Source organism: Glutamicibacter sp. NPDC087344 (assembly GCF_044744225.1).
Taxonomy (GTDB): domain Bacteria; phylum Actinomycetota; class Actinomycetes; order Actinomycetales; family Micrococcaceae; genus Glutamicibacter.
Genome location: NZ_JBIUXY010000019.1, coordinates 1 through 42,042, shown reverse-complemented (window position 1 = coordinate 42,042; position 42,042 = coordinate 1). Strand labels below are relative to the sequence as shown.

Here is a 42,042-nt window from a genome sequence, read left to right as displayed (position 1 = left end):
GGGCGTTGATGAGGTGTGAGCGGGCGCCGTTGGGGGAGCGTTTGCGGGCGAGGGCGACGGTGCTGGCGGCTCCGTGGGTGGGGTCGTCGAGGTAGAGGCCGTTGTTTTCGTTGGTGCGGAAGACTTCTTTTTCGAGTTGGTGGGCGAGCATGGTTTTGAGGTAGTCGTAGCTTGAGGTGAGGGCTTCGAGTTCTTCGATGGCGGTGGCGCAGTCGCTGGCGCTGCCGCAGTCCAGGATGTGGGTGAGTTTGGCGGACAGTGCGGTGAGCAGTTCTGCGCAGTCGGTGTGGATTGGTGGTATGGGTGGGCGGTGGCGTTGTTCCATTGCTTCGTACATGTGTTAATTGTACGGTGTTTGTTCGAATAAAGATTCGAATGTGGTGTTAGGATTCGCTCAAGAAAAACTAAAGATTGCCGAGTGCGGCAGATACGCTACGGGCCCGCCACCGAAAAGTGACGGGCCCGTGAGGCTAACGCTGAAGGTAGGAGGAGCACACCGGATCTACCGGGATATCGCGGTGCAGGACAAGGATTCCCTGGTCTTCGGGAGCGACCTGTTCGTAGCCCAAGGCGAGCGCTCGTTCCATTGCCTGATCCGGGGTGAGTGGATCCCAGCCGCCGAGCTCCTCGACGTTGAAGTCGATGATCATCCAGCTTGCGAGGTCATCGCCGATGTCGCCGTGCAATCCCACATAGGTGCGTGTTGTGAGGTGCGGGACCAGGCTGTCGGCTGCTTCGACGCAGACGTTGTCCGGGATCAGCGCGGCGGCCCGTTGTTTCGCGGCAATCAATTCCGCGGGCGGCCAACCCTGGCCGGTGATGGTTTTGTGCAGCGGGAACACAGCTGGGAAAAACAGGGTGGCGATCACCGAGATGGACAGCAACCAGATGGGAGCGATGAGCCGAACCCGGCGCCAGTTGAAGCGGAGGGCGAGTTTGCCCAGCACGTGGACCGCGGACATGATCAGGATCGGCGCCATGATGGCGTCGTACTGATACACCGGGGCCCAGGTGTTCAGCCGGTCGTTGAACAGGCGCGAGAGGAATAGCGGAGCGCCGAGGATCACATAGGGCGAGGCGAAGGGGAGCAGCAGCAGCGGCGCGAAAGACAGCAGCCACAGGGCCCACTTGAGCTGGTGGTCGAAGAGGATGGCGATCGACTGCAGCGGGTGGGTGAGCAGGAAAATCACGGCGGCGCTGGCACTGGCGCCCAGGGCGGTGTACTGCCAGTAGGAGAACTCGCCCTCGGGGGAGAACAGCGGGATGAAATACCCGGTGACCGCCAAGTAGCCCAAGAGCCCGAGTACGGCGGTCAGCGCCGCCTTGACCCACTGGCGGTGGAACAGCAGCACGATGCCGACGGCGACCATGGTGATTCCCATGTCTTCGCGAACCAGCAGCAGGCTGCTGGAAAGCCCTACCACCAGCCAGTAGCGGCCCTTGTCGAATGCCCAGATGATCCAGGCCATCAGCGGCACCCCGAAGGCGACCTCGTGGAAGTCCCAGTTGACGATGGCTTGGAAGGGCCACCACAACAGCAATGCCGCGCTGGTGAGCAGCGCGCCCAGGTGGCCGAAGCGGGCGCGGGTGAACAGGTACACCGGGATTGCGGTGGAAATCAGCAGCAGCGCCAGCACGATCCCGAGCATCCGCGGGTCGTTGAAGATCCAGTAAAACGGTGCGAGCACCGCGAGGATCGGGTGGAAATGATCACCCAGCAGGTTGAAGTCGACACCCTTGACCGGCACGATCGGCGCCTTGAACATGGCGTACTGGCGCACGGCCTGATCGAAGATTCCAAGGTCGTACCCGCGCGACTCGAATCGGGCAAAACGCAGGAACGAGTGGATGACGTACAGGATTCCTGCCGCACCCATGACCAGGCCGAGGTGCAGCTTTTGGGCACCGGTCATGGGTGCAGGAGTCGGGGTAGGCATGCGTTAAAGCTTATCGACTCGGCGCACCAATGCGTGAATCAGCCCTGCCCGCGCGTGTGGGCGCAAAAATTCTGCGAACTCCTAGTGAGCTGCCAGCTGCTCGCGGAGGAACACGGCGAGGATCGGCCCGGCAGGTGCGCTTAGATGGAAGATATGAACAGCATGATTTGGCCCGGGGCGATCGCCGTACTCGGCAGCCTGCTCTTTTTGGGCGCTGCCGGGGTATTTCTGCTCGCCGTGCAGTATCGCCGCCACGGACGCCTGTCCTGGCGGCGCACCATCACCACCGCGGCGGCCTCGCTGTACGGGTTCGCGCTGTTCAGCTACACCATGCTCCCGCTGCCCGCCACCCGGGATGCCTACTGCCGGCCTTCGGTGGCGGTGCCGCAGCTTCAGGCGGGACACTTCATCCAGGACTTCGCCGCCGCCTCCCAATTGGGCTTGCGCAGCTTCTCCACCAGCTTCACCCTGTGGCAGGTGCTGTTTAATATCATTTTGTTTATGCCCTTGGGCATCCTGGCGGTTCGCTGGCTGCGCGGCAATGTGCTGACCGCAGTGGTGCTGGGTCTGGTGGCGAGCCTGGCGATCGAGCTGACGCAGTACACCGGGATCTGGGGTTTGTATACGTGCGCCTACCGCGTGGCGGATGTGGACGACCTGATCATGAACACCTTCGGTGCCCTGCTGGGTGGGGCGGTTGCCTACCTGCCGGTTTTCGCCTTCCTCGCGCCTCCGCGCGAGCCCCGGGCCGCGAAAGCCCCGCCGCGCCCGGTGACCCGGCCACGCCGGGCGTTGGCGAATGTGTTCGACGCGGCATTCGCCACGGCCGGGGTACTGCTGTGCAGCGCGGGTGCGAACCTGGCGCAAAGGCTCGGCGGCCCGTCCGTGGACACGAAGCTGGTGGATTTGTGGGTGCCGACGGTGGTGGCGGCGCTGGTGTTCGCGCTGCCCGTCCTGGCACCGGGACGCGCCACGCTGGGCCAGCGCTGCGCCTGGATCAGGATCAGCGGCGCGCGCGGGCGCCCGGCGCCGGCGTGGCAGGCCGTGCTGCGCACCCTCCTTGGATTCGGCGGGATCACCTGGTGGGTCCACGTGTCTACCGGTATCGGGGAGAACCCGCAGGTGCCGGGGCTGAACACCGCGGTCTTGGTGTACGCCGCGATCAGTGCGGTGTGTTTTGTGCTGGTTCCCGGCACGCGGGCGCTGGCCGGGGTGCTCACCGGCACGGGATTTGCCGATCGGCGCGCCGCCGAGGCGGAAACTGTGTGAACGAACACGCCGCACGCGCCGAGGTTAAACGCTAAAATGGATCTGGTGCCCGGTGTGCGAAAAATCCAGGCCCGCCCGACTCGCGTCAGCTGAACGTCCCCAATGATCCGAAAGCATAGGTTCCAAGCGAAGCATGGAAGACATCAAACCAGAAGTTCCGAACGAACCGCATAAGGCCGTACTCGGAACCGCAGTCGGCGCCACGGTCCTGATCGCCATTGGCGCATTCGTCCTGTCATTCGCAGCCCTGACCGATCTGGCCGAACGCTCCGGCATCCAGTCGAACCTCGCCTGGATCTGGCCGATCATCATCGACGGCATGATCGTCGCGGCCACCGTGGCCATCGTGGCGCTGAACGGCTTCAACCGTCGCGCCATGATCTACCCGTGGTCGCTGCTGTTTTTCGGCGCGATCGTCTCGACCGCCGCGAACTCGACCCACGCCATCCTGACGGTTGACTCGATCGTCAACGGCGTCCCGCCGCTGGTCTCCGCGCTGGTCGCGGCGATGCCGCCGATCGTGCTGCTGGCGATTACCCACCTGACCGTTCACATGTACCAGAAGAAGTCGGAAGCCGCGAAGATCCGCGCGGAAATCGAATTCGATGAGGAACGAGAAAACGCCGAGAAGTACGGCGTGGCCTACGACGACGGCTACAACGCGGCCCTCAGTGACGCCAAGGGTGCCGAAGACGAGCGCTTCGCCCAGCTTGCGCAGGAGCACCAGGACGATCTGGCCCGCGTCCGCGCGGAAGCCATCGCCGCGGCCCGCAACGATGCCAAGGTGACCCCGATCAAGCCGGCCGCCGGCGCCAAGGAAACCGCCGCCAGCGCACCGGGGGAGGAAGACGCCAAGGCCCCGCTGTACGAGGATATGGCCAAGCGCCTGACCCGCCCGTAATCCGCAGCATCCCAAATTTCCCCAAGAATTCTCAATTTTTTCCCCGAGGGGCGTAACCTGCGGGTTGCGCCCCTTGATTTTCCCCGCTTCTCACGCGGCACCAGGTGTTTTAGGAGGCATCAGTGATGGATCCACAATCGCAGGCGAACAACGACGAATTCTCCGCACAGATCGCCGCCGCCGTCGAACAGTACGGCACGGTCTCCGGTGAGCTGAAAACCGTGCTTAACGCCATGAAAGCCAAGATCCGGCGGCTCTTCGCAGACAGCGAGGTGCAGCCGCTATTCATCACCGGACGGGTGAAGTCCGCAGATTCCTTCCAGGCCAAGGCCTCGCGCCGGTTGCAGGAAAACCCTGACAGCGACCCGGTGCTTGAATTCCCGCACCCGTTGCGCGAGGTGCACGACATGGTGGGGATTCGTATCATCGTGATGCTGCCCCATGAGATCCAGCAGGTCGCCAGCCTGATCAAGTCGCACCGCGAAGCCTTCGACTGCCGCAGCGACCGCGAAAAGGACATCGGTTCGGTGGAATCCGGGACCTACGGCTACTCCTCTCGCCACCTGCTGCTCAAGACCCGCAACGAGCCGACGGTGCGCCGTTTCCAGGAAGCGCTGGGCAAAGGCGTGGTGCCCAGCGGCAACTTCGTTTTCGAGGTGCAGATCCGCACCATCTTGCAGCATGCCTGGAGCGAGATGGAACACGACATTCGCTTCAAACATCCCGGTGAGGCCGCCTGGAACCCGCAGATCGACCGCCATTTCACCGCCACCGCCGCGATGCTGGAAACCGTTGAAAACTACTTCACCGACATCGACGAGCTCTACCACAGGCTCAACGGCTACCACGACAAGAACGGGCTCGGCGCGGGGAAACTGACCGGGGAGAAGATCGGCGAAATCTGGCAGACGCTGTTGCCCCACGTGGATCGCAAACGGGATGACGACTGGTCCTGGGCCGCTGAACTGCTCGGCGCGCACGGGATCGACCAGACCTGGCAACTGGTTGGCCTGCTGGATGCCGAGGTGGTGCGCGAGGTGCGCGCGGCCCTGGACCACCGCTACTCGCCGGGTCCGGACCGGCTGCTGGACGACGTGCTGCTCTGGCGTTTCGGCAAGGAGCACATCAAAAAAACCAGCGGCTCGGACCTGCGTCGCGAGGCTTCGCTCAGCCGCCGGCTGATCCAGATGAACGACTACCGCACCTCGCTGAAGGGCTGAGGCTGTCGAGTCAAACACATCAGGTCGCACCCGGCTCGTTGCACGGCTAAACTAGTTAAGTTGCCCTTGTGACGGGGCGCTAAATTTTGCCGGACCCGCTGAAAGGCCCACCCTATGATTTCCGTAGCCAACCTCGAGCTACGCGTTGGCGCCCGCCTCCTGATGGATGAAGTGAACTTCCGTATCGACAAGGGCGACAAGATCGGGCTGGTGGGCCGCAACGGCGCCGGAAAAACCACCATGACCAAGGTGCTGGCCGGGGAAACCCAGCCAACGCAGGGCGAGGTGACCCACAAGGGGTCCATCGGCTACCTGCCGCAGGATCCCAAAACCCCTGACATGGAGCAGCTGGCCCGCGACCGCATCCTCGGTGCCCGCGGTCTTGACGTGGTGCTCAACAAGCTGGCCCAGGCCCGCGAGGACATGGCCAGCGATGACGCCGCGGTCTCCGCGAAGGCGATGCGCCGCTACGACCGGCTGGAAGCCGAATTCATCGCCGCCGGCGGGTACGCCGCGGAATCCGAGGCCGCCGCGATCTGCGCCAACCTGGATCTGCCCGAACGCATCCTGAACCAGCCGCTGCGCACCCTCTCCGGCGGCCAGCGCCGCCGTGTGGAGCTGGCGCGGATCCTGTACTCGGATGCCGAAACGCTGCTGCTCGACGAGCCGACCAACCACCTGGACGTGGACTCCATCGTGTGGCTGCGCGACTTCATCAAGAACTACCCGGGCGGTGTGCTGATGATCAGCCACGACACCGGCTTGCTGGATGAAACCGTGAACAAGGTGCTCTACCTGGATGCCAACCGCGCCACGGTGGATGTGTACAACATGAACTGGAAGCGCTACCAGGTGCAGCGCGAAACCGATGAGCGCGCCCGCAAGCGCGAGCGCGGAAACATCGAGAAGAAGGCCTCGGTGCTGTTGGCCCAGGCCAACAAGATGAAGGCCCGCGCATCCGGTGCCTCCGCGGCGCAGTCGATGCTCAAGCGTGTGGACCGCATGCTGGCCGGGTTGGAAGATGTGCGCGCCCATGACAAGGTCGCGGCGCTGCGTTTCCCGGATCCGGCTCCCTGCGGCAAGACCCCGCTCATGGCCGAGGGCCTGTCCAAGGCCTACGGCTCGTTGGAGATCTTCACCGATGTGTCGCTGGCGATCGACCGCGGCTCCAAGGTGGTCATCCTGGGGCTGAACGGCGCCGGCAAGACCACCCTGCTGCGTATGCTCGCCGGGGTCTCCGAGCCTGACTCCGGGAGCATCGTTCCGGGGCACGGGCTGAAGATCGGCTACTTCGCGCAGGAACACGACACCCTGGATTCCGAGGCGACGGTGCTGGAAAACATGCGCCGCAACGCCCCGGAACACCTGGGGGACGCCGACGTGCGCTCGATCCTGGGTTCATTCATGTTTGTGGGAGACGATGTCTCCAAACCGGCCGGGGTGCTCTCCGGCGGCGAGAAAACCCGCCTGGCGCTGGCCACCATCGTGGCCTCCAGCGCCAACGTGCTGCTGCTGGATGAGCCGACCAACAACCTGGACCCGGCCTCCCGCGCCGAGGTGCTCGGCGCGCTGTCCACCTTCCCGGGCGCCGTGGTGATGGTTTCCCACGATGAGGGAGCGGTCATGGCGCTCAAACCCGAACGCGTGGTGATCCTGCCGGACGGCGACGAGGACCTGTTCAGCGAGGACTACTTGGAATTGGTCACCCTGACCTAGTAGCATGGCCGCATGTCGGCCCCTCGTTCTGCAGCTGGTGCCGCCGGGATTTTCCTGGCGGCACTGCTGTGTGCCGGCTGCGCGGCCCCGCAGCAGCCTCGGATACCGAATGCCAACTGGTCGCTGCTTGGCGCCGACCCGTCCCCGCAAGACACCGCCCTGCAGGTGGGTGTGGTGCGCGCGGACTGCGCCGGCGGGAAGACCGGGCAGGTCACCGGCGCCGATGTCCAGTTGGGTGCCCAGCAGGTGGTCGTGGGCGTCTTCGTGGAAGAACTCGCCGAGGGCGCCTACTCTTGCCCGAGCAACGACACCGTGCCCTACACCCTTGAATTGGGTGAGGCTTTGGGGGAGCGCGAGCTGGTGGACGGGGCCTGCCTCGAGGCGCAGTACGAATCCAGCCCCGCATGCGGCAACGGCGGCCTGCGCTACCAGCCCCCGGTCAACTAGCGGGCGTCGCTCGGTGTTTCCTGCCCGTCCAGCAACGCGTCCTCGATGGCCTCATCGGTCAGCGAGCCATCGCGGCGGTGCTGCTTGGGTCCCTTGATGCGCACCTTGCGCACGGTATGCACCGGTTCCTCGTAGCCCAGCGCGCGGGCCTCTTCCAGCTCGGCGGCTTCCTCGGCGTTGATTTTCTTCTGCGCGCGCGCCGCGTACCAGAAGCCGACAAATGCCAGCACCCCGAAGATGTACCACTGGATCTCGTAGGACAGGTGCGGTCCTTCATCCATGTCCGGCGCGTCCAACGGCTGCGGAGCCAGCTCGGGGGCCGGGGTTTCCTCGTACATGATGCCGTAGGAGCCCTGCGCGATCGGGTAGCCGAGCGCATTCTGGTAGTCCTCAAGCTGAATGGTGGCCAGCTGGCCTTCCGGAGCGCCGCGGTCAAGCCGGATCTCTCCGGGCTTCAGCCTGGCCTTGAGGGTGACTTCACCGGTTGGCGGGGCGGGAATGCTGTCCGGGTGGCCGCTTTCCTGGTTGCCGATGGGAAGGAACCCGCGGTCGATCACCACCACCTGCCCGTCGGTGGTCTTGAACGGCACCAGCACCTCGTACCCCGGGGAGCCGGCCTTGATGCGGTTGCGCACAATCCTTGAATCGTCGTTCAGGTAGCTGCCGGTCAGCTCGACGGTGCTCCAGATTTTGTCTTCGGGCAGCGCCTGGAAGTAGTCCAGGGCCGCCTGCCCGGTGAGCGGGGCGGCGAAGTAGTTTTTGTTCACCCGCTCGATGCCGGTCAGCACCTGCTGGCGCCGATCGGCCTGCCAATTGCCCAGCGAGACACAGGCCGCGGCGAAGACGGCGACCAGCAACAGCCAGCCGATCCAGCGCGAGCTGGCCAGAAAACGATACATCTAGTGTTGTGCTCCTTGGGCATCGTGCAATGGGAGGGTTTGTTTGTAGAGCAGCCGATCCTTGAGATAGGACTCAAGCCACTGCACATGCTCCTCGCAGGCAAGCCAGGTTTTGCGGCGTTCGGGGGTGTGGATCTTCGGGTTGTTCCACAGCAAGCGGTACTGCGCGTCGTGGCGGCAGCCCTTGCGCGAACACTGGACCGGGGCTGCGGCCCCTGGTCCTGACAATGATCCAAGCAGGTCCATCAGTTCTCCTTGCCCGGCGGCGTCTGCGAATCGGTGTCCTCGCTCAGGGTGCCGTCGATCACCTCGGCGCCGTCCGGCGCTGGGGCGATATCCGGGCCGCCGGCCTCAAGCGCCGCCGGTTCGCTGGGCTTGAAAAATTCGGCCGGGGGTTCACGGCGGGTCAGGTCCGCCCCGCCGTTGGCGATCACCACCGCAATGTAGGGCAGGAAGATCGCACCGATCAAAAAGAACCAGCGCAGCCAGTCGGTGGTGAAAAATGCAAGCACAAAACACACCACACGAACCGTCATGGTGATTGCGTACTTGCGCACACGAGAATCCTGCTCGACGCTGTGGGACTCGCGAGCTTCGGTTATTCGGTGCACCTGGGGCTCGTTTGAGTTGTGGTGCGCGTGCTGGTGCGACATTGAGTGGAACTTCACTTGATCGAGGTTTGGTGCTTTTATTGTCTCACTCACGGCCCCGAGAATCGAATTTCTACCGAACGTCGAAGCGGTAAAACCCGGTGGTAACAAATAGGATTGACTACAGAAGCAGCCACTGACCTAGGCGCAGCGCACCCCAACAGGTTATTTTGCCGCGCCCGAACGGAGATTTAGATTGACTAGCGAAGCAACAACCGGCCGCAGCGTCCTGGTGACCGGCGGCAACCGTGGAATCGGTTTGGCCATCGCCCGGGCCTTTGAAGCCAACGGCGATCAAGTTGCCATCACCTACCGCAGCGGCGAGGTTCCTGCCGGGTTGCTGGGGGTCAAGGCCGACGTGACCGACGCCGAATCGATCGACGCGGCCTTCAAGGAAGTCGAGGCGGCCCACGGTCCGGTGGAGGTCCTGGTGGCGAACGCCGGAATGACCAAGGACACTTTGTTGCTGCGGATGAGCGAAGACGACTTCACCTCGGTGATCGACACCAACCTCACCGGTGCCTTCCGGGTGGTGAAGCGCGCGGCCAAGGGAATGATCCGGCTGCGTCGCGGGCGTGTGGTATTGATCTCCTCCGTGGTGGGCCTGTACGGCTCGCCGGGCCAGATCAACTACGCGGCCTCCAAATCCGGTCTGGTGGGCATCGCCCGCTCGCTGACCCGTGAACTCGGCTCACGCGGAATCACCGCGAATGTGGTGGCCCCCGGGTTCATTAACACCGAGATGACCGCGGTGCTGCCCGAAGAAACCCAGAAGGGTTACCTGGCGAGCATCCCGGCCAACCGCTTCGCACAGCCCGAGGAGGTCGCCAACGTGGTCCGCTGGATCGCCAGCGACGAGGCCGGGTACATTTCCGGTGCGGTGATCCCGGTCGACGGCGGACTGGGTATGGGCCACTAGCCCCTCTGCCCACCAAAGTTTTTCCCATTTTAGACAAGGAGTATGTGAAGTTGAGCGATTTTAAAGGTGCAGTAGTCACCGGTTCTTCCCGCGGTATCGGTGCGGTGACCGCGCAGTTGCTGGCCGAGCAGGGCATCGGCGTGGTGGTGAACTACCGCGCCAAGGCTCCGCGCGCCAACAAGATTGTCGCCGCGATTCAGGACAAGGGCGGCCAGGCGGTTGCTGTCGGCGCCGATTTGACCACCGTCGAGGGCCCGCAGGCGCTGGTTGACGCCGCCATTGAGAACTTCGGCTCGCTGGATGTGGTGGTGCTCAACGCCTCCGGCGGCATGGAAACCTCGATGGGGGAGAACTACGCGCTGCGCCTGAACCGCGACGCCCAGGTTGCCATGTTGCAGGCCGCGCTGCCGAAGATGAGTGCCGGCGGCCGCGTGGTGTTTGTGACCAGCCACCAGGCCCACTTCATCAACGATGTTTCCACCATGGACGCCTATGACGCGGTAGCCAAGTCCAAGCGCGCCGGTGAAGACGCGCTGCGCGAACTGATCCCGCAGCTGACCGAGAAAAACATCAGTTTTGTGGTGGTTTCCGGCGACATGATCGAGGGCACCATCACCGCGACCCTGCTGAACCGCATGGAGCCAGGCGCCATCGAGGCCCGTCGCGAGCAGGCCGGCAAGCTGTACTCGGTTGAAGAATTCGGTGCCGAGGTCGCCAAGATGGTGTTCGCCGAGGTTGAAACCGGGCACACCGAGCTGGTGGGCGGCGCCGAGGATTTCCTGAAGAACGCGGGCAAGTAGAACTCAAAAGGGGGCTGCGCCTCCCACCGGATGGGTGGAAGGCGCAGCCCCCTTTTTCAGGTTAAGCCGTTAGTCGCAGACGATCTTGTTCCATGGGCTGTAGGTCCAGGATTTGGTCTCTGCCGGAAGCTTCTTGGAACCGTCGATGGTTTCCCGGTAGCGGGTGATATCGATGGAGAATCCCTTTTTGCCCCCGGATTCGGGGATGCACTGATCGGCGCTGTTATGCACCGTGGTCGGGTCGGTCTGGTTGTACTTCCCCGAGCTGTCCTGGCTGACTTTCCAGTACTTGGTCGACCACAGCCGGGTGTGCACCTCGTTGTCCGATACCCACGCCTGGATCATCACGCCGTACGGGGTGTTGTTCTCCCACACCATGTCGACCTGGCCCTCCCATAGGGTGGCTTCGCGGCCCGCCGGGTAACGGTCGAACCACCGCGAATGAGGTTTGTGGGTGATGTCGTCGTAGCCGGCCAGGAAACCCACGTTGTACATCTGGGTGGAGATCTGCGACAGCCCGCCGCCGACCGCCTCGGCGCTGAAGCCGTTTTCCACCACACCGGAGCTGAAGTAGCCGTTCGCGGTGGTGATGGGGCCCAAGGCATCGAGCAGCGAGAACCGTTCACCTGGCTTGATCACGATGCCGGTGACCCGGGCCGAGCCGGCCTTCAGGTTCTTGGTGCGCACGGTGTCATAGGTGGGGTAGGGGGTGGAGAACTCGACGATCTCCTCCTTGATTCCCAGTTTCTGTGCATCCTCGGTGGTGAACTCGGCGTCGGTTTCCGTCATGGCGACCTCGGCCTGGCGGTTTTCGCTCTGGCTGGCTGCAAGCACCTTGGTGCCCAGGTCCTTGGTTTCCAGCGAGATGCCCTTGACCGATTTCTGAATGGAGGGTTTGCCGTCCTTCAGGACGATCTTGGCATCCTTGGCGGTGCTTGAAAGATCCGAGTTCTTGGTTGCCGCCGCGTAGAGCTTTTCGTCATCCAGGCTCAGCTTCGGTTCGCCGTCGGCCGGCGCATAGGTCGCCGCGGCGGCCATGGACTTCGGGGAGACCGTGGTGGTTTTCTCGCCGGAGACCAGCGTGACATCGCCCTTGAGCAGCGAGGTGACCTGCTGATCGTAGAAATCCTGAAGTTTCTGCGCCGATACCTCGGGTTCAACAACCTTTGCCGGCAAATCGATCACCGGCCCGGCGATCTCCCAGCCTTGGGTAATCTGCGCCGCCGCGTCGGCCACGTTCAGCTCAACACCCTGAACCGGATCGGTCAGGGTCGCCCGGCCGTCCTTGAAGACGATGGTGCCCTCGGCGACCTTGGTGTCGGCGGTCTCGGCAAGTTTTCCTAGCTGAGCGGTGAGTTTGTCCTGATCGACCTCGATGACCGCCTGCGTGGAGAAATCACCGGTGAGCCGCTCGTAGAGCTTGACCGGGTTGATCTCGAAGTCGGTGAGATCGGAGATGGTCCGCTCGACGTTCAGGCTCAAGCCGGCCTTCACCGGATCAAGGGTGTAGTCCTTGTCGTTGATGGTGAGTTTCAGCGGTTCCTGGGCCAGCGGCACAACCTGGGATTCCAAGGCGGTGCGCGCTTCATCCTGGTTCAGCGAACCGATGTTGACGCCGGCGATAGTCGCGTCCGCGGGGACCTGGGAGCTGATCAGGGCGGCCGCGCCAAAGTAGGCTGCGGCCGCCGCGATCACACAGGAACCGGTAATGATCCACGGTTTGGCCGGGCTTTTGCGTTTGCCGCGTTTCGGGTCGCCGGCTGGAGTGGCGGCATTGAACACATTCGAGGAACTGTCCGGGCTTGGGGTCTGCACTGGTCTATTGACTCTTTCACAAAACGGTCAGATTACGGCACATACCCCGAGCGGCTGTCCGGGTCAAGGGTTGCGTCACCTGAAATACTATCGGCTTGAACAACCAACAAGTCGCGAACCAGCGTTTTCTGCGCGAATCGTTATCGAGTTGTTGGAATTCACCTAGTTGAGGTCGTCCAAAACCAGGTCCGCGATGACATCGAGGCGTGAGAAGTTGATCTGGGCGCCGGCCTGCTGCTTCAATGCAGGCTTGGCATTGAATGCCACACCGAGCCCGGCGGCGGTCACCATGTCCAGGTCGTTGGCGCCGTCTCCGGCGGCGATCGTGGCCGCCATCTCGATCTGGTGTTCGGCGGCCCAGGCGCGCAGCATCTCTTCCTTGGTGGCGCGGTCGACAATTTTTCCGTGCACGGTTCCATCAAGCACCGAGTCCTTGATTCCCAAGGTGTTCGCCAACGCATGATCCAGGTTCAGCTGCGTGGCCAGCGGGTCGAGGATCTGCTGGAAACCGCCGGAAACCACCCCGACTTTGTGCCCCGCCGCGTGGAACCGCTGCACCAGTTCACGGGCGCCATCGGAGAAGATGATCCGTTCGCCAACCTCGGCGAGCACGGAGATCGGAAGGCCCTTGAGCGTTGCCACCCGCTGGATCAGCGATTGCGCGAAATCCAGTTCGCCGCGCATTGCCGCCTCGGTGACTTCGGCGACCTCTTGTTCGCGTCCCGCATGGGCCGCCAACAATTCGATGACTTCCTGTTTGATCAGGGTCGAATCCACGTCCATCACCAACAGCAGCTGTTTTGCCTCGCTCAGGGCGCCGTCGATCGCCGTGAGGCAGATATCCGATTCGGCGACGGCACCGGAAACAACCTGGGCGCTCAGGAACTGCGCGGCGGCCTGACGCGCGGTGCGGGTGTCTGAGTGGTCAAGTGCGATTTTGGCGACCAAGCGCTCGCTGCTGGTGCGAATGGTGACTTCGGCGTCGGCGGGGATCAAACCCGCGGTGCGTGCGCTGGACAACAGGGTTTCGAAGTTGTCGCGGGGCAAGGACGGGCGGGAGACAAAAACAAGGGAAGAAGCCATACACCCATTTTGGTCGGCGTGCGCTGTGCGACCAAAAATGACGTGGCCAAGTCATTCTGTGAACTGTGAGGCGCAACAATCGAAGTCAGAATGTGGTTGCCAATTAGCGAATCATGGGGTGCGAAGTCTAGGCTTAAATACCATGAGCGAAGTGCTAACTTTCAACGATGTCAGCGTGGTGCGCGGACGTAAAGACCTGCTCAAGGATGTTTCCTGGCAGGTTAACGAGGGCGAACGGTGGATTGTGCTCGGCCCGAACGGCGCCGGCAAGTCCACGCTGATGAACATTGCTTCCACCCGGTTGCACCCCACCCGGGGCACCGCGGGCATCCTGGGCGAGACCCTGGGTCGTGTGGATGTTTTCGAGCTGCGCCCACTGATTGGTTTGAGCTCGGCGTTGGTTGCCAACTCGATCCCGGGCAACGAAACCGCACTGAATGTGGTGCTGACTGCTGCCTACGGGATGACCGGGCGGTGGCGTGAGAAGTACGAAAAACTCGATGAGCGTCGTGCGTTTGGCTTGCTGCATGACTGGGGTATGTCAACCTTCATGAATCAGCAGTTCTTCAAACTCTCGGAAGGAGAACGCAAACGTGTTTTGATTGCCCGTGCGTTGATGACCGACCCTGAACTGCTGATCCTCGACGAACCGGCAGCGGGCCTGGATCTGGCGGGCCGGGAGAGTCTGGTTGCCAAACTCGGCGAGTTGGCCAGCGATGAATACGCCCCGGCCTTGGTGCTGGTCACCCATCACCTCGAAGAGATCCCCGAGGGTTTCACCCACATCCTGATGCTTCGCGAAGGACAGGTGGTTGCCGCTGGCGACATCGACTCGACCTTGACCGAGGAGAATCTGAAAGCAACCTATTCAATGCAGCTGACCCTGCGTCGCGAGGGCGGCCGTTTTTCGGCGTTCGCTCGTAGTTAATAGTTTTATCCCAGAGAAGGGGAACCTGGCACTGTGCTTGATTTTTGGCGTGAAGCCCTCATTTTTTTCGGCGGGCTATGGGCCGGAACCATCAACACCGTGGTGGGTTCGGGAACCCTGGTAACTTTCCCGATTCTTGTGGCGTTGGGATTTGCCCCGGTTAATGCGGTGGTATCCAACGCCATGGGTTTGGTTGCCGGGGGATTCTCCGGTGCCTGGGGGTATCGGCGTGAAGCCGCCAGCGTCAAGGGCACCTTGCTGAAGCTGGTCCCGGTGTCATTGGTCGGCGGCCTGATCGGTTCGCTGCTGTTGCTGAACCTTCCCGAGTCGGTTTTCGGGGTGGTTGCACCGATTCTGCTGGTGTGCGCCCTGGTGCTGGTGATTTTCCAGCCGCGTTTGTCCGCGTGGGCCAAGACCCGGCAGGCTGCCCAGGGCGGGACGGATCCGGATGCCGCGGACCGCGCCAAAATTCCGCTGATCCTCTACATCCTGGTGTTTGTGATCGGAATCTACGGCGGATACTTCACCGCCGCGCAGGGTGTGCTGCTGATGGCGGTCTTCGGAGTGTTCCTCCAGGCTTCGCTGCAGCAGTCGAACGCCATCAAGGTGATCCTGTCGCTGATCGTCAACCTGATTGCCGCGGTGATGTACCTGATCATTGCCCCGGAGAGGATTCATTGGCTCGTTGTGCTGCTGATCGCCGTTGGTTCGCTGATCGGCGGGTTCATTGGCGCGAAGGTGGGACGCAAGCTTTCGCCCGGTTGGTTGCGAGCGGTGATTGTTGTGCTGGGCCTGGTGGCCCTGGCGAACATGGTGTACAAGTTGGTTTCAGGTGCCTGAGTTTCCCGTGGAGATTGTTAATCCAGAGCGGATCTTGCGCGTCGCAGAACTTGAGGATGCGCGGCTGGATGAATACCTGCGTCTTTCCGAAGCGCACCTGAGGATGCGCACCGATGTGGAAAACGGGCTGTATATAGCCGAAAGCACCAAGGTGGTGCAACGGGCGATCAACGCCGGGCACGTGCCGCGCAGCTTTTTGCTGGCCGAAAAACACCTGGGACAGCTCGTTGAGGAATTCAACCGATTCCCGGAGGCCCCGATTTTTATCGGTGAGGACTCGCAGCTGGAGGACCTGGTGGGTTTCCACCTGCACCGCGGTGCCATGGCGGCCATGAACCGCCCGGATCCGCTGGATTTGGACCAATTGCTGACCACTAGTTCGCGCGTGGCGATCTTGGAAGACATCGCTGACCATACAAATCTCGGCGCCATCATCCGCTCGGCCTCCGGGTTGGGTATCGATGCGGTACTGCTCACGCCGAAGTGCGTCGATCCCTGGTACCGGCGCAGTGCGCGGGTCTCCATGGGCACGGTTTTCGACCTTCCCTGGGTGCGGCTTGAATCGTGGCCGGAGGATGTGGCGCGGATCAGGTCCCACGGATACAAGATCCTGGCCATGGAGCTTACCGAAGACGCTGTGCCCCTGAATGAGGTTCAGTTGGCCAAGGGTGAGAAGGTGGCAATGATCCTTGGTAACGAGGGCCGCGGCGTCACCGATGAAGCTTTGGCAGCGGTGGATGCGACGGTCATCATTCCGATGCATCGCCAGGTTGATTCGCTGAACGTCGGCGCGGCCAGCGCCATCGCCTTCTGGCACCTGTGCTCCTCGCCACGCTGAGTGGTTTTTGCCCTGCGGGCGCGGTGCGCTAAGATGGAATGTCTGTGTGTTTTGGTTCACCTGGTGGATCGCTGCAGGCAAACTTTTTCCGAGTAATCAGCTGCTGGCAAAATCCAGTGGCCACAAACATAAAGGTGTATAGCTATGAAGGCTGATATTCATCCGCAGTACGGTCCAGTTGTCTTCAACGACCTGGCTTCCGGCGAGAAGTTCCTGACCCGTTCGACCGCTTCCTCGAACAAGACCATCGAGTGGGAAGACGGCAACACCTACCCGGTCATCGACGTCGAAATCTCGGCAGCTTCGCACCCGTTCTACACTGGCAAGCAGCGCATCATGGACACCGCCGGTCGTGTCGAGCGCTTCAACGCTCGCTTCAAGGGCTTCGGCGGCAAGAAGTAATTCTTCGCCTCGCATCAAACGTCGCGGCGTGTTTTCCACTTTGGTGGAAGGCACGCCGCCGTTGTTTTAACCCCAAGTCGGGGGCGATAGAATGGAAAAATGATGCATCACGGTGAATACAAGGTAGTTGGCGGCAAACTGGTTGTAGTGGATCTGGACACCGACGACGGCGTAATTTCCGCGGCATCGCTGAACGGCGACTTTTTCCTTGAACCCGATGAAGCGCTTCAGGATTTGAACGAAGCACTGCTCGGGCTGAGCACCGAGGCAAGTCATGGGACCATTCGTGATGCGGTGGCGCAGAACCTGCGCGAAGGCGCGGTGATGTTCGGGTTCGACGCCGATGCAGTGGCCCGCGTGGTGCGCCGCGCCTTGGGACATGCAACCAAGTGGGAGGATCATCGGTGGCAGGTGATCGGCCCGCAGATCATTCCGGTCGCCGAACAGGTGGCACTCGATGAGGTGCTGACCCGGCAGCTGGCCAAGGGCGAACTTGCGCCGACCCTGCGCTTCTGGGATTGGGATGAATCCGCCGTGGTCATCGGCTCCTTCCAGTCGCTGCGCAACGAGGTGGACAGCGAGCAAGCCGCGCACCATGGAATTAAGGTCGTGCGCCGGATCTCTGGCGGCGGGGCGATGTTCATGGAGGCCGGAAACTGCATCACCTATTCGCTCTACGTCCCTGAATCCCTGGTGGACGGGATGAGTTTTGCGGACTCCTACCCCTTTTTGGATGCGTGGGTCATGGAGGCCCTGGCCAAGCTCGGCATCAACGCGCACTACAAACCGCTGAACGACATTGCGACCCCGACGGGCAAAATCGGCGGTGCTGCACAGAAGCGCCTGGCCAATGGGGCCATGTTGCACCACGTCACGATGAGTTATGACATCGACGCCCAGAAGATGACCCAGGTGCTGCGCATCGGGCGGGAGAAGATCTCCGACAAGGGCATCGCTTCCGCGGTTAAACGGGTGGATCCGCTGAAGTCGCAGACCAAGCTGGCTCGTGCCGAAATCATCGAGGTCATGATGGAGACCTTCGCGCAGCGCACCGGTGCGGTGCGCGCCGAACTTGAGGACGCTTCCCTGCAGGCCGCCAAGGACCTGGCGGCCGCAAAATTCGACACCCAGCAGTGGACCGCCCGCGTGCCCTGAACCACGGCGGATGCGAAAACTCCCCGTAAAACCGGTGCCGATTATTCGGCCCGGGTTCCGGGGAGTTGTCTATTTAGCGGCTGGTGCGGCTGAAGGCCTGGGCATTCAGCGCGCGCTGCAGCGCATCGCGTTCCTCGATCAGGATCCGGCGAAGCGCCTTCGGTGCGCTATCGTGCCTTTCAAGCCAGCTGGTCGCATCGGCTAGCGCGCTGTTCTGCTCTACTGCACCGGCGAGATCCTGATGCATCGGGTACAGTCCCTGGATGACGCGCGTCGCGAACTCCATGCTCATGGTCTCGAACACCGGCTGGATCGCCGCCCAGTACCGCTCTTCGAAGGGGGCCAGCAGCGAGGACGAACCCAGCGAAAAGCCCAGGGCCACGGCAGAGAGTGCATCGTTGGACAGCGCGCCTTGATCATCGCGCGCCATCAGCACGGTATCGAAGGCGTGTTCCTTCACTGCGGGATCCGGCCGGGCGGCCAGCGCGGTGCGTACCGCGTTCAGGGCCACGCTGCTTGGATTGGCCTTGGCCGCCGCCTGCATGCGCTCCTCTGCGGCCGCATCCAGTCGGCCGGAGGCGGCCAGCGCGATATAAGAATCCCAGAGCAGCTGTTCATCCACGGTGACGCTGAACCGGTTCTCACCCTCAGCCAAAAACGCGTCGATCACTTCGCCGGCCACTCCGGCGCGCGCCAGGCGGGCCAGGGTGCGGGCGGTGGTGGTCTGCTGGTCGCTACCCGGCTCGAACTCGGTCAGCCAACCGGTCAGCACCTTGGCCGCACGTTCACGCAACCCGGCACGCAACTCCGGCGCCGCGAAACGTGAGATGGTGGTGGCCAACTGGTCGTTGAGCACCGTGAACACCCCGGCGTCGGTGACGGTGTGCGCGTGCTTCAGGATGGCGCCCACGTAGCTCTGCGCGTCCAGGGTCGCCGAGCGCACCGCATCCCACAACGAGGCCCAGCAGGTGGCTCGCGCCAGCGAATCGGTCAGGCCTCCGAGGTGTTCCAGCAGGCTGGCCTTGGAGGCCGGATCGAAGTCGATCAGCGCGTAGGTTTCATCGCCGTCGTTAGGCAGGATCAGCGCGGGAACCGGCTGGCCGACCAAAAACGGCAGCGGCGCACTGGCCCCGGTCAGCTCCACGGACTGCACCGCGGCGCGGGCCAACGCCCCGTCCTCCAGCGTATACGCGCCAACGGTCAGCACGTGCGGGCGGCAAATTGTTTCGCCGCTGATCGGATCGGTGCCGAACTGGATGAGCTCGGCCTGCGTGATCAGCCCCGCATCGTCAACGCTGTATTGAACACGCAGCTTGGGCACGCCGCTGGTCTTCAGCCAGGCGTCGGCCCATTGGCCCATGTCGCGGCCGCTGGCGGCTTCCAGGGAAGACAGGAAGTCGTCCAAGGTGGTGTTGGAGTAGGCATGGGCGCGGAAGTAGCTGCGGGCGGCGTCGCGGAAGGCATCGGCGCCCACGAAGGCCGCCAGCTGCTTGAGCACACTGGCGCCCTTGGCGTAGGTGATGCCGTCGAAGTTCTGGTCCGCGGCCATCAGGTCGGGAATGTCCGCGACGATCGGGTGGGTGGTCGGCATCTGGTCCGCGACGTAGGCCCAGGCCTTGCGGCGGGCGGCAAACGTGGTCCAGGCGGTGGTGAAGTCGGTGGCCTGGTCATTGGCCAGGGTGCCGATGTAGTCCGCGAAGGACTCCTTGAGCCACAAGTCGTCCCACCATTTCATGGTGACCAGATCGCCGAACCACATGTGCGCCATCTCGTGCATGATGGTGTTGGCGCGCTGCTCGTGCTGCGCCTCGGTAGCGTGCGAGGTGAACACGTAGCGTTCGGTGAAGGTGACCAGGCCCGGGTTTTCCATGGCGCCCAGGTTGTATTCGGGCACAAACGCCGAATCGTACTTGCCCCACGGGTAGGGGTAGTCGAAAAGCTCGTGGAAGTAGGCCAGCCCGCGGCTGGTCAGTTCCAAGATCTCTTCCCCGTCGAAGTGATCGGCCAACGAGGCGCGGCAGGTGGCGGCCAGCTCGATCACCAATTCCTCGCCGTCGGGCAGCTGCTGCACGTGCTCGCCGCGCACCACATGATACGGGCCGGCCAGCACGGCGGTGATGTAGGAGGAGATGCGCGGGGTGGGGGAGCAGACTACCGTTTTGGTACCGTCCTCATGGAAAACTTCGTCCACGATCGGCTGGTTGCTGGCCAGGTGCCAGGCCGCTGGCCCGGTGATCGTGAAACGGTAGCTGGTCTTCAGGTCCGGCTGTTCGAAGCAGGCGAACACGCGGCGTGCCTCGGATGGCTCGAACTGGGTATACAGGTAGGTTTCGGAATCCTGCGGGTCGACGAATCGGTGCAGCCCCTCGCCGGAGCGCGAATAGCTGGCCGCACCGGTGATCTTGACCGTGTTCGGCGCATCGGTGCGCAACCCGGACAGGTAGATGCGGGCGTCGAGCACCGCTTCCTCCAGGTCGATCGGGTTGCCGTTGACCAGGACCTCGGACACGGACTCGTGGATGAAGTCCACAAAGGTCTGCCCGCTGGCGGTGTCGAAGTTCAGTGTTGTCACTGAGGTGAAGCTGGTGGCGTCCTGCGAGGCCGCCTGCGAAAGATCCAGCTGAACCTCGGCGAAGTGCCAGGTGATGTCGGCGGCGCGCAGCGCGGCTTCGTCCCGGCGGAGGTTTTCGTTCGGTGCATAGCGTTCTAGTGTGTCCACCACACCAGCTTAGCTGTGAAGTAAGTCTTTGAGACTACTTGCCGGGCAGAAATTTTGCCCTTCGGCACGGCTGAACGCACCCGGGCCCAGGGTTACGGGCCGAATTGGCCACAGATTCGGCAATTCGCATAGGGTTAAGCACGTCACCGCACGATCACCAGGAACGGGAGTACCAGTGGATACCTTTATCAAGGGACCCTCCAAACGAGATGTAGCCGGCATGAAGGCCGCCCTGGGCGCGGTGGCGGCGGGCGATGTTGTCTCCGTGCTGTATAAAACGGTGCGTTTTGGCAATTTCCTGATCACTGGCCGGGCCCACGCCACGGTGCTCGATGACCTCATGGTCGGCGGGTTGAACGTCGCCGCGGCGAAGAAAAACGACCAGCGCCAGCCGGATAAGGACGTGCGCGCGTTTCCGGCCGAGTTCACCGGCAGTTTCGATCCCGAGGCTATCGCGGTGGGAGAGCTGAAGCACGGGGATTTGGTCCTCGCTTCCTTCAGCCAGGAACCCTATGGCGATTTTGTGATCACCGGAGTGGTTACCGAGGCGGAGAACGACCACTCCTACCTGATGGTCGGCCCCTGGATCCTGCAGACCTCGAACGCCCAGGCTCCGCGCCTGCTTGAGGTGCAGCGGATCGCCACCGCCGGCGCCCACGTGGCCCCGGTGCCCACTCGCCGCGGTCTGGTGGAGGTCGCGGAGCTGGGCTAGAGCGTCTCAGCCGTCAGTACAGTTCAGGTACTACGCTGTTTGCGGCCGAATAGCGCCAGCGCGGCGCCAAGTGAGACCCCGAGCATCACCAGCATCGAGATGAGGGTGAACAACGTTGTGGAGGCGGCGATGCCCCCGATTGCCTGCGGACCGGTTGGTTGCAGGTAGTCGGCATAACGTGCCGGAGTGGACAAGGCCAAGAGCAATCCAAAACGCAGGACAAAGCTCCCCGCGGCCAAGGTCAGCAGGAGAACCAAGAACTTGCGTGCGGGCAATCCCATGGAGATGGTCTCGCCCGGCAACCGCTGGGCGGCCATGATAAACAGGATGGCACCCAGGGTCAGGCAGATAAACTGCGCGAGCATCGAATAGGTGAAGAACAGCGAAAACAAAGCTGTCCCGACACCGAGCCAGGCAAGCTTCCGGGAACGAATCATCTGCGGGTAGGGATTGATTTTTGACCTCATTATTTGGCGGACTTCGAGGATCACCTCTGTTGGCACTAGCCTACTGTCCAATCCGGACTTGGCGCAGCTTCAGGCATGGTGCTGGTGGTGCCGGAAATTCGGCGGGTGTAGCATGAGGCGCATTCAGCTGCGTCCCGTACCTGAAACCCGGTGAAGAAAGAAGAGCCATGAGCCAGGTACCGCTGCCCCAAATTAAGAGGTTCGACCATGTCGGCGTGAGCGTTTCGGATTTGGAAACGGTCACCGAGTTTTTTGTGGACCTCGGGCTAGAGGTCCAGGGCAGCCAGGAAGGCATGGAAGGCGAATTTCTCGAAACGGTCTGCGGCATTCGCGACGCGCGAACCAACATCGTGATGCTTTCGGTACCGGGAACCGAGGTATGCATTGAACTGAGCAGCTTCGACCGGCCCGGCTCCGGGCCGGGGATGCCGCTGGCCATGGCCAACGAGCTGGGACTGCGCAGCCTAGCCTTTGAGGTTCAGGACCTGCCGCTGTTGGTCAGTCGGCTGCAAGAGCGCGGCTACGGGTTGATCGGCGGCATCGGAGAATACCAAGGAGTCTGGTCCATGGCCTACATCCGCGGCCCGGAAGGACTGATCATCGCGCTGGCGCAGCGGCTGGTTTAACGTGCGCAGGCCCCGCCCCTAGGGGACGGGGCCAGAAGGCGCTAGGCCTTGGCGCCGTTTTTGCGCAACGACTTTTCACTGATCGGCGCCTCATCGCTGGCGCGCAGGCGCCGGAAGTATTCCATCGCCTCGTCTTGGCGCTGGGCTTCGACACCGGAGGAGATCTCCGCGCGCAGGTGCTCCTGGGTGTAGCCAAAGGCGTCAACCAGGTCCTGGGCGTGCGGGCGCAGGCGGGCGAGCAGGCGGTTGATGTACTCGGGCAGGGTGCGGGCACGTTGCATGGACAGCCGGCCGTTGGCCAGGAACCAGCCCAGGTCCTCCTCGATCAGGCTCAGCGCGAAGATATCGCGCAGCCAGGTGAGCACCTGGCTGGTGGTGGGGTCCTGGATCTTGGCCAATGCGGCGGTGAACGCTTCCCAGCGCAGCAGCTGGCCGTGATCGCGGGCCGCGGAAATGAGCAGGTCCTGGTTCTCGTTGAAGGCTTTGGCCGCCTTGAGCGGATCCTTGCCGGCACTGCGCAGGGCTCCGGCGACCTCGGCCACCTTTGCATTAATCCGCTCGGTCAGCAGCTCGCGCTGGTGCGCCGGGTCCTTGAAGAAGTTCGCGCTCTTGCGCTCGTCGCTGATGTCGGCGAACGACTGGCCCACACCGCGCAGGCCCGAACGGTGCAACGCGGTGCTGCCAACCTGCTTGGCTACATAGCGGGCCACCGCGCCGGTGTTCAGTTTGCGGAATTCGGAGGCGTAGTCGGTGAGCAGGCGCTTGCCGACCAGCTGCAGCAACACGTTGTTGTCGCCCTCGAAGGTGACGTAGACATCCAGGTCGCTGTAGAGCTGGTTGAAGCGGTTTTTGGCCATGTAGCCCGAGCCGCCGCAGGCCTCGCGGGATTCTTGGATGGTGTCCAGCGCGTCCCAGGTGCTCAGCGGTTTCAGCGCCGCGGCGAGGGTCTCCAGGTCCTGGCGGTCCTCGTCGCTGTCCTCGCGGCCGGAGAACACCGCGTCGAATTTATCCAGCAGGTCATCGTGGGCGAAGGAGGAGGCGTAGGTGCGGGCCACCCGGGTGAGCAGGCGGCGCTGGTGGCGCTGGTAGTCCAGCAGCGTGGTTTCCTCGGTGTCGGAGGTGGAGTTGAACTGGCGGCGCTGGTTCGCGTAGGTTACCGCGATCTGCAAGGCGATCTTCGAGGCGCTGGTGGCGGCCCCGTCCAGCGAGACCCGGCCCTGGACCAGGGTGCCGAGCATGGTGAAAAAGCGGCGCCCGGGGGAAGGGATCGGCGAGGAGTAGCTGCCGTCCGCGGCGACATCGCCGTAGCGGTTGAGCAGGTTGGTGCGCGGCACCCGCACGTTGCTGAAATGCAAGCGGCCGTTGTCGATGCCGTTCAGCCCGCCCTTCAGGCCGTCGTCCTCGCCGCCCACGCCCTGAAGGAACTGCCCGTTCTCGTCGCGGATCGGCACGTAGAAGCAGTGCACACCGTGGTTGACACCCTTGGTGATCAGCTGCGCGAAAACCGTGGCCGCCTTGCCGTGCAGGGCGGCGTTGCCCAAAAATTCCTTCCAGGCGGCCTTGAACGGGGTGTTGATGACAAACTCTTGGCTGTCCTCGTCGTAGGTGGCGGTGGTGGCCACCGCGGCGACGTCCGAGCCGTGGCCGATTTCGGTCATGGCGAAGGCACCGGGGGTTTTCAGGCTCATGGCATCCGGGAGCCACTTGGCATGGTGCGCCGCGGTGCCCAGGTGCAAAATCGCCCCGCCGAACAGGCCCCACTGCACACCGGCCTTGATTTGCAGCGACGGGTCGGCCGCCACCAGCTCCTCGAAGGCGGCCAGCGAACCGCCGTGGTCATCCAGGCCGCCGAACTCGGCAGGGAATGCACGCTGCACGGCCTGTTCCTCAACCAGGATGCCCAGCTGCTCAAGCACCCGGGCGCGGTGCGCATCCATCGGCAGGGAGGGGTCGCGCTGGAGTTCCGGGCGGGCGGCACGGGCCCGCGACGCCTTGCGGATCTGAGCGTAGGGGCCGAGCAGCTGCTCGGCCAGCGTGTTGACGTCGATGCGGTTCTCACTCATGGGGTACCTTTCGTTCACTGCTGAAGGAAGTGACTGGGTTGTTAGTTGCTAGGCCCGGCGATGCCGTAGGCAAGCCAGCTGGTCAGCTCGTCGGCCAGGTTATTCAGGCTTGGTTTGCCGGCCCCCTCGGGCAGGCACAGCCACTGTTCGCCGGCGGCGCGCACCATGCCCAGCGCCGCCCGTGGCCAGAGGCTGATCGCGGAAGACTCGGCGGCCGGAAGTTTGCTCAGCCGCTCGGCGATCAGGGAGCTGACGTCGTCGAAAAAGTCGTTGAGGGCCCCGGCAGAGGCATCCTGGGCGGTATCTGCCGCTGGGCCGGCCAGCGCGGTGTCCCTGGGGGAGGCGGTGACAAAAAAGTAGAGGTTGGGCGAATTGGCCGCCAGCTCCAGGTAGGCGGTCACCATCGCGTGCAGGGCGCTGGCCTCATCGGTTTTGGCCAGGCCGGCGGCGATCACCCGCTGGCGGAAGTCGGTGATGACCAGGGCGCCCAGGGCCTGGCGCAGCCCCTCCTTGTCTCCGAAGTAGCGGTAATAAACCGGTTTGGAGGTGTGGGCGTAGGTCGCGATCTCCTGGATGGAGGCCTGCGGGCCGAGCTTGTGCACCGCCTTGCGGGCGAGCTTGAGCAGCTCCTGGTACCGGGCGGTGCGGTGCGCCTCCCAGCGCGCGGCTCGGCCGTCGGTTGCCGTATCGAATACTTCGGTGATCTTGTTCACGTTACTCACAGTATCATGTACTCTTGGTTACAGTAATACCTGTCACATCAAATTCTCACCAGGAGTCCACCCCAGATGAGCCAGCCTTCAGTGCGCAACGCCGTGATCATCGGCGGCAACCGCATCCCGTTCGCCCGGTCAAACACCGCCTACGTCAACGCCTCCAACCAGGACATGTTCACCGCCGCGCTCGAAGGCCTGGTGGCACGTTTCGGCCTGCAGGGCCAGCGCCTCGGAGCCGTGGCCGGCGGCGCGGTCCTCAAGCATTCGAAGGACTTCAACCTGATCCGCGAGTCGGTGCTGGGCAGCTCACTGGATCCGGCGACCCCGGCCTACGACGTGCAGATGGCCTGCGCGACCGGCATGGAAGCCATCGGCTCGCTGGCCAACAAGATCAAGTTGGGCCAGCTCGAATCCGCGATTGGCGGCGGGGTCGACACCACCTCCGACGCGCCGATCGCGGTATCCGAGGCGCTGCGCGGCATTTTGCTGGAACTCTCCCGGGCCCGGTCGACCAAGGCCAAATTGGCCGCCCTGGCCAAAATCCGCCCCTCCCACCTGGCGCCCAACGCCCCGGGAACCGGCGAACCGCGCACCGGGCTGTCCATGGGCGAGCATCAGGCGCTGACCACCAAAACCTGGAATATCACCCGCCAGGCACAGGACGAATTGGCGTTGGCAAGCCACCTGAACCTGGCCGCCGCCTATGACCGCGGCTTCTTCAACGACCTGGTGACCCCGTTCAAGGGGCTGAGCCGGGACAACAACCTGCGGGCCGACTCGACCCTGGAGAAGCTTGGCAAACTCAAGCCTGCCTTCGGCAAGAACCTCGGTGAGGCCGCCACCATGACCGCCGGAAACTCCACCCCACTGACCGACGGCGCCTCCACGGTGCTGCTGGGCAGCGAGGAGTTCGCGATCGCCAATGATTTGCCGATGCTGGCGAATTTTGTGGACTTCGAAGCGGCCGCCGTGGACTTTGTGCATGGGGCCGAGGGCCTGCTGATGGCGCCGGCCTATGCAACCGCCCGCCTGCTGGAACGCAACAACCTGAGCCTGGGCGACTTCGACTTCTACGAGATCCATGAGGCGTTTGCCGGCACCGTGCTCGCCACGCTGGCCGCCTGGGAGGATGAAGAGTTCTGCCGTGAGAAGCTGTCATTGGATGCGCCGTTGGGTGCGATCGACCGCGGCAAGCTGAACGTGAACGGTTCCTCGCTGGCCGCCGGCCACCCGTTCGCCGCCACCGGCGGGCGCATCATCGCCAGCACCGCCAAGATGCTGGCCGAAAAGGGAAGCGGCCGCGCACTGATTTCGGTGTGCGCCGCCGGAGGCCAAGGAGTTGTCGCAATTGTGGAGGCACGCAGCTAATGGCAGATAAGTACATGGAACTGGTCAACACCGGCATGACCAAAAAGCTCGCGAAGCTTCTTGGTCTGCCCCGTCCGCCACGCTTGCGCCGTTATGGCGAAACCGCGCCGCTGCTGCCGGGCCCGATACTGATTTTGGGAAGCTCGGCCCAGGCGCAACAGCTGAGCGAGACCCTGTTGGAGTGGGACCTTGATGTCCGCCGCCACGATGCGGGGGACACCAAGCTCGGCGGGCTGGTGCTATTGCTTGATGAGCTCACCCACCCCGAACAACTCTCGCCGCTGATGCTTGCCGCCGGTGCGGCCTTGCGCCGGTTGGTGCCAGGGGCCCGCGTCGTCTCGATTTCCCGTCCGGCCCACAGCGCGCAGTCGCCGGCGCAGGCCGCGGTGCGTCAGGGGATCGACGGGGCCATGCGTTCGCTGGGACGCGAAATGCGGGCGGGGGCGACCGCCAATGGGATTGTGCTGCACGATGGCACCAATGCGCTCAGCCCCAGCGCCCTGGCGTCCCTGCGCTTCTTTTTCTCCGGCCGCAGCGCCTATGTCGACGGCCAGTTCCTTTCCGTGCGAACCGGCGATGGGGCGCTCCCGGAAGACTTCCGCAAACCGCTGGCCGGCAAGGTTGCGGTGGTCACCGGGGCCGCGCGGGGTATCGGCGCGGCGATCGCCCGCACCCTGGCCCGCGATGGCGCCCAGCTGGTGGTGGTGGACATGCCGGCCGCCGGCGAGGCGCTGGCCGCGGTGGCCAACCAGATCGGGGCAACCACCCTGCAGCTCGACGTGACCGCCAAGGACGCGGCACAGCAGATCATGGAGCATGCTACTGCTCGGCACGGTTCGCTGGATCTGGTGGTGCACAATGCCGGCATCACCCGCGACAAGCTGCTTGCCAACATGGACGCGGCCCGCTGGGATTCGGTGATCGCGGTGAATATCGCCGCGCAGTTGCGGATGAACGAGGCATTCCTGGCCGCCAAACTGCCCGGGTTGCGTGTGGTGTCCTTGGCCTCGACCTCCGGGATCGCCGGGAACCGCGGGCAGAGCAACTATGCCGCCTCCAAGGGCGGGGTCATCGGGATGGTGCAGGCAAGTGCCGAACTTTTCGCCGCACAGGGCGGGTCCATCACCGCGGTGGCACCAGGATTCATCGAAACGGAGATGACCGCCAAGATTCCGCTGGGCACCCGCACCGTTGCGAGGATGGTGCTGCCTTCCCTGATGCAGGGCGGTTTGCCCCAGGACGTCGCCGAGGCGATCTCCTTCCTCGGATCCGATGCCGCGGCCGGCCTGAACGGGCAGGTGCTGCGGGTGTGCGGTCAGTCGTTGGTGGGGGCCTAGATGGGCGCCGAACTGGTCACCCGGATCCCTGCCATGGGGCAGGTGTATGCCAAGGCGGTCAAGACCCTGGGGCGCAAGGGCAAAAACGCGGTGCTGCCCTCCACGGTGCTGGTGTACCGCGAGGCCGCGGCGGATCCGGCGAAGCTTGATGAATTCCGCCACGCGGTGGGAGCCCCGGCCAATGGGGTGTTGCCGAGCCTGTATGTGCATTCGCTGGTGTTTCCGCTGGCGATGTCCTTGATGCTGCGCGATGATTTCCCGCTGCCGCTCTTGGGCATGATCCACCTGAGCAACCAGGTGCAGGTAAACCAGCCATTGGCCGAGGATGAGGTTTTCGACGTGGAAGTCTCCAGTGAAAACCTGCAGGCCCATGCCAAGGGCGCAACCTGCGATCTGGTGGTGCGCATCGTGGTAGCCGGGGTGGACCGGATGCAACTGCGCAGCACCTTTTTGGCCAAGGGGGTGGAACTTCCCGGTGCCGCCGCGCCCAAGGTGGTGCACGAGGATTTTCAGCCACCGCAGCGCACCGCGGCGTGGAAACTCGACGCCGGCACCGGGCGGCGCTGGGCCGCCGTCGCGGGGGACTACAACCCGATTCACCTCTGCGCGATGAGCGCCAAGGTGTTGGGCATGCCACGGGCCATCGCCCACGGTATCTATCTGGCCGCCCGCGCACTTTCGGGCATCGAGCCGGCGGCGGGAGATTACAGCTGGCGGATCGAGTTCAAAACCCCGGTGGTTCTGCCGGCCAGTGTGGACCTGGCCTTCACACGCACGCAGACCGGGTATTCGGTGAATGCGTGGAACCCTCGCAAGGCAAAACCGCACTTCGAGTTAACCCTGCAGCAGGGCTAGGTGGTGTTCGCCTAGCTCGCCAGCGCGCTGTGTGCCATACGGTAGCTGGCGAGCGAGGCCACCGCCGCCCGTTCCCAAGTGAACTCGCCGGAATGTTCCAGGGCCGCGTGTCCGGCCTGGGTGACAAGTTGCGGGTTCTGCGCGAGTTCAACCAGTTTTTGCGCCCACAGCTGCGGGTCCGGCTCCGGCATCAGCCAGCCGGAATATCCATCGCTTACCGCGTAACTCAGCCCGCCCACCGCGTTGGCCAGCACCGGCGTGCCGCAGGCCTGGGCCTCGGCGGCCACCAGCCCAAAGGTTTCAGACAGCGAGGGCACGGCAACAACGTCCGCGTTGGCGAAGACGGTAGCCAGCTGCGAGGGTTTCAGCGGGTCGAAAAAGCGCACCAGATCCGTGAGGTTCTCGCGCCGCACCAGCTGCCGCAAATCGTAGTCGGCGCTGCCAGACAACGCCCCGAATAAGGAGGCGGTCACCCGGAGCTCGGGGTGCTGGCGCCGGGCAATACCCATCGCCTCGAGCATTACATGCGCACCCTTCAGCGGCTGCAGGCGCCCGGCATACACCAGATGCAGGTCATCGGGACCCAGCGGGCGGCAGAGTTTGTCCTGCTCGGGATGGAAAATGCGGTGGTTCACTCCGGGCAGCACCACATCGAGTTTGTGGTGCTCCACCTGGTAAAAACGGGCGAGCTGGCGTGCCTCCACGGGAGTATTGGCAATGATGCGCGCGGCCTGCGAAAGCAGCTGCCTTTCAGCTTCCTTGCGCGGCCCGGGCTCGGGCAGCCCGGATTCGAACTCCTTCGCGGCCGCCGAGGTATGCATCGAGAGGATCAGCGGGGCGTCGAATTCCCTGGACAGCTCCAACCCCACCAAACCCGAAAGCCAGTAATGGGCGTGGATGATATCGAAGGCCAACCCCCGCAGATGCGCTGAGATCGCGCTCACCGCCGGATCGATGATCCCCGGAAGCTCTTCCTTGCTCAGCTGCTGATGAGCCGCGATCTGCACCTGATGCATCCACACACCCTCAGCCACCTGAAGCGACTCGGAGTCCTCGGCGGTGCGGGTGATCATGTGCACCTCGTGTCCCAGCGCACCCAGTGCGAAGGACAGGTTTTGGATGTAGACATTCATGCCACCGGCATCGCCCGACCCCGGCTGTTGCATGGGGGAGGTGTGCAGGGAGAGCATGGCAATGCGCATCGGAAGACTCCGGGTTTTCTATTCAACGTACCGGGCGGGAAAACGGCCCACCCCTGATGCTATCAACTGAGCCAGCCGAGCATGGTGTTGGCCGCCGCGTCCCAATGGGCGATCATCGCTTCGCCGCCGTGCCCGTCGTTTTCGCAAATCATCAGCTGCGAGTGGGGCCAGCGGTGATGCAACTCCCAGGCGGTGCGCAACGGGCTCGATATATCCTGCCGGCCATGGATCAAAATTGCTGGAATATGCTCGATCAACTCCATGCGCTCTAACAACGGCGGGTCGCTAAATCCAGCATGCGACCAAAAATGGGTTGTCAGCCTGGTGAATGCAAGGCGGAACCGCTCATCATCCCACCGTGGATCACGTTCCACGGCCTCTTGTCCGATGCTGATGTGGGTATCCTCCCAGGTAGCCCACGCCTGCGAAGCTGCGGCGCGCAACTGATCGTCAGATGAATCCAGCAGGTCAGCGTAGGCCTGAACGATCCGGCCATTCCCACGGGCATACGAGGGATGGTGGATTTCTGCGAAGCTGGCGAATTCATCCCATGCTTCGGGGAATATCGCACCGACCGATTCGGTGATCCATTGAATTTCGGCTTCGCTGCTAGTGGTCACCGCGAAAAGCACCATACCGGTGACCCGATCCGGGTGCGACTGAGCGTAGGCCAGCGCGAGTGTGCATCCCCAGGACACCCCATTCAGGGCCCAACGTTCGATTCCCAGGGTCTCTCGGAGCTCTTCGATGTCGTTGATGAGGCGGGCGGTTGTAAAGTCCGAGAGCGGTGTCAACGGATCAGCCGCAGAGGGAACCGAACGGCCGCAACCTCGTTGCTCGAAACCGATCAGGTTGGTCCGCGCCAGATCCCAGCGTTGCCGGTAACCGCTGGCTCCCAGCGTTCCGCCGGGCCCGCCGTGCAGGTAGAGCACCGGGTGCCCCTGGGGATTTCCCCATTGCTCCCAGTACATGCGATGGCCGTCGGTGAGCTGAAGCATGCCGGTGGAGTCGGGTTCAAGAGGTGTATCGGGGTGAGGGGACATGATGCGCGCTCCTGAGCCTGAAAGGGCGGTGTATTGATGGAACTGTTGAAAGCCTACGTCCAAGTGGGCTGAAAAGCCGTAAATTCGATAAAGTTGTTGTGACGCTTGACACGAATTCACCTCAAAGTTCCTGAAACTTCCTACTCAAGGGCGAATTTTCCGCGAATTTCCGGGAAATTTGAGAACTTTCGGGTGGCGGGTGCCCGATTGGTGTTCATTCGCGAGCGGTGGTAAAGTTTTACTTCGTTGCCAGCGATAACAACGCGAACAACAGACAACCTGCGCGGGTGGCGGAATAGGTAGACGCGCCAGCTTGAGGTGCTGGTCCTCGAATAGAGGGTAGGGGTTCAAGTCCCCTTTCGCGCACAGGTAGATCCCCGGTTGACTTCGGTCAACCGGGGATTTTTTCGTACCCATGTTGACAGGAATGGCAAAAATGTTGACACGCGTTGACACGGTTAGTGACTGGCCAGCCCCGCAACACCGAAAAACTCTGCAATCAGCTAGCGAATGTAGCTGGCCTTTAGCCCTCGAAGCTGCCCCATCCTCGGCAAGAGAGTGGGGCAGCTTCGGCAACTCACTGGATTGGTAGAGGAACCTCGCGGTGGTTCGAAACGCCCCAAACACTGAATCCGCCACGATCATTGGCGCGCCGCCGATCGCCCTGATCTTGAACCTGCACACCGCTCGAGCAATCATTTGGCCTAGGCAGATCCCGGGCCGGAGGCGTTCATTCCCGCACCCACCGCGCGTCTGGCGGGTTGGGCGGGTGAAAGTTGCACCGATTGGCGGTTCACAGGCTTTTGGACCCGCGAGAGCATTGAGAATGACAGCGAGGCTCGGATCCTAGAAGCCTCATCACGCAGGTAGTAATTGGTGGAGGACAGAATCATGACGATCGTACGACCAGCACACGACCCGGAACTGGATGCGGCCCTGGAGATCATTCTGCAAAGCATGCCGGTGGGAACCATGAACGAGGAAACGGTGCTTGCAATGCGTGATGCAAATCTGGAGCTGATGCCCGGACTGGCTGAGGATGAGCTAGCCGCACTGGGGATCATCCGCCGGGAACTTGAAATTCCGGTGTACGAAGGCGCGCTGGTGAAAGTCTCCGTCTTCGCCCGCAGTGACCACGCAGGCACCGGCCCTGGAATCTACCACGTAAATGGCGGCGGCATGATCACCGGTCATCGCCTGCTCGGCATCCAGCAGTGCCTGCCGTGGATTGTCGAACATGATGCGGTGGTGCTCACCGTTGAATACCGATTGGCCCCTGAGTTCCCCGATCCATACCCGGTGGAGGATAGCTATGCAGGCCTGGTCTGGATGCATGCTAATGCCCCGCAGCTTGGTATTGATCCCGCGCAGATCTTGATCGCTGGTGCGAGCGCCGGCGGCGGACTTTCTGCAGGTACCGCACTGTTGGCTAGGGATAGGAAGGGGCCGGCGCTGGTGGGTCAAGTGTTGATGTGCCCGATGCTCGATGACCGCGACGAGTCGGCCTCGACAGAGCAAATCACAGAAAATTCAACCTGGACCAGGGACAGTAATCGTTACGGGTGGTCGAGCCTGCTGGGGGAGCGAAAGGGCGGTGAGAACGTCTCGATCTACGCGGCACCTGCTCGTGCTGAGGATCTTTCGGGGCTGCCGCCGACCTACATCGACTGCGGCAGCGCGGAGGTTTTCCGTGATGAAGATGTCGCGTATGCCTCAAAATTGTGGGAAGCGGGCATTGATGCGGAACTTCATGTGTGGGCCGGAGGATTCCACGGTTTCGACATGATGGCCCCTCATGCGGCGGTAAGCCAGGCCGCCATCGCAGCGCGGGACTCATGGGTGGCAAGGCATATCGGTCGTCGTTGAGCCTAGGCAGCCGCGCGGTCTACCATGAGGTACTTGAATAACGGAGGGTAGATGCGCGAATTGCTTGGAAGGCTCACGGCCCTTGACCCCGAGGCCGGTGAAGCGCTCAAAGTCATCAGCTATTTTGATGCGCTCACCGCCCGCGGGGTCGGGATAGGTGGATTGCTCAGGGCCTCTGCCGTTCTGTCCGGGACAACCGCTGGGGCAGAGCTTTCCGGGCGTAGCACCGCTTATGGACCCGACGGGAAACGTGTCACCCTCACACCGGGCGCCTCCTCGCGCCTCCTGCAGCGGTTCGACGGGGGAACAGTCTGGTTGGACCGCCTCGGCCCGGCCCATGCAAATGACGCGCTGCTTCTGGAGAGGCTTGCCCTGGCTATCGAGGCAGTTGAAGCCAGTGGGACGCAGCCCCATGAAATGGAAACGATTATTGATGCACACAGTCCGTTGGACGAAAGGCTTGCGGCCCTGGCGAGATTGAGGATTTCGCCATCTGAGCAGCTTCGCCTGGTTGCCAGCAGTCAACGGTTCGAAGCCAGTAGTTCGCTGACCGGCTTGATCCCCACTACCTACGGCAACCTTTACATCAAGCTTGAACTGCGTCGTTTAGCCGCACGTGAATCACATCCTGCGCATCCCCTGCCCCAAGCTGGTCCAGGGGATAGCGAGCAGCAACGAATGGGTTTTGGCACGTGGGTTCGCGCAGATGGAGCGCCGGAGTCCTGGGAAGCAGCCGTCATTGCCTATCGTCTGCTGGGCGACGGTGAACAGCGCGTCCTGGATGCGACTGAACTGGGCGCCATGCTCATTCTTGCGCGGGCCTACGACCCCGCCAAACCACACGCAGATGTCCTGGCGGTGGCGAACCTGGATCCGGTGAGCCAAAAAATACTCCGAGCCCTGGTTGACGCCGACAGCATCCGCGCCGCGGCCGCTAAACTCTCGATGCACCATTCAACGCTTCAATCCCGCCATGAAAGCCTGAGCACCCAGCTGGGCTACGACCCGCGCTCGAATATGGGCCGCATGCGCTACACGACGGCCGAGCTGCTGTATCGGCTCGGCGAGTAGCTCCAGCACGCGGGGAGCTTGCCGGATGGCTCAGAGCCGAAGCCCAGCCAGTGCGCGCAGCCCGTGCGCGTCGAGCACCTCGTTGAAGATCGGCCCTTCTGGTTCCAGCACACCTCCGGCGGCTAGATTGGGCAGAACCACCGGGTCGAAACCAAGTGTTCGCACCAGCTTCGCCACAACCTGGGCGGCTTTCGCGTCATTAGAAGCAACCCCGAGGGCGCGCTGGGCGCTGCGGCGCGATGCCTTGTCGGCGTCCAGGTCCCAATGGCTGATGTGATTCAGGCCCTTGACCACGCGGCAGCCCGGGAACCGTTGGGCGATGACCTCGCTGCTTGAAAGGTTCGTATCCAGGGCATCTTGGAACCAGTCCGGCAGCGGCTCATCATCCCAACGGTTGGTGGCATCCACCAGGATGACCCCGTCGAGGGAGCTGGGGTCGATGTCATCCAGGTCTTCCTGCGGAACCATCAGCACCACCAGCTCAACACCGTCGGCAATTTCTTCCGCCGGCACCGCTACGGCTTTGTTGGCGTACTGCGCCAGGTGGTACTTCATCATGCCAGGTGCCCGGCTGGAGGCGATCTGCACCTCAATACCTTCGGCCGCGGCAACACGTGCCAATGCGGTTCCGGCCCGGCCAGCTCCCAGAATTCCGATGCGTTTTGTATCCATAGGTTTATTCTCGGGCTTGCCCGCGCCTGATGCCCAATCACGCGACCCGCGGGTTAAGAAGCCGTCGAGCCACGCTTGGGGGCGCGTGGCTCGAGAGCTGGTCGGGAGGTTATTAACCGCTGAAAAGCGGTGAGAGCGACTTGTAGAGCTGCTGTCCGCCAAGAATGATAAACAGGATTGCGGTCACGGCCAGCGCGCCGTTGGTGTGCCAGCGGTTGGCCCATTGTTTGGGGATTCGTTTGCCGTTGAGCAAACCCAACAGCGTAACAGCCATGAACGGCATAAACAGGGCGCCGAGCACACCATAGGCCAGGATCAACGCGATCGGCTGATCGAGCAAAAACAGCACCATTGGCGGGAAGGTCAGCCAGAGCACGTAGAACTTGAAGTACTTTCCGCCGGTCATGGTGTCCGGGTGGCCGGCAGGCTTTTTGCGCATGTGCCCCCAGAAATCGGCGAACATCAACGAGACACCATTCCAGACGCCGATGATCGAGGAGAAGGAGGCCGCCCAGAAGCCAAGCAGGAAGCCGTTGCCCACCACCACGCCGTATCGCTCGCGCAGCACATCGGCCAGTTCCAGCAGGCCCTTGTCGCCACCGGAAATCGCAACGCCCGCGGCGCGGACCACCTCGGCTCCGACGATCAGCATGGCGATCACGAAGATGCCGGTCATGACATAGGCCATGGTGTTGTCAATGCGCATGACCCGCATCCACTTGGGGGTGTACCAGCCTTTTTCACGCAGCCAGTAACCATAGGCCGCCAGGGTGATGGTTCCGCCGACACCGCCGGCCAGGGCCAGGGTGTAGACCACTCCGCCTTCGGGGATCATCGGGATCAGCCCGGTGAACATCTGCGGGATATTAGGTGCGGCGATCACCGCTAGTCCAACCACGGTGATGAACATGATTCCGACCAGCACCGCGGTGACTTTCTCAAAAAAGCTGTACTTGCCGAACCAGACCATGGCGAAACCGATCAGGCCCATCAGCACCGCCCAGATTTTCAGGTCGATGGCCGGGAACAACGCCGCCAACGGCATGGCGGCCGAGCTCATGGCGGTGGCGCCGTAAACAAAACCCCAGATGATGATGTACGGCCCGAAGTACCAGGTGGTCCAGCGCCCCAGTGATTTCCAGCCTTCAAAAATGGTTTTGCCGGTGGCCAAGGTGTACCGGCCGGCGCCTTCAACCAACACGATTTTCAAGATGACACCGAGAATCACCGCCCACAGCAGTGCATAGCCGTACTGGCTTCCCGCTACGAGCGTGGCAACCATGTCGGCCGCGCCCACGCCGGTCGCCGCGACAACCAGTCCGGGGCCAACAATTTTCCATTTCGGCGGTGATCCGCCGTCCAGATCGGCATGAGTCGATCGTGTATCTTCTGACATGTGGGCCAGTCCTTTACGCGTGTGGATCAATTCCGGTTTCTGAACCGGAACCTCGGTCAGCCGCTGCGAGTGAAGTTCATCGTTGAATGGTCGCGGGCTGCAAGAACGTTTCCAATCTAGGAGTGATGCGGGTTACGGCCAAGCGGATCGGGAAGAACTAACACTTCCTTAGGAAAGCGAGTGACCCACGGAACACCCAAGCTCGCCGGCTGTTAGAATGAACCAATTCACCCCCCACCGAGCTGAGGAATCTGCGTGCAATTGATGGTCGTCGAAGATGACGATGCGGTGGCAGCGGCACTAGTCGACGCCGTTCAGGCCGCTGGGCACGAAGCCTGCCGGGTGGTGCGCGGAACCGATGCGTTGCTTCAACATCAGCGGGCCCAACTCATTCTGCTGGACTTGGGACTGCCGGATATGGACGGGCTGGAGGTGCTGCGCAAGCTTCGCCAGGTTACCGAGGTGCCCATAGTGATTCTCACCGCGCGCAATGATGAACGCAGCGTGGTGCGCGGGCTGCGGCAAGGCGCCGACGACTACCTTGTGAAGCCGATCGGGCTGGCTGTACTTCTGGCGCGAATCGACGCGGTGGCACGGCGCTCCAAGGCAGCTGCACCCGATACGGGTATTGTCAGCGTCGGAGACCTGCAGGTGGACACCGGAAAACGCGAGGCAACCCAGGCTGGCCGCGAATTAGGGCTCACCGCTAAGGAGTTCGACCTGCTGGCGTTGCTGGCGCAACACGCCGGATCTGTTGTCACCCGTGAACAGATTTTGGATTCGCTGTGGGGAGATGCGTTTATGGCGGTCTCGCGTTCGCTGGATGTCCACCTGACCGGATTGCGTGCCAAACTCGATCGACCGGGCATGATCGTCAATGTCCGGGGTGTTGGCTACCGTATCGAGGCAGTGATTGAGTGAGGCTGCGGGTCCTGGGTGTGCTCGGCTCGCTGCTGTGCTTGATCGCTATCATCCTCAGCCTGCTGCTGTTGCAAAGCATCAGCCGCAACACCACCCAAGATGTCCAGCTGAGCAGGCTCGCCGCGGTCAACCGCTTTGTCGAGCTGAGCACATACGTCCAGGATGCAACGGATCGCCAAGAGCTGCAGTTGGAGATGGAAGCATACTCGGACTTGTTTGACGAGGGTTTGCTGATCAGCGTTGGAGCCTTGCGGTTCAGCTCCGGGGGAATCGACCCGCTTGATGCTGAAGTGATCGATGTGCAGCGCCGCGCCGCGTTGAACCTGGACCAAGCCGAGATTCCGCGGATTAGCCCGTTTTCGAAAGGCTCCGCGCTGATCTCGCGGCCCTTCGGAAATTCCACCCAGGTGCTGGGCTCGGTAATTATGGAGGTCAACCTCGACGCGGCGCGGTCGCAGATCCTCAAGAGCTGGGTCATCGTGGTCTTGGTGACCTCAAGTGTGTGCGCTGGGCTGCTGCTGATGGCCGAAAGGCTGTCAGCCTGGGTGCTGCGTCCAATTTCGCGGTTGGCCGAGGGGGTCAGCAAGCTGGCCGCCACGCAGACACCGACTACGCTGCAAGAAGCGGGCCCGCCAGAACTGCGCGCTCTCTCGCGGTCATTCGACCAGATGGCGCAGAGCGTTACCGACAGTTTGAATCAGCAACGTGAACTTATTGCCGAAACTTCTCACCAGTTGCGCAATCCCATTGCCGCTTTGCGGTTGCGTGTAGATTTGCTCAAAATGCGCCTGGGCGAACAACCGCACCAGGGTGGGGTCGCCGAGGTTGAGCGGGAACTTGAACGGGTTGAGCTGCTGCTGGACGGGGTTTTGAGATTGGCGAGCGCCGAGCATCGGCTGTCGGAACGCAGCGCACACAACATGGCGGCGCCCGCCTCTGGTCTGGAACCTGTGATCCCCGCTCAGTTGCTGACCGATGAAGTCGAACGGCACATCGAGAGATCACGAGAAACCGGTACTGTCCTTTCCTTGGATCTGAGTTTCCCGGAAAGCCGAACCGCACAGGTCGATTGCAATGGCTTTGAACTGAGGCAGATCATTTCCGAAATTCTGGAGAACACCTTCAAGTACGCACCCGGTCAGCCTGTCGACCTATCGATCGAGGTTCACGCCGCCACGGTGGACCTGGTGATTCTCGATCACGGCCCCGGTTTGTCCGACACCCAGCTGTCTATCGTGAGAGACAGGTTCTGGCGCGCCGAGGAATCGCGGCAGCTGCCAGGCACCGGCCTGGGCATGGCGATCGTCGACCGTCTGGTGCGAGCCAACGGAGGAGAGTTGTTCTTGGCATCGCCGCCGGGCGGCGGGTTGAGTGTGGTCATCCGCCTGGTGAAAGCGTTGGGTAGCGACGTCGAGGGTTCACATGCCTAGGGAAGTTTCGAGGCGGACCGTGATGGGTTATCTAATCACCGCGCCCTTGGCCCTCGCCCTACCTGCCACGGTGTCTGGATGCAGTGCACGGCCGAGTGTTCCCAGGCTTGATGTTGCCGCTGGTGAAAGCGGTGGCATGTATTTTGAATTCGCCACCTTGCTCTCTCAAGCATTGGTCAGTGAGAGGATCGCGGAACAGTCCAGCGTCTTGCAGACCGAAGCCAGCGCGCAGAATCTGCACCTGCTTGCCGAAAACCAGTCGCTGTTGTCCTTGGCGCTGGCCGATGCCGTCGACCAGTACCGTTCCGAATCCAACGACGCAGAACCGTTAGCGCTAGGTCGCGTCTACCAAAACTATTTTCACGCTCTGGTCCGCGCAGATTCTTCGATACATCAGGTCAGCGATCTGGCCGGTTCACGTTTGGGAACTGGTGCGCCTGGTTCGGGCACCTGGATCACTGGACAACGCATCTTGCAGATGGCCGGGCTGAAGGCTGAGGGGAAAATCCCGAAGGAAACTAAGCTGGGATACACCGACGGGCTCGCTGCGCTTGAAGCGGCTGAGGTAGATGCCTTGTTCCTCTTCGGCGGCATGCCCGTAGGCGCGATTTCCGATCTGGCTGCTCGGATTGAGCTGCGTTTGCTTGATTTATCGATGGTGCTCAGCGGATTGCGATTACGTTATCCCGGGCTTTATGACCGGGTCGTCATTCCCGCTGGCACGTACCCCGGGGTCGGCGAAGTGCAAAGTATCGGGGTCGGCAATTTGCTGATGGCCCAGGCCGGTCTACCGGACCAGGTCGCGGGCGAGGTGGTGCGGCTGCTTGTTGACCAGGCGCACGAACTGATTCCGCAAAACAGTGCGGGTATTCAGTACCTGACCGCACAGAGCCTGATCAGTACTGCTGGGCAGCCACTTCATCCCGGGGCGCGGGAGGCCTACCGGCAGCTTCATGGGTAGGCTGACGTGGTGTCCTACGTCGAATGGAGCCATTGGCGCACTACTGTTGGACTCATAAGTGCCCGTTCGCGAGAGGAAGATCTTCCATGTCGATGCCTGAAGCTCTGGAACTGATGGAGAATGAAGCGGTTGAAATCTGCCGCCGACTAATCCAGATTGACACCACGAACTATGGCGGCAATAAAGGGGCCGGCGAGTTAGAAGCGGCCCGGTATGTGGTCTCGCTGCTCGAAGAAGTTGGGCTGGACCCTCAGATCTATGAGTCTGCCCCGGGGCGGGCGAACGTGGTGGTGCGCTTGAAGGGGACCGACAGTTCCTTGCCAGCCCTGGTGGTGCATGGACATCTGGACGTTGTTCCGGCGATCGCCGAGGACTGGAGTGTTGATCCGTTCGCGGCACAGGTCATCGACGGCATGATCTGGGGTCGTGGCGCGGTGGATATGAAGAACATGGATGCGATGATCATCGCTTCGGTTCGGCATCTATGCAGGGAACGGATCTCCCCGCCGCGTGACCTTGTGATTGCACTTTTCGCCGATGAAGAGGCCGGTGGAGACTACGGTGCCGGGTGGATGGTTGAACATCACCCCGAACTGTTCGCGGGTGCCACCGAAGCCATTAGCGAGGTCGGCGGATTCTCGGTGGAAATCAACGGTCGCCGCGCCTACATGCTGCAGACCGCTGAAAAGGGCATCGCCTGGATGAAGCTGACGGCCCACGGTACGGCCGGCCACGGCTCGCAAATCAACACTGAAAACCCGGTGACTCGACTCGCCGACGCGGTGTCTCGGATCGGTGGCCACTCATGGCCGTTGTCGTACACCAAAACCACACGGGCGTTGCTTGAAAACGTTGCAGAGTTGGCCGGTCTTGAATTCGATGAGCAGAATCCCGCTCCGCTGCTCGAAGCCATGGGAAACGTATCGCGGTTTGTTGGCGCAACACTCCAAAACACCGCCAACCCCTCGGGGCTTGAAGCAGGTTACAAGCACAATGTGATCCCGGGCCATGCCGAAGCATTGATCGATTGCCGGACACTTCCCGATGAGCATGAGCAAACGCTCGAGAAGATCAAGGAACTTGCCGGTGAGCACGTGGAGCTGTCCATGGTTCACGAGCAGGATTCGCTTGAAGTACCGTTCGCCGGGTCGCTGGTGGACTCGATGGTTGAATCGTTGCTGGCCGAAGACCCCGATGCAGTTGTTCTTCCCTACATGCTTTCCGGCGGAACCGACAACAAGTGGCTGGCCAAACTCGGGATCACCGGTTATGGATTCGCCCCCTTGCAGCTTCCGGCCGAACTTGATTTCACCGGGATGTTCCACGGCGTTGATGAGCGGGTTCCAGTTTCATCGATCAAATTTGGTGTTCGCGTGCTCGAAAACTTGTTACGCAGTTACTAAAAGCCTGAAATCTATACATCTGAAGCTCAGGAGGAAATTCTTGTCCATTAATACCGTGCTCAGCGACGAGTTGCTTGAGCGATTCCGCCAGCGTGCCGCCGTTTACGATACTGAAAACAAGTTCGCGGAGGAAGACTTTCAAGAACTCGCTGCGGCTGGGTATCTCAGGGCACTGATTCCGGTTGAACACGGTGGTCTCGGATGGGATTTTCAGCAACTTGCCCTCGCTCAGCGCAGGCTCGCCACGGCAGCTCCGGCCACCGCACTGGCCGTTAACATGCATCAGGTCTGGACCGGCGTGGCGCACCTGTTGGCGGCGCGCGGCGATCGTCGCCTGGATATGGTCATGGATTGGGTGGCCAAGGGCGAAGTGATGGCGTTCGGGATTTCGGAGCCTGGGAATGACTCGGTACTGTTTGATTCCAAAACCAGTGCGGTGACCCATTCGGATGGTTCGGTGTCTTTCACGGGAACCAAGATTTTCACGTCCCTCTCACCGGCCTACACACGTTTGGGAATCTTCGGCAAGGACACAGTGTCCGGAGAACTGGTTCACGGATTTGTTGAACGTGGTTCTGGTGTTACCTCCTTGGGTGATTGGGATACGTTGGGCATGCGGGCCAGCCAATCGCACACCACCAAGTTGGAAGCGGCGACTGCGCCGGAGGCGTGGGTGCACAGCAGGCTTCCGGTTGGCCCGAATCCGGATCTGTTGATCTTTGGGATTTTTGCTTCCTTTTTGACCCTGACTGCCAGCGTTTACGTGGGCATCGCTGAACGCGCCGTTGAACTTGGGCGCGACTCGCTATCGAAACGAGTTCATCATGATGGGCTGAAATATTCTCAAGATGTTCGAGCTCGCGGAATCTTGGCCGATGCCGCAATGCGCCTGTTGAGCCTTGACGCATTGCAGCGCTCGGTCGCCGGTGATCTTGAATCCGGTGCCGACCACGGAGCTGCGTGGTTCCCTAAACTCGTGACCCTGCGTACGCTCGCGGGGCAGCACGCCAGGGAGAATGTCCAAGCTGCCGGTGAGCTGCTTGGCGGTGGATCCTATTTCAAGGGCAGTGAATTCGAAAGACTCTACCGAGATGTTCAAGCAAGCTGGTACCACCCCTCCAACGCCGCCTCGGCAGCGAATACGGTGGCCAGTTGGCTGGTAGGCCCGTTGGAGTCGTGACGCGCGTCAGGCAGCAAAACGGCATAGAAGCTGCCGAGTTGCTGCCTGACGGTACGGTTTATGAAGTTATTTCTTGGCTGACTTTTTGCGACTAGGAGGTTTTTTCACCGGAACCGGTGGAATAGGAGTCTTCTGCATACCAAGAATCTGCTCCAGGCGTATCAATCCAACCAAGGGCGGACTGGTGGAGGAATATTCGATTCCCGAGGTCGGGC

Annotated in this window: 38 protein-coding genes, 1 tRNA gene and 1 pseudogene; 25 read left to right on the top strand and 15 right to left on the bottom strand. The window is 62.3% G+C overall.

All coding sequences use genetic code 11. The features are described from left to right. Both ACIOWL_RS20715 and ACIOWL_RS20710 read right to left on the bottom strand, forming a co-directional pair. A pseudogene (locus tag ACIOWL_RS20715) lies at positions 1-337 on the bottom strand (hypothetical protein); the annotation flags it as partial. Between the two features lie 133 nt (positions 338-470). Continuing rightward, positions 471-1,937, bottom strand: coding sequence for a DUF2079 domain-containing protein (locus tag ACIOWL_RS20710; RefSeq protein ID WP_400389731.1), 1,467 nt, complete (start codon positions 1,935-1,937; stop codon positions 471-473). 153 nt (positions 1,938-2,090) lie between these two features. On the opposite strand from ACIOWL_RS20710, the gene ACIOWL_RS20705 reads away from it, so the two are divergent. The 5 genes from ACIOWL_RS20705 (at position 2,091) to ACIOWL_RS20685 (ending at position 7,490) form a co-directional block, all read left to right on the top strand. Further along, the gene (locus ACIOWL_RS20705) at positions 2,091-3,206 is read left to right on the top strand and encodes a VanZ family protein (RefSeq protein ID WP_400389728.1); all 1,116 of its coding nucleotides are present in this window, start codon (positions 2,091-2,093) and stop codon (positions 3,204-3,206) included. Between the two features lie 133 nt (positions 3,207-3,339). Then, positions 3,340-4,107 (top strand): DUF2637 domain-containing protein, encoded by a 768-nt coding sequence (locus tag ACIOWL_RS20700; RefSeq protein ID WP_400389726.1) that lies wholly within the window; start codon positions 3,340-3,342, stop codon positions 4,105-4,107. A gap of 125 nt (positions 4,108-4,232) precedes the next feature. Then, on the top strand, positions 4,233-5,327 hold the full coding sequence (locus tag ACIOWL_RS20695) for a GTP pyrophosphokinase family protein (RefSeq protein ID WP_400389736.1): 1,095 nt from the start codon (positions 4,233-4,235) through the stop codon (positions 5,325-5,327). 114 nt (positions 5,328-5,441) lie between these two features. Further along, the gene (locus ACIOWL_RS20690; protein ID WP_400389723.1) at positions 5,442-7,043 is read left to right on the top strand and encodes an ABC-F family ATP-binding cassette domain-containing protein; all 1,602 of its coding nucleotides are present in this window, start codon (positions 5,442-5,444) and stop codon (positions 7,041-7,043) included. A gap of 12 nt (positions 7,044-7,055) precedes the next feature. Next, on the top strand, positions 7,056-7,490 hold the full coding sequence (locus tag ACIOWL_RS20685; protein WP_400389720.1) for a hypothetical protein: 435 nt from the start codon (positions 7,056-7,058) through the stop codon (positions 7,488-7,490). Here the strand turns inward: ACIOWL_RS20685 and ACIOWL_RS20680 are convergent. Genes ACIOWL_RS20680 through ACIOWL_RS20670 form a run of 3 tightly spaced genes read right to left on the bottom strand, consistent with a single transcriptional unit; the run spans position 7,487 to position 9,042 of the window. Beyond that, complete coding sequence (locus ACIOWL_RS20680; protein WP_400389717.1) at positions 7,487-8,389, bottom strand: SURF1 family protein; 903 nt, start codon at positions 8,387-8,389, stop codon at positions 7,487-7,489. The genes ACIOWL_RS20685 and ACIOWL_RS20680 overlap by 4 nt on opposite strands. After that, positions 8,390-8,635, bottom strand: coding sequence for an acetone carboxylase (locus tag ACIOWL_RS20675; protein WP_400389714.1), 246 nt, complete (start codon positions 8,633-8,635; stop codon positions 8,390-8,392). Beyond that, entirely contained in the window at positions 8,635-9,042 is a 408-nt protein-coding gene (locus ACIOWL_RS20670; RefSeq protein ID WP_400389711.1) for a DUF3099 domain-containing protein, read from the bottom strand. Before ACIOWL_RS20670 ends, ACIOWL_RS20675 begins: the two co-directional genes overlap by 1 nt. A gap of 193 nt (positions 9,043-9,235) precedes the next feature. On the opposite strand from ACIOWL_RS20670, the gene ACIOWL_RS20665 reads away from it, so the two are divergent. After that, positions 9,236-9,958 (top strand): beta-ketoacyl-ACP reductase, encoded by a 723-nt coding sequence (locus ACIOWL_RS20665; protein WP_400389708.1) that lies wholly within the window; start codon positions 9,236-9,238, stop codon positions 9,956-9,958. A gap of 44 nt (positions 9,959-10,002) precedes the next feature. After that, on the top strand, positions 10,003-10,758 hold the full coding sequence (locus tag ACIOWL_RS20660) for an SDR family oxidoreductase (protein WP_400389705.1): 756 nt from the start codon (positions 10,003-10,005) through the stop codon (positions 10,756-10,758). A gap of 69 nt (positions 10,759-10,827) precedes the next feature. Here the strand turns inward: ACIOWL_RS20660 and ACIOWL_RS20655 are convergent, their stop codons facing one another. Together ACIOWL_RS20655 and serB are read right to left on the bottom strand one after the other, a co-directional pair. Further along, positions 10,828-12,573 (bottom strand): VanW family protein, encoded by a 1,746-nt coding sequence (locus tag ACIOWL_RS20655; protein ID WP_400389703.1) that lies wholly within the window; start codon positions 12,571-12,573, stop codon positions 10,828-10,830. 162 nt (positions 12,574-12,735) lie between these two features. Beyond that, complete coding sequence (serB, locus tag ACIOWL_RS20650; protein WP_400389700.1) at positions 12,736-13,656, bottom strand: phosphoserine phosphatase SerB; 921 nt, start codon at positions 13,654-13,656, stop codon at positions 12,736-12,738. Positions 13,657-13,798: 142 nt separating this feature from the next. Between serB and ACIOWL_RS20645 the strand changes: the two genes are divergently transcribed. The 5 genes from ACIOWL_RS20645 (at position 13,799) to ACIOWL_RS20625 (ending at position 17,819) form a co-directional block, all read left to right on the top strand. Then, positions 13,799-14,584 carry an ABC transporter ATP-binding protein gene (locus tag ACIOWL_RS20645; protein ID WP_400389697.1) on the top strand — a complete coding sequence of 262 codons (786 nt, stop codon included), beginning with the start codon at positions 13,799-13,801 and terminating at the stop codon, positions 14,582-14,584. Between the two features lie 33 nt (positions 14,585-14,617). Further along, a complete protein-coding gene (locus tag ACIOWL_RS20640) occupies positions 14,618-15,424 on the top strand; it encodes a sulfite exporter TauE/SafE family protein (RefSeq protein WP_400389694.1) in 807 nt (268 codons plus the stop codon). Next, on the top strand, positions 15,417-16,262 hold the full coding sequence (locus ACIOWL_RS20635; RefSeq protein WP_400389692.1) for a TrmH family RNA methyltransferase: 846 nt from the start codon (positions 15,417-15,419) through the stop codon (positions 16,260-16,262). Before ACIOWL_RS20640 ends, ACIOWL_RS20635 begins: the two co-directional genes overlap by 8 nt. A 144-nt stretch (positions 16,263-16,406) precedes the next feature. Continuing rightward, positions 16,407-16,664 carry a type B 50S ribosomal protein L31 gene (locus tag ACIOWL_RS20630; protein WP_400389689.1) on the top strand — a complete coding sequence of 86 codons (258 nt, stop codon included), beginning with the start codon at positions 16,407-16,409 and terminating at the stop codon, positions 16,662-16,664. A 99-nt stretch (positions 16,665-16,763) separates the two neighbouring features. Then, positions 16,764-17,819 (top strand): biotin/lipoate A/B protein ligase family protein, encoded by a 1,056-nt coding sequence (locus ACIOWL_RS20625; protein ID WP_400389686.1) that lies wholly within the window; start codon positions 16,764-16,766, stop codon positions 17,817-17,819. A gap of 73 nt (positions 17,820-17,892) precedes the next feature. On the opposite strand, the gene pepN is transcribed toward ACIOWL_RS20625, so the two are convergent. Further along, positions 17,893-20,538 carry an aminopeptidase N gene (pepN, locus tag ACIOWL_RS20620; protein ID WP_400389683.1) on the bottom strand — a complete coding sequence of 882 codons (2,646 nt, stop codon included), beginning with the start codon at positions 20,536-20,538 and terminating at the stop codon, positions 17,893-17,895. A 175-nt stretch (positions 20,539-20,713) separates the two neighbouring features. Here pepN and ACIOWL_RS20615 point away from each other — a divergent pair, with 175 nt between their 5' ends. Then, complete coding sequence (locus ACIOWL_RS20615) at positions 20,714-21,250, top strand: hypothetical protein (RefSeq protein WP_400389680.1); 537 nt, start codon at positions 20,714-20,716, stop codon at positions 21,248-21,250. 23 nt (positions 21,251-21,273) lie between these two features. Here the strand turns inward: ACIOWL_RS20615 and ACIOWL_RS20610 are convergent, their stop codons facing one another. Then, positions 21,274-21,753 (bottom strand): hypothetical protein, encoded by a 480-nt coding sequence (locus ACIOWL_RS20610; protein WP_400389677.1) that lies wholly within the window; start codon positions 21,751-21,753, stop codon positions 21,274-21,276. A gap of 131 nt (positions 21,754-21,884) precedes the next feature. Here ACIOWL_RS20610 and ACIOWL_RS20605 point away from each other — a divergent pair, with 131 nt between their 5' ends. Then, the gene (locus ACIOWL_RS20605; RefSeq protein ID WP_400389674.1) at positions 21,885-22,343 is read left to right on the top strand and encodes a VOC family protein; all 459 of its coding nucleotides are present in this window, start codon (positions 21,885-21,887) and stop codon (positions 22,341-22,343) included. A gap of 41 nt (positions 22,344-22,384) precedes the next feature. On the opposite strand, the gene ACIOWL_RS20600 is transcribed toward ACIOWL_RS20605, so the two are convergent. Further along, on the bottom strand, positions 22,385-24,406 hold the full coding sequence (locus ACIOWL_RS20600; RefSeq protein ID WP_400389672.1) for an acyl-CoA dehydrogenase: 2,022 nt from the start codon (positions 24,404-24,406) through the stop codon (positions 22,385-22,387). 41 nt (positions 24,407-24,447) lie between these two features. Beyond that, positions 24,448-25,119: a TetR/AcrR family transcriptional regulator gene (locus tag ACIOWL_RS20595; protein WP_400389669.1), complete on the bottom strand. Its 672-nt coding sequence runs from the start codon at positions 25,117-25,119 to the stop codon at positions 24,448-24,450. 75 nt (positions 25,120-25,194) lie between these two features. Here ACIOWL_RS20595 and ACIOWL_RS20590 point away from each other — a divergent pair, with 75 nt between their 5' ends. The 3 genes from ACIOWL_RS20590 to ACIOWL_RS20580 are packed head-to-tail and all read left to right on the top strand — an operon-like array spanning position 25,195 to position 28,682. Next, positions 25,195-26,490 (top strand): acetyl-CoA C-acetyltransferase, encoded by a 1,296-nt coding sequence (locus ACIOWL_RS20590; protein WP_400389667.1) that lies wholly within the window; start codon positions 25,195-25,197, stop codon positions 26,488-26,490. Then, on the top strand, positions 26,490-27,827 hold the full coding sequence (locus ACIOWL_RS20585) for a 3-oxoacyl-ACP reductase (RefSeq protein ID WP_400389665.1): 1,338 nt from the start codon (positions 26,490-26,492) through the stop codon (positions 27,825-27,827). The genes ACIOWL_RS20590 and ACIOWL_RS20585 overlap by 1 nt, the downstream gene beginning before the upstream one ends. Then, a complete protein-coding gene (locus ACIOWL_RS20580; RefSeq protein ID WP_400389662.1) occupies positions 27,828-28,682 on the top strand; it encodes a MaoC family dehydratase in 855 nt (284 codons plus the stop codon). An 11-nt stretch (positions 28,683-28,693) separates the two neighbouring features. Here ACIOWL_RS20580 and ACIOWL_RS20575 read toward each other — a convergent pair whose 3' ends face one another. Together ACIOWL_RS20575 and pip are read right to left on the bottom strand one after the other, a co-directional pair. Further along, a complete protein-coding gene (locus tag ACIOWL_RS20575; RefSeq protein WP_400389659.1) occupies positions 28,694-29,884 on the bottom strand; it encodes a glycosyltransferase in 1,191 nt (396 codons plus the stop codon). Between the two features lie 62 nt (positions 29,885-29,946). Then, positions 29,947-30,927: a prolyl aminopeptidase gene (pip, locus tag ACIOWL_RS20570; RefSeq protein WP_400389656.1), complete on the bottom strand. Its 981-nt coding sequence runs from the start codon at positions 30,925-30,927 to the stop codon at positions 29,947-29,949. A 281-nt stretch (positions 30,928-31,208) separates the two neighbouring features. On the opposite strand from pip, the gene ACIOWL_RS20565 reads away from it, so the two are divergent. The 3 genes from ACIOWL_RS20565 (at position 31,209) to ACIOWL_RS20555 (ending at position 33,864) form a co-directional block, all read left to right on the top strand. Beyond that, positions 31,209-31,293, top strand: a tRNA-Leu gene (locus ACIOWL_RS20565). A 525-nt stretch (positions 31,294-31,818) separates the two neighbouring features. Further along, on the top strand, positions 31,819-32,793 hold the full coding sequence (locus ACIOWL_RS20560) for an alpha/beta hydrolase (protein WP_400389653.1): 975 nt from the start codon (positions 31,819-31,821) through the stop codon (positions 32,791-32,793). A gap of 51 nt (positions 32,794-32,844) precedes the next feature. Then, on the top strand, positions 32,845-33,864 hold the full coding sequence (locus ACIOWL_RS20555; protein ID WP_400389650.1) for a hypothetical protein: 1,020 nt from the start codon (positions 32,845-32,847) through the stop codon (positions 33,862-33,864). Positions 33,865-33,894: 30 nt separating this feature from the next. Here ACIOWL_RS20555 and ACIOWL_RS20550 read toward each other — a convergent pair whose 3' ends face one another. Beyond that, positions 33,895-34,536, bottom strand: a complete 642-nt coding sequence (locus tag ACIOWL_RS20550) for an NADPH-dependent F420 reductase (protein WP_400389647.1) — start codon at positions 34,534-34,536, stop codon at positions 33,895-33,897. 112 nt (positions 34,537-34,648) lie between these two features. After that, the gene (locus ACIOWL_RS20545) at positions 34,649-35,932 is read right to left on the bottom strand and encodes an Nramp family divalent metal transporter (RefSeq protein ID WP_400389644.1); all 1,284 of its coding nucleotides are present in this window, start codon (positions 35,930-35,932) and stop codon (positions 34,649-34,651) included. A 255-nt stretch (positions 35,933-36,187) separates the two neighbouring features. Between ACIOWL_RS20545 and ACIOWL_RS20540 the strand changes: the two genes are divergently transcribed. The 5 genes from ACIOWL_RS20540 (at position 36,188) to ACIOWL_RS20520 (ending at position 41,827) form a co-directional block, all read left to right on the top strand. Then, on the top strand, positions 36,188-36,853 hold the full coding sequence (locus tag ACIOWL_RS20540; RefSeq protein WP_400389641.1) for a response regulator transcription factor: 666 nt from the start codon (positions 36,188-36,190) through the stop codon (positions 36,851-36,853). Next, positions 36,850-38,283 (top strand): ATP-binding protein, encoded by a 1,434-nt coding sequence (locus ACIOWL_RS20535; RefSeq protein WP_400389639.1) that lies wholly within the window; start codon positions 36,850-36,852, stop codon positions 38,281-38,283. The genes ACIOWL_RS20540 and ACIOWL_RS20535 overlap by 4 nt, the downstream gene beginning before the upstream one ends. A gap of 22 nt (positions 38,284-38,305) precedes the next feature. Next, complete coding sequence (locus tag ACIOWL_RS20530) at positions 38,306-39,244, top strand: TAXI family TRAP transporter solute-binding subunit (protein ID WP_400389636.1); 939 nt, start codon at positions 38,306-38,308, stop codon at positions 39,242-39,244. 92 nt (positions 39,245-39,336) lie between these two features. After that, positions 39,337-40,647, top strand: coding sequence for a M20/M25/M40 family metallo-hydrolase (locus ACIOWL_RS20525; protein WP_400389733.1), 1,311 nt, complete (start codon positions 39,337-39,339; stop codon positions 40,645-40,647). A 40-nt stretch (positions 40,648-40,687) separates the two neighbouring features. Next, entirely contained in the window at positions 40,688-41,827 is a 1,140-nt protein-coding gene (locus ACIOWL_RS20520) for an acyl-CoA dehydrogenase family protein (protein ID WP_400389633.1), read from the top strand. The last annotated feature ends 215 nt before the right edge of the window (positions 41,828-42,042 follow it).

What these genes read in the sequence shown, in the direction of transcription:
- ACIOWL_RS20710 (WP_400389731.1), bottom strand. Translation starts at nt 1,937, where the DNA reads ATGCCTACCCCGACTCCTGCACCCATGACCGGTGCCCAAAAGCTGCAC.
- ACIOWL_RS20705 (WP_400389728.1), top strand. Translation starts at nt 2,091, where the DNA reads ATGAACAGCATGATTTGGCCCGGGGCGATCGCCGTACTCGGCAGCCTG.
- ACIOWL_RS20700 (WP_400389726.1), top strand. Translation starts at nt 3,340, where the DNA reads ATGGAAGACATCAAACCAGAAGTTCCGAACGAACCGCATAAGGCCGTA.
- ACIOWL_RS20695 (WP_400389736.1), top strand. Translation starts at nt 4,233, where the DNA reads ATGGATCCACAATCGCAGGCGAACAACGACGAATTCTCCGCACAGATC.
- ACIOWL_RS20690 (WP_400389723.1), top strand. Translation starts at nt 5,442, where the DNA reads ATGATTTCCGTAGCCAACCTCGAGCTACGCGTTGGCGCCCGCCTCCTG.
- ACIOWL_RS20685 (WP_400389720.1), top strand. Translation starts at nt 7,056, where the DNA reads ATGTCGGCCCCTCGTTCTGCAGCTGGTGCCGCCGGGATTTTCCTGGCG.
- ACIOWL_RS20680 (WP_400389717.1), bottom strand. Translation starts at nt 8,389, where the DNA reads ATGTATCGTTTTCTGGCCAGCTCGCGCTGGATCGGCTGGCTGTTGCTG.
- ACIOWL_RS20675 (WP_400389714.1), bottom strand. Translation starts at nt 8,635, where the DNA reads ATGGACCTGCTTGGATCATTGTCAGGACCAGGGGCCGCAGCCCCGGTC.
- ACIOWL_RS20670 (WP_400389711.1), bottom strand. Translation starts at nt 9,042, where the DNA reads ATGTCGCACCAGCACGCGCACCACAACTCAAACGAGCCCCAGGTGCAC.
- serB (WP_400389700.1), bottom strand. Translation starts at nt 13,656, where the DNA reads ATGGCTTCTTCCCTTGTTTTTGTCTCCCGCCCGTCCTTGCCCCGCGAC.
- ACIOWL_RS20645 (WP_400389697.1), top strand. Translation starts at nt 13,799, where the DNA reads ATGAGCGAAGTGCTAACTTTCAACGATGTCAGCGTGGTGCGCGGACGT.
- ACIOWL_RS20630 (WP_400389689.1), top strand. Translation starts at nt 16,407, where the DNA reads ATGAAGGCTGATATTCATCCGCAGTACGGTCCAGTTGTCTTCAACGAC.
- ACIOWL_RS20625 (WP_400389686.1), top strand. Translation starts at nt 16,764, where the DNA reads ATGATGCATCACGGTGAATACAAGGTAGTTGGCGGCAAACTGGTTGTA.
- ACIOWL_RS20605 (WP_400389674.1), top strand. Translation starts at nt 21,885, where the DNA reads ATGAGCCAGGTACCGCTGCCCCAAATTAAGAGGTTCGACCATGTCGGC.
- ACIOWL_RS20600 (WP_400389672.1), bottom strand. Translation starts at nt 24,406, where the DNA reads ATGAGTGAGAACCGCATCGACGTCAACACGCTGGCCGAGCAGCTGCTC.
- ACIOWL_RS20590 (WP_400389667.1), top strand. Translation starts at nt 25,195, where the DNA reads ATGAGCCAGCCTTCAGTGCGCAACGCCGTGATCATCGGCGGCAACCGC.
- ACIOWL_RS20585 (WP_400389665.1), top strand. Translation starts at nt 26,490, where the DNA reads ATGGCAGATAAGTACATGGAACTGGTCAACACCGGCATGACCAAAAAG.
- ACIOWL_RS20580 (WP_400389662.1), top strand. Translation starts at nt 27,828, where the DNA reads ATGGGCGCCGAACTGGTCACCCGGATCCCTGCCATGGGGCAGGTGTAT.
- ACIOWL_RS20575 (WP_400389659.1), bottom strand. Translation starts at nt 29,884, where the DNA reads ATGCGCATTGCCATGCTCTCCCTGCACACCTCCCCCATGCAACAGCCG.
- pip (WP_400389656.1), bottom strand. Translation starts at nt 30,927, where the DNA reads ATGTCCCCTCACCCCGATACACCTCTTGAACCCGACTCCACCGGCATG.
- ACIOWL_RS20560 (WP_400389653.1), top strand. Translation starts at nt 31,819, where the DNA reads ATGACGATCGTACGACCAGCACACGACCCGGAACTGGATGCGGCCCTG.
- ACIOWL_RS20555 (WP_400389650.1), top strand. Translation starts at nt 32,845, where the DNA reads ATGCGCGAATTGCTTGGAAGGCTCACGGCCCTTGACCCCGAGGCCGGT.
- ACIOWL_RS20550 (WP_400389647.1), bottom strand. Translation starts at nt 34,536, where the DNA reads ATGGATACAAAACGCATCGGAATTCTGGGAGCTGGCCGGGCCGGAACC.
- ACIOWL_RS20545 (WP_400389644.1), bottom strand. Translation starts at nt 35,932, where the DNA reads ATGTCAGAAGATACACGATCGACTCATGCCGATCTGGACGGCGGATCA.
- ACIOWL_RS20530 (WP_400389636.1), top strand. Translation starts at nt 38,306, where the DNA reads ATGGGTTATCTAATCACCGCGCCCTTGGCCCTCGCCCTACCTGCCACG.
- ACIOWL_RS20525 (WP_400389733.1), top strand. Translation starts at nt 39,337, where the DNA reads ATGCCTGAAGCTCTGGAACTGATGGAGAATGAAGCGGTTGAAATCTGC.